The organism is Brevundimonas sp., from assembly GCF_030682035.1.
Lineage (GTDB): Bacteria > Pseudomonadota > Alphaproteobacteria > Caulobacterales > Caulobacteraceae > Brevundimonas.
This window is the reverse complement of the sequence record NZ_JAUXQZ010000031.1, coordinates 1-54211: the sequence shown is the minus strand read 5'-3', so window position 1 is coordinate 54211 and position 54211 is coordinate 1. Positions and strand designations below refer to the sequence as shown.

The window sequence follows — 54211 nt, the reverse complement described above, 5'->3', positions numbered from 1 at the left end:
GACTTCAAGGCCCGCTTCGCCGACGGCGACGAGCTGGAGCGCTACCGCATCAACGTCTGCCAGATCACCGAGTATCGCTACAGCGCCGGTTGATCGGCCGAACCAACCGAAGATCAGGGCCGCGCCTCCGGGGGCGGCCCCTTTTTTGCGCCCGATCCGCTACGCTGCCCTCATGCTCGACTCACTCCACCGCTGCGCCTGGTGCGGGACCGATCCGCTGTACGTCGCCTATCACGACGAGGAATGGGGCGTGCCCGAGTATGACGCCCGCGCCCTGTGGGAGAAGCTGGTTCTGGACGGCTTCCAGGCGGGTCTGGCCTGGATCACCATCCTGAGGAAGCGCGAGGGCATGCGCGACGCCTTCGACGGTTTCGAGCCGGAGACGATCGCCCGCTACGGCGAAGCCGACATCGAGCGGCTGCTGGGAGAAGCCCGTATCATCCGCTCGCGGGCCAAGATCAACAGCGCCATCATGGGCGCGCGAATCTGGCTCGAGATGCGCGACAACGGCGAGGACTTCAGCGCGTGGCTCTGGTCCTTCGTGGGCGGCGCCCCGATCCAGAACGCATGGACCGACAGCGGCGCCCGGCCCGTCGCTACGCCCGCGTCCGAAGCCATGGCCAAGGCGCTGAAGAAGCGCGGCTTCACCTTCTGCGGTCCCGTGATAGTCTATGCCTTCATGCAGGCTGTGGGCATGGTCAACGACCACGGCGTCGAATGCTTCCGTCACCGGCAGGTTCGTGCGATGGCCGGGTCGTGACCACCACTCCCAAAAGACCCGCAAAAGCAAAACCTCCGGCCAAGGTCGCGCGCGTCTTCCCGACGCTGGGTCTTGAAATCCTTCTGATCCAGGCCAGCGGCGGACCCGTCTGCGGCGTCGACGAGGCCGGGCGCGGGCCGTGGGCCGGGCCGGTATCGGCGGGGGCGGTGATCCTCAACCCCGACGACCTGCCTGAGGGCATCGACGACTCCAAGGCCCTGACCCACGCCCGGCGCGAGGCGCTCGAGATCGAGATCAAGGCCCGCGCCGTCGCCTGGGGCGTCGGTTCCGCCTCGGTCGAGGAGATCGCGGAGCTGAACATCCTGCATGCGACGGGCCTCGCCATGTGCCGGGCGATCGAGGCGCTGTCGGTCCAGCCGGTCGCGGCGCTGGTGGATGGCAACTACCGCTTCAAACTGCCGTGCGAGGTGCGAACCGTGGTCGGCGGGGACGGCCTGTCCCTGTCGATCGCCGCGGCCTCGATCCTGGCCAAGACGGCGCGGGACCGGCTTATGGTGGAACTGGACGCGGAGTATCCCGGCTACGGCTTCGCCGGCCACAAGGGCTACAACGCACCGGTGCATTCCGCCGCCCTGAAGGCGCTCGGCCCCTGCCCCGCGCATCGCCGCAGCTGGGCCCCGATCCGGGCCCTGCTGGAAATCTAGACCGCGAGCGCCCCGCCCAGAAGGGCACCCATCAGGGCCGCGATCAGACCGCCCGCGACCACGGTCACCCAGCCCGGCAGCGCGGCGATCAGCTCCTTCAGCGTCGGTTCAGGCACCGCCGGATCGTTGGCCAGCCGCGTATCGAACCGGGCCGTCGACGGCGGACGCCAGGCCACGGTATCAAAGGCATCGACGGTGCGACCATAGGCGCGGACGCCTTCAAGACGACGGGCGGACTGCATGGGCGACATTTCCATGCCCACCTAACGGCCTCATCAAACACCCGTTCCCGGATCAGGCCGCGTCCGCCAGGCTGACCGGCCGTTCGCTGACCACGAACAGATATTCGACGTTCCTCAGCCGACCCACCGCCCCGACCTTTTCGCCCTTGGGATTGTGGATGCCGATGCGGGCGCCGACGTACCGGGGACGAGCGATCTCGATGACCTGCACTTCCCCCCGGCCCGACAGCATCTCAACCAGCTGGTCGCGGCCCAGGTAGCCCTCATCGTTGAACGAGACGATCAGGTTCGGGGCCTTCAGCCCCTCGATCACCGCCCGCAGGGCCGGGGCGATGCCGGGCTTGCTGTTGAAGGCGCTCTTGCGGGTGCGGACATCGATCCGCTTGTTGGCGATCCCGTAGGTTTCCGGCCGGTCCCACAGGATCAGACTCTCCCAGCAATGGTAGTTGCCGAGATAGGAATGCTGGTTGTAGGGCGGATCCAGATAGACGAGGTCGGCCTCGACCTCGGGCGCCAGTTCGACCGCGTCCCGACGCGTCGCCTTGCACGGCCCGCCCGCCACGCCCGGCAGGATGTCGGGCATCCGCAGTTCGAGGGGTTTGAGCGCCCGCGCCGCCCATTGCTTCATGTAAGCCATCTGCAGGCCGGCCGTGGAATCTACCCGGTCGGCGGCCTCCATCAGGCTGACCAGGGCGACGGCCTCCAGCTCCGGCTCCAGCGCCAGGGCCGCGATCCGGTCGCGCGTGGCGTCGATTGCGGCGCCGTTCTCAGGCGTGAAATAGCGGGCGTCCTCGCAGAAGGCCTTGGTGAACCAGCCGGCCTGCGGCGTCACCGTACGCAGTTCCGCCAGCACCGCCTCGGCCCGCTCCAGCCAGCGTTCGCGGTCGGCTTGCACATAGGCGGTGGCGAGGATGTGGGCATAGGCGTTGTGATCGTTCGACCAGACCCGGTAGCCAGACCCCTTCAGCGCATGGCCGACCCGGGCGGAGCCGGAGAACAGGTCGCAGACCGTCCCCCCGTCGGGTAGCCGCCCGCGGATCGCGGTCGCGATCTGGGTCAGCAGCGCACGCTTCGAGCCGATATATTTGATCATGCCGACCGTCTCCTCCCCCTCAGGGGGAGGGGGACCGCGAAGCGGTGGAGGGGGAACCCCTCAGCGCTTCGCCTTCGCCGGAGCATGGGCCAGTCGCAGCAGATTCGCAGCCCCCGGCGCGCCGAAGGGCGTTCCGGCGAGGATCAGGATGCGCTGGCCCGGTTGCGCCATGTCGTATTCGACCGCGCAGTTGACGGCGTCCTCGGTGACGTCCTCCAGCGAAGTCGGCTCCTTGCCCAGCCGTGTCTCCAGCCCCCACACCAGCGCCAGCCGCCGCGCCGTCTCGGGCTTGGGGGTCAGGGCCAGCACCGGTTGCAACGGCCGCTCGCGCGCCATCCGCCGCGCCGTCCCGCCCAAGGTGGTGAAGACCACGATACAGGCCGTCGACTGGGCCTCCGCCGCCTTGCGCGCGGCGGCCACCAGGGCGTCGGCGTCAAAATCATCCATGCCGGCGTGTTCAGCATCCATCAGGCTGGGCCACATCGGGTCCTTTTCGACCCGTTCGATGATCCGGCTCATCACCCCGACCGATTCCAGCGGATAGTCGCCCGAGGCCGTCTCGGCCGACAGCATCAGGGCGTCGGCGCCCTCATAGGCGGCGTTGGCCACGTCCGACGCCTCGGCCCGGGTCGGAGCCGGTGACGCGGTCATCGACTCCAGCATCTGGGTGGCCACGATCACCGGCACCCCGCGCTGGCGGGCGGCGCGGATGATCTGTTTCTGGGCCACCGGAACCTCCTCCGGCTCCAACTCCACGCCCAGATCGCCGCGCGCCACCATGACCCCGTCGCAGTAGTCGAGGATGCTCTCCAGCTCGAGCAGCGCCTGGGGCTTTTCGATCTTGGCCAGACAGGCGGCGCGGCCCTTCACGATCTGCTTCAGCTCGGCCATGTCCTCGGCCTTCTGCACGAAGCTCAGCGCCACCCAGTCGACGCCGATGCGCAGGGCGAAGGCCAGGTCCTCGCGGTCCTTGGGCGTCAGGGCCGAGACCGGCACGACCGCCTCGGGCACGGCGACGCCCTTGCGGTCCGACAGTTTGGAGCCGCTCTCGACCGTGACATCGGCCCAATCGTCGGCGCGTTCATTGACCCGCAGCCGCACCCGGCCGTCGTCGAGCAGCAGCAGCATGCCGGTGCGCAGGGCCTTGAAGATTTCCGGATGCGGCATCTGCACCCGCGTCGCGTCGCCGGGCGTCGCATCGAGGTCGAAACGCATTTTATGGCCCGGCTTGATGTCGATCTCGACATCCTTGAACTTGCCGAGGCGCAGCTTGGGCCCCTGCAGGTCGGCCAGCACCCCCAGCGGCCGTTTAAGCGCCAGTTCCGCCCCGCGCACGGCCTTCAGCGCCGCGGCGTGATCCTCATGCGTGCCGTGACTGAAATTCAGACGGAAGACATCGACCCCGGCCTGGGCCAGGGCCTTGACCATGCCGGGTGCCCGGCTGGCGGGTCCCAGGGTCGCGACGATACGGGCGCGCCGGGATCGTTTCATCGAATATCCATAGGGCGGGAGGGCGATTCCCTCTTCTGCCATGAAAGCGCGCCCGGTTGAGTCCGGTTCGGTGGGAGAAACACGAAGTTATGGCGAGCGGTCGCGCAGGACCGCTTTTCGCGCTACCTCACGCCGAGCAACGGAGCGGACCATGGCAGGCCTGAAAGACAAGCGCGGCTTCATCGACCGGGACCGGCTGGACATGTCCGAACGCCAGGCCGTTGAACACTGGATGAAGCGCTGGGGCGTGACCCGCGACCAGCTTGCCGCCGCCCACCGCAAGGCCGGCCGTATGATCAAGGACATCGCCGCCGAACTGGGCAAGAAGCGGTAGGCACGTCCCGTCCGCTCATCCCCGCGTTCGTGGGGACGAGCGGTGCTGTTGAGGCCGTGGTGCGAGCGGCGGGGGTCGAACCCGCATGACCGAAGTCGAGGGATTTTAAGTCCCTTGCGTCTACCAGTTTCGCCACGCTCGCGGCTGCGGCGTGATCTAGCAGCGCCCGGCCTCTTCGGCCATGCGATCAGTGCGCCGCTTCCGCCACCGGCCGCATTGCCCGGAAGTCCACCTCTGAATCCGCGATCAGCCACACCAGCGCCGCCCACGCCGCCACGTTCTGGCTCATCTGCGCCGGATCGATCTTGTCCACGGTGTCGTCGGCGGTGTGGTGCAGGTCGAAATAGCGGGTCCCGTCCTGGTTCAGACCGAACACCGGCACGCCGGCACCCGCCAGCGGTCCGATATCAGCGCCGCCGTGAAGTTCCGGCTGGTTCGAGGACAGGACGCCGATCGGATACATCACCCGCGCCGCGGCCCGAGCGAACTCCGACCCCTGCGCGCCGGGCGGCAGGCCTAGGGCATAGACCCGGTCGGCGCCGAAATCGCTCTCGCCGGCGATAATGTGCTGCTCCACCGCCGTCCCGATGCCGCGCAGATAGGCGCCGCCGCCGTTGCCGGTGTCGGTGGGCTGGGCCACCTCTTCCGAGCCGTACAGAACGACCCGGACGGTCCGCGCCGGGCGGCGGCCGCTGTCGCGGATGGCCTTGGCCGCCGCCAGGGTGATGGCCCCGCCGGCGCCGTCATCGATCGCGCCCGTGCCCAGGTCCCAGCTGTCCATGTGCGAGCCCAGGACGATGATCTCCTCGGGCCGCGAGCGGCCGGGAATGTCGCCGATCACATTCTGGCTGACCGTCTGATAGGTGTGGGCGGTCGAGGACAGACGGATGCGCACCGTCTCGCCCATGGCGATCAGGCGCGAGACCGTGTCGGCGTCCGGCGCCGCCAGGGCGAAGCCCGGCAGGGGCACGACGCCATCGACATAGCGGGTGGTGCCGGTGTGCGGCATGCGGTGATCGTCCGAACCGGCCGAGCGCATGATGAAGGCCACCGCCCCCTTGGCCGCCGCCGCGCCCGGTCCCGCGCCCCGGATCCGCGTCAGCGGGCCGTAGCCCGAACCGTCCTGCATCCGCACCATCTGGCCGGCGTCGACATAGGCGATCTTGCCCGCCAGCGACCCGGCCGGGGCGGCGTTCAGCGCCTCAAGGCTGTCGAACCGCACCACCTCGGCCTCGATGACGCCGTTGGTGCCGGGCGAATGACCGAGGGCGGCGAGGACCAGCCGCTGCGGCCGGGCGCCGATGATCGAGCCGCTCTCCTCGCCCCGCTCCCAGCCGACCAGCGGGAACTGTTCGATGCGCACGTTCTGGAAGCCTTGGGCCCGCATATAGTCGGCCGCCCAGGCCGAGGCGTCCTGCTCGGCCTTCGACCCCGCCGGCCGCGCGCCGAACCGGGTGGTCAGCTGGGTGACATAGTCGAGGGCGATGTTCTGGTTCAGCGCCGCATCGCGAATCGTTTCCGCCCGCTGGATGGTGGCGGCGTCCTGGGCCACGGCGGGCGCCGCGGCGAGGGTCAGGGCCAGGGCGCTGGCGGCGAGAAGACGAACGGACAGACGCATGACGGCTCCGGGACTCGAGGGGGAGCCGGAACCTGAACCTTGCGAGGGAAGCGGACAAGCGGTCCGCGTCAGAGTTTTTTCGAACGCCCCATAAGGGCGCGCGGACCTACTCGCCCTTGACCCAGGCCTCGACCGGACCCTGCAGCTTGACCGTCAGGGCCTTGCCGCGGCGATCGACGCGGTTGCCGACGGCCAGGCGGACCCAGGCCTCGGAGATGCAGTATTCCTCGACATTGGTCTTTTCCTCGCCCTTGAAGCGTACGCCGATCCCCTTGGCCAGCAGGTCGGCGTCATGGAACGGGCTGTCGGGATCGACACAGAGGCGGTCGGGAAGGACGTCGGTCATGGCGAGGCTCGAAGCGGGAGGAACGGCAGCGGCTTTAGCGGAACCGCGCGGATCGTCCAAGGCTTTCACGCTCGCGCCTTGATCGCGGTCCGCAGCGGCATAGGTAAGCGCCTTCCCCTCCGGAGCCTCCCATGACCGACCAGCCCGCCATCACCATCGACGGCCACGCCATTCCCCTGCTGGGGTTCGGCACCTGGAACCTGACGCCCGAGGTCGCCCGGACCATGGTGGCCGAGGCCCTGCGCATCGGCTATCGCCACATCGACACCGCCTGGATCTATCACAATGAGGCGGCTGTCGGAGACGGCATCCGCGACGCCATCGCCGCCAGCCATGTCGCCCGCGAGGACATCTGGCTGACCACCAAGATCTGGGTCGCCCATTTCGACCGCGAGGGCCTGTTGAAACAGGCGCGCGAGAGCGCGGCCAGCCTCGGCTTCACCCCCGATCTGCTGCTGCTGCATTGGCCCAAGACCGAGCCGTCGTTCGAGGAAACCCTCGGGGCGCTGAATGAGGCGCAGGCGCAGGGCCTGACCCGGACCATCGGCCTGTCCAACTTCCCGTCGGCCGAATTCCGCCGGGCCCAGAGCCTGTCAAAGGCCCGGCTGGTCACCAACCAGGTCGAATACCACCCCTACCTCAAGCTGACGCAGCTGGTCGAAACGGCGAAAGATCTAGGCTCGTCGATCACCGCCTGGTCGCCGCTGGCCCAGGGCAAGATCGCCGACGACGCCACCCTGAACGAGATCGGCCGCGCCCACGGCAAGTCGGCCGGACAGGTGACCCTGCGCTGGCTGATCCAGCAGAACGTCATCGCCATCCCCCGCACCTCCAAGATCAGCCGGGCCGAGGAGAGTTTCGACATCTTCGATTTCGAACTGTCGGCCGAGGAGATGGACCGCATCCACGCCCTCGCCCGACCTGAGGGCCGACTGGGCGACTGGATTGATCCCGCGTTCAAATGGGACCCGGAATGGACTTGAAGCGCGGCGGCTGCCCGCGCCGTGCACCTGCCGCTGTGGCGCCAGGGTCGAATGTGCGGACCTACTGAACCCGTCGCTTCAGATCAGAGGAGCACCACGTCGGCGCCGTAGTGGGTCAGTTGCTCGTCGCTGGTGATCAGCGTCGCCTGCCGGTTGATCGATTGGGCGACGATCATTCGATCAAAAGGATCACGGTGGAGCAACGGCAGTCGTGTCGCGAGTTGCGCGTCGGCCAGGGTCGGCGAAACGAGCTCGAGCCCCCACGCCGCAACGACCTGTTCGTCGAACTCAAACGGGCGGTTCAGCTTGCCGGTCGCCTGTTTGATCCAGAGTTCCCATGGCGAGACGACGCTGACCATTACCCGGCGGGCGTACCGCAGGCGATCCCGGACTCCCTGCTTCTTCAGCCGCTCGTCGTCGATCAGCCACCAGAGCAGAATATTGCTGTCCAGCCAGTAGGGCCTCAAGGCTTGTCCTCAGGGGACAGAGGCGCGTTGGCCGAAGCTTCGAACATTTCCAGAATTTCCGCGTCGCCTTCGCGCCACGCCTTCTCGTCCCAGATCAACTGACCCTTGAGCGCGCCGGGTTCCCGGTAGACCTTTCGCTCCGGCGTCTCGCGCACCAGACGCACCACCCGCTTGCCCGCGCGCGCGATCACGACCTCCTCGCCAGCCTCGACGGCGGCGATCAGCTCGGAGAGCTTGGTCTTGGCTTCGTGGATATTGACCTGGCGCATGTTAGCTAACTTAGTCCACTTGGCCCCGTGCGGCAAGGTCGCGGGTGACAGAAGGCCCACGTCCGCCTAATCCATCCGCTCCACCGGAGCGGTTCATTGGCCTATAAATCCCTGCGCGACTTCATGGCCATGCTGGAGGCCGAGGGCGAACTGGTCCGCGTCTCCGAGCCCGTCTCGACCCACCTCGAGATGACCGAGATCCAGACCCGGCTGCTGCGCAACGGCGGTCCGGCGGTGCTGTTCGAAAAGCCCGTCATGCCCGACGGCTCGATCAGCCCGATCCCCTGCCTCGCCAATCTGTTCGGCACGGTGAAGCGCGTCGCTATGGGCGTGACGATGGACAAGAAGATGCGCACCACCGCCGCCGAGCTGCGCGAGGTCGGCGAGCTGCTGGCCTTCCTGCGCAACCCGACCCCGCCGCGCGGCCTGTCGGACGCGATGGAGATGCTGCCGCTGGCCCAGACGGTCATGTCGATGCGGCCGAAGGTGGTGAAGAAGACTGCCCCCGTGCAGCAGATGGTGCTGAAGGGCGACCAGATCGACCTGACGTCCCTGCCCGTCCAGGGTTGCTGGCCCGGCGAGCCCGCGCCGCTGATCACCTGGGGTCTGGTCGTCACCAAAGGCCCCTCCGACGACCGCGAGGACGACTTCAACCTCGGCATCTACCGCATGCAGGTGCTGGGCAAGGACAGGGCCATCATGCGCTGGCTGGCCCACCGCGGCGGGGCCCAGCACTACGCCCGGCACAAGAAGGCGGGCAAGAAGGGCCCCCTGCCCTGCGCCGTCGTGCTCGGGGCCGATCCGGGCACCATCCTGGCCGCGGTGACGCCCGTGCCGGACACCCTGTCGGAATACCAGTTCGCCGGCCTGCTGCGCGGCCAGAAGGTCGAACTGGTCCCGTGCAGGACCATCCCGCTGATGGTCCCCGCCCATGCCGAGATCGTGCTGGAAGGCCACGTCCTGTTCGACGAGCACGCGCCCGAGGGCCCCTACGGCGACCACACCGGCTACTACAACTCGGTCGAGACCTTCCCGGTCTTCCAGGTCACCGCCATCACCATGCGGAAGGACCCCATCTATCTGACCACCTTCACCGGCCGCCCGCCGGACGAGCCCTCGGTGCTGGGCGAAGCGCTGAACGAGGTCTTCATCCCCCTGCTGCGGGCCCAGTTCCCCGAGATTACCGACTTCTGGCTGCCGCCCGAGGGCTGCAGCTATCGCATCGCCGTAGTGTCGATGAAGAAGGCCTACCCCGGCCACGCCAAGCGGGTGATGCTGGGCGTCTGGAGCTATCTGCGCCAGTTCATGTACACCAAGTGGGTGATCGTCGTGGACGACGACATCGACGCCCGCGACTGGAAACAGGTCATGTGGGCCATCTCCACCAAGATGGATCCGGCGCGCGATATCACCGTCATCGAGAATACCCCGATCGACTACCTCGACTTCGCGTCCCCGGAGAGCGGCCTCGGCTCCAAGATCGGCCTCGACGCCACCGACAAATGGCCGCCCGAGACGAAGCGCGAATGGGGCGAGGAGATTCGCATGGACGAGGCCGTGGTCCAGCGGGTGTCGGCGATTTGGGACCGGCTGGGCCTGCCGGGCGACGGCGCGCCGATCTGGAAATCGGGGACCGCGTTATAACTTCGTTGCAACGGAGAACGGCCATGACGTCCGCGATCAGGAAGATCGGCAATTCGGCGGCGTGATCCTGCCCAAGCCCGCCCTCGCGGCCCTTGGCGTGCAGGAAGGCGGCGCCGTCGAGTTCGTCTATGAGCCGGGAAAATCAGCATCGTCCCCGCGCGGCGAAAGGTCCGCGAAGGGTGGGAAGAAGACGCCAGGCCAATCGCTGCGGCCGGCCTGACCGAGGAAGAACGCCAATGGCTGGACGCGGACCTGACCAACGACCCGGACGACGAATGGGATGCGCTGACGGAGGATGACATGGCGCGCGTCGACGCGGAGCTGTTCGCCAGCGGCGTGGTCAAGCCCTGAATGGTACGGTGGGGTGAAGTCTGGTGGGTGAGTCTGGATCCGACCGTCGGGCCGAGATCCGCAAGACCAGACCTTGTCTCGTCGTATCGCCGGACCAGTTGAACCGGCACGGGAGCTCTGTGATCGTGCCGCTTACCAGCAGCGAGAAGCGGCGCTTCCGCGTTTCCACGTCGGTAACTGGCAAGCCTGGAGCGGCGGCGGCCGATCAGGTGCGCGCCATCGTTCACGCCCGTCTGGGTCGTCGCATCGGGGACGCCGCTCCCAAGGTGTGCTGACGGCCGTGTTGGCCACCCTGCGCGAGATGTTCGACGACTGAGCCGGCGCCGATTGCGCGTGACGAAACGCCGATCCAGCAATAGGCTGACTCGTTAATCGCGCTCGGGGAGGGGCCGGTTTGAGCGATTTCGAATTCTTCTTCAGCTTCTACGGCCTGCTGCTCGGCCTGTCGGTGGCGGAGGTAGCGCAGGGGTTTTCGCGCACGTTGAGATCGCGGCGCCGCCTCCGGATCGGCTGGCTGACGCCCCTGCTCGGCGTCGTGGTGATGCTGGATATTTCCAGCTTCTGGGTTCTGGCCTGGCTGAATTTCCGGGACTTTCAGATCAACGAACTGGCGCTGTTCTTCGGGCTGGGGATCGCGCTGGCCTATTATCTCGCCGCCAGCGTCGTCTTCCCCGCCGATCTCGGCGAATGGACCGACCTCGACGACTACTATGACGGCCACAAGCGCTGGGTCGTCGGCGGCATGGTTGTCGCCAACGTCATCGCCGTCGGCTACAGCCTCGGCCGGGCGGTGGCCGCAGGGGCGGGCGCGCCGGACCTGCTGCCGAGCGCGGCGCTGCTGATATTCTTCTTCGGCATGCTGGGCCTGATCTTCGCGGTCCGGTCGCGGCGGGCGAACCGGTGGCTTCTCGGCGTTCTCCTGCTCGCCCAGTTCTTCGTCGCCGTGATCGGTGGTTTGACCCGCATCATGGGTCCGACGGCATGACGGCGTTCGAGTTCTTCTTCGGCTTCTTCAGCCTGGTCATGGGGCTGGCCCTCGTGACGGTGGCGTCGGGCCTGGCCAATGTTCTGCAGGCGCGCAAGGTGGTGCCGCTCGGCTGGTTGACGCCCCTTCTGGCCCTGCTGGTGCTGCTGGACATCTGTAGTTTCTGGGTGATTGGCTGGAACAACTTTCAAGACGTGACCATCAGCTACGGCACGATCTACCTCGGGCTGGGGATGACGCTCGTGTATTTCCTGTCGGCGGCCCTGGTGTTTCCAAAGGATTCGTCCGAGTGGCCGTCGCTGGACGACTATTACGACAGCCACAAACGGCTGGTCCTCGGCGGCGTCCTTTTCAGCAATGCGGTGGGGGTGATCTGGCGCGTGATGACGGTGGACCAAAGAGCGTTCGATCTGACCACGACGGCGCTGCTCGTTCTGTTCTTCGCCGTGCTGATCGCCCTGATGCTGATCAAGAACCGGCGCGTCAATCTGGTCCTGCTGCTGGCGCATCTTTCGACAGACGCTGCGCAGGCCTTCGTCGGCTGATCGGCCCCACCCCGGGCGCGCGCTTGAATCCGGACGACGAAAGGCCGAGGACTCCCCGATGCGCTCCTTCCTGATCTTCTTCGCCCTCACCGTCCTCGTGTCGAGTCCCGCAATGTCCCAGTCCCAGTCCCCGCCCGCGCCCGACGCCGCCCCGTGGGACCAGCCCTTCCTGCCCCCCGCTCCGGCCTGGGACGGCGCCAGCCGCGCCCTGCTGCGAGGCCCCTCGGACCCGTGGGTCACGGCCTTCGAGCTCGACGCGGAACACGACGAAAGCCCGAACTATGCCGATACCCGCGCCTGGTTCGACCGGCTGGACGCCGCCTCGGACCTGATCCGCATCGAACAGTTCGGCGTCTCGCCCGAAGGCCGGCCGATCTACGCCGTCATCGCCTCGAAGGACGGCGCCGCCTTCGACCCGTCCAAGCCCGTTCTGCTGGCCCAGGCCGGCATCCACCCGGGCGAGATCGACGGCAAGGACGCGGGCATGATGCTGCTCCGCGACATCGCCTTCAACGGCAAGGACGACCTGCTCGACCGGGTCAATCTGATCCTCATCCCCATCCTGTCGGTCGACGGTCACGAGCGGGCGTCCGCCTACAGCCGGCCCAACCAGCGCGGTCCCCGCATCCAGGGCTGGCGCAACACGGCGACCAACCAGAACCTCAACCGCGACTATCTGAAACTGGACCAGCCCGAGATGCGCGCGGTGCGCGGCCTGATCCTCAAATACCGGCCCGACCTCCACGTCGACATCCACGTCACCGACGGCATGGATTACCAGTACGACGTCACCTACGGTTACAACGGCGAGAACGGCGTCTGGTCGCGTTCGCCCGCCATCGCCCGTTGGCTGGACGTGATGTTCAAGCCGGCGATCAACGCCGCGCTTGAGGCTGAAGGCCATATCCCCGGCGAACTGGTCTTCGGCATCGACGCCGATCCGCGCGCCGGCCTGTCCGACGGCGGCCTGGGCGAGCGGTTCTCCAACGGCTGGGGTTCGGCGGCCCATGTCCCGACCATCCTGATCGAGAACCACAGCCTGAAGCCCTATGAGCAGCGGGTGCTGGGGACCTATGTCTTCCTGGAGGCCGCCCTGCGCCGTCTGGCCGCCGACGGCGCCGCCCTGCGCACCGCGATCGCCGCCGACATGGCCCTGCGGCCTGCCGAAATCCCCGCCAATTTCGCGCCCGACCCGACCCCGGCCTACACCCGGACCTTCAAGGGCATCCGCTACGAAATGTACGACAGCCCCGCCTCGGGCCGCCCCGAAATCCGCTGGCTGGGCGAGCCGGATCCTGAACCCTGGCTCCTGCCCTTCTACGGTTCGCGCCCGACCCTGACCCTGGCGCGTCCCGAGGCCTATTGGGTGCCCTCATATCGCGCCGACATCATCGAGCGCCTGCGTCTCCACGGCGTCCGGATGGAGACCGTGACGGCTGCCCGCACCGTCAATCTCGACATGCTGCGCCTCGTCGAGCCGAAGCTGGCGACCCGCGCCAACGAAGGTCATGTCGGCGTCACCGTCGCCGACGTCACACCCGAGCGCCGGGACTGGACCTTCCCCGCCGGCTCGGTCCGCGTGCCCACCGACCAGCCGCTGGGCGACATCGTCGTCCTGCTGCTGGAGCCGCAGTCTTCGGAGAGCTTCTTCGCCTGGGGCCTGTTCCCCGAGGTGCTGAGCCGGGTCGAATATATCGAGGGCTACGCCATCGCCCCGCTGGCCGAGGCCATGATGGCCGCCGACCCCGCGCTGAAAGCCGAATTCGAGGCCAAACTGGCCGCCGAACCGGAATTCGCGGCTGACGGCGACGCGCGGCTGAGCTGGTTCTACGAGCGAACTCCGTTCTATGATGATCGCTACCGCCTCTATCCTGTGGCCCGCGAGAACTGAGCCCGCCATGACCCCCGAACAGTTTCTGGGCTTCCGCACTGAAGCCTTCATGGCCGTCGCCCTGTGGACCGGCCTGTCGCTGCTGTTCGTGCTGTTCCTGTCGCTGAGGATCAGCACGGGCCGGCGCCGCCTGAAGGTGTCGGTCGGCGACGGCGGTCAGCCGGAGCTGACGGCCACGACCCGCGCCTTCGGCAACGCCATCGAATACATGCCGCTGGCCCTTGTCGCCCTGGCCGTCGTGGCGGTCTTTTACAGCGCGGCGCTCGTGCACGCGCTGGGCGGTGCCTTCCTGCTGGGCCGGGTGTTGCATGCCTGGGGCATGGCGCAGGAGAAGCAGCCGGCGGTCGGGCGGATGCTGGGTATGCTTCTGACCTACGTCCCGTTCCTTGGCATGGCAGGACTGTTGATCTTCGCCGCCTTCTCCTGACGGCGGTTGCACCCATGGGGCGGCCCGGCCATATCGGGGCATGACCTCCCCGCGTGACACCGCCGCCTCTCCCGACATCCTGCCCGATCTGGTCGCCGCCGCCCTGAGGGCCGGGGCCGACGCCGCCGAGGCCGTCTCGGCCGAGCGCGCCTCCCTGTCCGTCGGCGTCCGCAACGGCGCGCTGGAAGACGTCGAGCGCGAAGAGAGCCGCGACCTCGGCCTGCGTGTCTTCATTGGCCGACGCTCAGCTGTCGTCTCCGCCTCGGACCTGTCCGACGCCACCCGCGCCCGGCTGGTCGAGCGCGCCGTGGCCATGGCCCGGCTGGCCCCCGAAGACCCCTATGCGGGCCTCGCCCCGCGAGACCGCCTTGCCCGCGGCCCCTTCGCCGACCTCGACCTGTTTGACCCCGCCGAGCGCAGCGCCCCTGACCTCGAAGCCATGGCCGCCGAAACCGAATCCGCCGCCATGGCGGTGCCCGGCGTCGCAAAATCCGAAGGCGGCCACGCCTCGGCCTCGACCAGCCGCTGGCGGCTGGTCACCTCGCACGGCTTCGACGGCGCCTATCACGGCTCGGCCTTCTCGCTCGGCGTCGGCGTCATCGCCGAAAAGGACGGCGCCATGGAGCGCGGAGGCGAACACCGCGCCGTCCGCCATCTGTCCGATCTGCCCTCCGCCGCCTCGATCGGCGACTTCGCCGGGCGGCGCGCCGTGGCCCGCACCGGACCGCGCAAGATCGACTCGACCACCGCGCCGGTGATCTTCGAGAACCGCATCGCTGCGCAGGTCATCTCGCCCATCCTCGGCGCCATCTCCGGCCCTTCCATCGCGCGCGGCACCTCGTTCCTGAAGGACCGCCTCGGCCAGCGGATCCTGCCGGCCGGGGTCGATCTGATCGACGACCCGTTCCGCATCCGCGGCCTCGGCTCGACCCCGTTCGACGACGAGGGCGTGGCCGTGTCGCGCCAGTCGATCGTGCAGGACGGCGTCCTGACCACCTGGCTGCTGAACAGCGCCGCCGCCGCCCAGCTGGGACTCGCCTCGACCGGCCACGCCTCGCGCGGCCTTGCCGGACCGCCCGGCGTCTCGACCCACAACCTGCACCTGGAGCCGGGTGAGCGGGACCTCAATGGACTGATGGCTGACGCCGGGACGGGCCTGCTGGTCACCTCCATGTTCGGCCCCTCGCTGAACGCCAACACCGGCGACTGGTCAGCGGGTGTCTCCGGTTTCTGGTTCGAGAACGGCGAGATCGTCTGGCCGGTCAGCGGCGTCACCGTCGCCGGCAATCTGGCTGACCTCTGGACGCGGCTTGAGCGGGGCTCGGACCTGGAATTCCGCGGCAGTTTCAACAGTCCGTCGTTGATGTTCGACGGCGTCGCCATCGCCGGCAAATGAGCGACCTCGCGGCCGATCTCGACCTGATCCGCGATGCGGCCGAGGCCGCGGGCCGGCTGGCGCTGGCCGAACGCGACGCCGGGCTGAAGATTTGGTCCAAGTCCGGCGGCTCTCCCGTCACCTCGGCCGACATGGCCGTCGACCAGTTGCTCAAGGATGCGCTGCTGTCAGCCCGGCCCGACCACGGCTGGTTGTCCGAAGAGACCGCCGACAACGCCGAACGCCTGTCAAACCGCCGCATTTTCGTGGTCGATCCGATCGACGGCACCGTCGCCTATATGAAGGGCAAGCCTTGGTGGTGCATTCCCATTGCCATGGTCGAGGACGGCCGACCCGTCGCCGCTGTGATCCACGCTCCGGCCCTGGGGGAGACCTTCACCGCCACGCTCGGCGGCGGCGCGTTCTTGCAAGGCCGACCGATCACCGCCTCTGACACCACCGATCTGGACGACGCCTCCGTGTTGGCCGACGCCCGGCTGATCGAAGGGCCGCACTGGATCGAGCCTTGGCCCGCCATGCGGTTCGAGAAACGCAACGCCATCGCCTACCGCATGGCGCTCGTCGCCGCCGGGGCCTTCGACGCGGCCATCAACCTGACCCCGAAATGGGACTGGGACGTCTGCGCCGGCGCCCTGATCGTCGAGGAGGCCGGCGGCCGGGTCAGCGACCACCACGGCCACGCCTGGCGCTTCAACCAGGCCGATCCGCGGCAGAACAGTCTTGTATGCAGCGCTCCGGCGCTTCACCCGTTGATCGTGCGGCGGACAGCGCCTATTCCGCTGGCGCCCCGCTAGCTCGCTCATCTCCGGACGCCCCATGACCGCCGAAACCGACTCCCCCCAGCTGCTCCACCTCGTCATCGGCGGCGAGCTGCGCCACCTTGACGCCCCGGTGTTCCGCGACCTGACCAAGGTCGAGTTTGTCGGCGCCTTCCCGAACTACGAGGAAGCCCGCAAGGCCTGGAAGGCCAGGGCCCAGGCCACGGTCGACAACGCCCATATGCGGTTCTTTATCCTGCATGCCCACCGGATGATCGACCCGCGCGGCGACACGCACGCCCACTGACGGCGGAGCCGGGTTTCGACCCGGCGCGCTTTGAGGACTATACTGACGCGCCTGATCCCGACGCCCCTTTGCAGGAACCCCGCCCTTGACCCTGTTCGGCCGAACCTTCGACGGAACGGAGATCGCCTCCCTGGCCTCAATGCTGCTGGTGCTGGTCCTCTGGATCAGCGTCTGGCGCGGCAACCGTCGTGAATCTCATTGGCTCAAGACCTGGAACGCCGAGCGCAAGGCGCGTCGCGAGGCCGAGATCGCCGCCGAGGGCGGAGAACCCCGGTCGCCATCTGAAAAGAGCGAGCCGCGCGGCCCCTGGGGCTGACACCGGCTATTCCCGCTTCAGCAGCTTCTCCGTCAGCACCGTGCCCCACCAGCTGGCCTTGAATTCGGCCCGGATCGCCTTCGGATCGTAGGTGTCGCTGTCGACCCAGTCGATGAAACTGACGCCGGTCGGCTCGACCTCCCTCAGGTATTTCTCCAGCGTATAGTCCAGCACCCCGGTCAGCCCCTCGCGGTGGTGCAGGTATTTCTTGTCCAGCTGCCGGATCGCCTCCGAGATCGGCTCGCCCAGATGGAAGTGGCGATAGAAGACCGCCATCATCCCCGCCCGGTCCGCGCCAGACTTGCAGTGGATCAGCACCGGATATTCGATCGTCCCGAACAGCTCCCGCGCCCGGTGCACCCGCTCTTTCTGCGGCGGATCGCGCGAATCCAGCGGCGCGTCGATCAGCGTCAGCCCCAGCCGCGCGCACGCCGCCTTCTCCAGCGCATAATAGGCCTCGTCCCGCGCCCCGCGCAGGTTGATGACGGTCCGGATTCCCTGCGTCTTCCAGTACGCCAGCTGGCGCGGCGACGGCTGGTTGGTCCGCACCAGGTCCGGCCCCAGCCAGTGGGCGTTCATGAACCACCGCCGCAAAAAGGCGTGGTCCTTCCAGACATAGTCCCACCGGGCGCGAAACCGGCCGGCGGGGGAGGTGAGATCGTAGCGGGGCATGCAGGGGAGATAGCTGTTTGCGGCACGACCGTCACCGTCTCCCCGCTTGACTTCCCCCCCGTCCCGTCCGACCTCGGACCGATGACGACGCCCGCCCACGCCGCCGAGGAAAGAGAGCCGCTGCGCCCCCTGCTGGCGCGGATCTGGCGCGACTACCTCTCGCACCACAAGGCGCCGCTGTTCCTGTCGATGCTGTGCGCGGCCGTGGCCGGCGGCCTGGCGGCCCTGACGTTGAAGCTGCTGGAACCCGCCATCAACGGCCTGTTTCTGAAGGCGGACGCCCCCATCAGGCTGTGGGGCGTGATCGACATCCCGCCGGGTCAGGCCCTCGTCTACATCCCCGCCGCCATCATTCTGGTCGCCGTCGTCTGGACCATCGCCTCGCTGGGACAGGCCGCCCTGGTAAACCGCCTGGGCCATGGCATCGTCGGCGACATCCAGGTGCGGCTGTTCGGCGCCATGATCCGCGCCGACCTGGCCCGGCTGCGCAGCCAGCACACCGGCAGCTTCGTCTCCTCGGTGCTGTTCGACGCCAATCTGGTGCGCGAGGCCTTCACCAACGGCGTGGTCAACTACACCCAGCACAGCATCACCCTGTTCGCCGTGATCGTGGCCATGGCGTTCATCGACTGGAGGCTGACGGCCATCGTCCTGCTGGGCGTGCCCCTGACCACCCTCGTCCTGCGCCGCTTCTCCCGGCGCACGCGCAAGGCCACGACGGGGGCGATGAAGGAGACCGAGAACCTCTCCACCGCCCTGATGGAGAACCTCGACGGCGTCCGCCTGATCAAGATCGAGAACCGCGAGGCCGCCGAGCAATCCCGCGTCGGCGAAGTGGTCTCGCGCCGCCAGCGGCACGTGATCAAGAGCGCCGACGCCCGCGCCTTCGCTGGACCCTTCTCCAATCTGGTCGCCATGATCGTGGTCGCCGCCGTCATGGCCTACGCCGGATGGCGGGCGCGGGACGGGGCCATGAGCATCGGCTCCTTCGCCGCCTTCATCGGCCTGCTGATGGCCGCCGGCCAATCGTTGCGGCAGGTTACCAATCTCCAGACCGTGATGACCGAGGGCCTGACCGCCGCCCGCCGCCTGTTCGCCGCCCTGGATATCCAGCCCGAGATTCGCGAGACGCCTGACGCCGCGCCGTTCGAGCACGGACCGACCACCGTGACCTTCGACCGTGTCTCCTTCGCCTATGGACCCACCTCCGACGGCGCGGCGCCGACCCTGTCGGATGTCAGCCTGACCGTCGCCCCCGGCGAGACCGTCGCCCTGGTCGGCCCGTCGGGCGGCGGCAAGAGTACGATCCTCAGCCTGCTCCCGCGCTTCTATGACGTGACGGGCGGCGCCGTGACCCTCAATGGCCGCGACATCCGCGAACTGAAGCTGCACGACCTGCGCGCCTCCATCGCCCTGGTGACCCAGGAGCCCTTTCTGTTCGACGACACCATCGCCGCCAACATCGCCTACGGCCGCCACGGCGCCACGGCCGAACAGGTCGTCGCCGCCGCCCAGGCCGCCGCCGCTCATGAGTTCATCACGGCGCTGCCCGAGGGCTATGCGACCCGCGCCGGCGAGGCGGGCCTGCGCCTGTCCGGCGGCCAGCGTCAGCGTATCGCCATCGCGCGCGCCTTCCTCAAGGACGCGCCGATCCTGCTGCTGGACGAGGCCACCTCGGCCCTCGACACCGAAAGCGAGGCGCTGGTCCAGGCCGCCCTCGAACGCCTGATGCAGGGGCGCGCGACGCTGATGATCGCCCACCGCCTGTCCACTGTCCGCAAGGCCGACCGCATCCATGTGATCGAGGCCGGGCGGGTCGTTGAGACCGGGAACCACGCCGAACTGGTCAAGCTTGGCGGACGCTATTCGCGTCTTGCGAAACAGCAGTCGTTGGACGGGGACCCCGTCACGGCGGTGATATGAGACCTCTCCGCAACCCTCTCATCCAGGGCGTCCTCGCCTGGCTGCTGGCCGGCTGGATGCGATTCTGCTTCGCCACCATTCGCTGGACGCATCACAATGAGGGCGTGGCCGAAGCCATCTGGAAGCAGGGCGGCGGCGTACTGTGCGCCTTCTGGCATTCGCGCATCGGTCTGGCCACCGCCTGCTGGCCGCATGACCGGGCCCAGCCGGTCAAGGCCCTGGTCTCCCTCAGTCCCGACGGCCAGTTCCTCGCCAAGGCGCTGGCCCGCCGGGGCTTCCCGGCCATCCGCGGCTCCTCCACCAACAAGGACAAGGCTGACCGGGGCAAGGGCGGCGCCCAGGCCCTGCGCGACGGCCTGCGCCAGCTCAAGGTCGGCGGTCTGGCCATCACGCCTGACGGCCCACGTGGCCCGTCGCGCAAAATGGGTGAGGGTCTCCCCCTGCTGGCCAAGCTGTCGAAGGCGCCGGTGCTCTTCATCGGTGTGTCCTGCAAGCCGGCGATCCGTCTCAACAGCTGGGACCGCGCAGTCCTGCCCCTGCCCTTTGCACGCGGCGCCATCGTGTGGGACGTCAATCACTACCCTGAAGGCGCTGAACTGGTGGATGTCGCCCGGGCGTGGACAGAACGGCTTACGGCTGTGGAGGCCGCCGCCGACGCGATCACTGGCCTGGAGCGCGTTTGACGTGAGCCCAGCCCTGATCTTCTACCGCCTCCTGACCCGGTTGCTGGAGCCGCTCGCCCCGCGCCTGCTCGACGCCCGCGCCAAACAGGGCAAGGAGGATCCCGCCCGCGTCGACGAACGGCTCGGCCGCGCCTCTGTCCCACGGCCCGCGGGCGATCTGGTCTGGCTGCACGGCGTCAGCGTCGGCGAAACCCTGTCGCTCCTGCCCGTGGTCGAACGCCTGCGCCGTCACCGGCCGGACCTCGCCGTTCTGGTCACCTCCGGCACCCTGACCTCGGCGACCCTGCTCGTCCAGCGACTGCCGACCGGGGTCATGCACCAGTTCGCCCCGGTCGATACGCCGGGCGCGGTCGCCGCCTTCCTCGACCACTGGCGGCCCTCGCTGGCCGTCTTCGTCGAGAGCGAGCTCTGGCCCAATCTGATCCTCGAGGCTCGCAAGCGCGGCGTGAAACTGGTTCTCGCCAGCGCCCGCATCACAGAAAAGACCGTCGACGGCTGGCGACGGTTCCCCGGCGCGGTCCGTGAAATCCTCTCCGCCTTCGACCGCATACTGCCGCAGGACGAGACCTCCGCCGCACGACTGCACAGCCTCGGCGCTCGCATCGACGGCCATGTGAATCTCAAACTCTCCGGCGAGGCCCCTCCGCACGACCCCGCCGCCTTCACCCGCCTTAGCGCCGCCATCGGCGACCGGCCCGTGGTCGTCGCCGCCAGCACCCATGACGGCGAGGAAATCGCCCTCGTCCGCGCCCTCGACCGGCTGACCGACCGGCTGTGCTTGATCCTCGTGCCTCGCCATCCCGCCCGCAGCGCCGAGATCGCCGCGGGTTTGGAGCGCGACGGCTACCGTTTCGCCCTGCGGTCGCAAGGCCGTGAGCCCGATCGCGACACCGACCTCTATCTGGCCGACACCTTGGGCGAGATGGGACTGTTCCTGCGCCTCGCCGATGTCGTGGTCATGGGCGGCTCCTTCTCCGCGGCGCTCGAGAAGCCCCCGGTGGGCGGCCACAATCCGCTTGAACCCGCCCGGCTCGGCAAGCCCGCAGTCACCGGCCCCGACATGATCAACTGGGCCGCCGTGACGCAGGCTCTGGTTCAGTCCGGCGGCCTGACGGTGGTGGAGGCCCCGTGGGACCTGCCCGCCGTCCTCGCTCCCCTGCTGGCCGACTCTGACGCCGCCAGGGCGATGGGCGAGCGCGGCCGCCGCGCCGCCGCCGACGCCGGCTCAGGCCTCGACCGCCTGTGGGAGACGCTTGCCTCCTTGCTGCCGCCCGCTCCTCAGCGAGGCCGCCGATGAAGCTCAACACCCCCCGCTGGTGGTACACGCGCGACGCCCGCCACGGCGCGGTGGCCCGCACCCTGCTCCAACCCCTGTCCTGGATCTGGGCCGCCGCCACCGCCCGCCGCATCGCCCGCGCCGTGCCCGTCGATCCGGGCGTGCCCATCATCTCGGTCGGCAATCTGACCGTCGGCGGCTCAGGCAAGACACCCGTCACGCGCGAGGCCGTCCGCCTGCTGCGTGAGGCCGGGATCGACGCCCATGGGCTGTCGCGCGGTTATGGCGGATCGTTGCGCGAGCCGACGCAGGTCGATGCCGCGATCCACACCGCCGCCGACGTCGGCGACGAGCCCCTGATGCTGGCCCTCGGCGGCCCGACCTGGATCGCCCTTGACCGCGTCGCCGGCGCCCGCGCCGCGGCGGCGGCCGGCGCACAGGTTCTGGTCCTCGACGACGCCCACCAGAATCCGACGCTGAAAAAGACGCTCAGCCTCGTCGTCGTGGACGGCGAGACGCGCGGCGACGAATGGCCCTTCGGCGACGGCTCGGTGTTTCCGTCGGGTCCGATGCGCGAGAAGCTCCGCCATGGCCTCGGCCGCGCCGACGCCGTCGTGGTCCTGCTGCCCGCCGACGCCCCGGGCGTCGATCCCGAGCTGATGGAGGCCTTCGGCGATCTGCCGGTCCATGTGGCCCGGCTGATGCCCGCCGCGCCGCCGCCCAAGGGTCCGATCATCGGCTTCGCCGGCATCGCCAAGCCGTGGAAGGTCGAGCGCGCCCTCGACGCCGCCGGCGCCGAACTGATCGACTTCGCCCCCTTCCCCGATCACGCCGCCTTTCGCGAGGGCGATCTCGCCTTCCTCGCCGACCGAGCCGACCGTTACGGTGCCCGGCTGGTCACCACCGAAAAGGACTGGTTCCGCCTGCCGCCCGAATGGCGGGAGCGGGTGCTCCCATGGCCGGTCAAGGCGACCCTCGAGGACGAGGCGGCGTTTCAGCGGCTGCTGCTGAAGGCGGTCCAGGCTCACTCCGCCCGGTAAACCACCCCGCCGCGCATCACGAACCGCACCCGCTCCAGCTCCGTCACATCGGTCAGCGGATCGCCGCTGACCGCGATCAGGTCCGCCGGCATGCCCGACGCGACCCGTCCGGCCTCCTGGGAAATCCGCAGATGCGCCGCCGCATTCACCGTGGCCGCCTGGATCGCTTCGAGCGGCGTCATACCGGCCTGGACCATCAGGGCGAACTCCTGGGCGTTGTCGCCGTGGGCCGAGACGCCGCTGTCAGTGCCGAAGGCGATCCGTACCCTGCCCTCGTGCGCGCGCCGCGCCATGTCCAGCATCTTCGGCCCGGCCTCCAGCGCCTTGGCGGTCTGGGCCGGGGTGAAGAAATTGTTGGGGCCCGAGGCGATCCGCCCCACGAAATCCCCGGCCAGCAAGGTGGGCACCAGATAGGTCCCCTCGCGGCGGAACAGCCGGATCGATTCATCGTCCAGATAGGTGCCGTGCTCAATCGAATCGCCTCCGGCCCGCAGGAAGGCGTTGATCCCATCGACCCCATGGGCGTGTGCCGTCACCTGGCGCCCCATCCGATGCGCGGCGCCGACGATGGCCGCCAGCTCCTCATCCGAGAACTGCTGACCCAGCCCCGCCGCCGTGTTCGACAGCACGCCGCCGGTCGCGGTGATCTTGATGATGTCGGCCCCCGACCGGACCTGCAGCCGCACCGCCCGCATACAGTCATCGGCGCCCGAGCAGACGCTCTCGTTCGACAACAGGTGCATGACGTCTTCTCGATAGCCGTTGATGTCGCCATGCCCGCCATGGACCGATACCGACGAACCCGAGGCGATAACGCGAGGCCCCGGGATGTCGCCGCGCCGGATGGCGTCGCGCAGGGCGAAGACGGACTCATTGGTCCCCCCCAGGTCGGCCACGGTGGTGAAGCCCGCCATCAGCGTGCGACGGGCATAGCGGGCGCCGGCCATCGCCTGTTCCGCGTTCGACTGGGTGACCGCCTCCAGACGCGCATTGGGGTTCTGCTGCTGGGTCAGATGGACATGGCTGTCGATCAGCCCGGGCAGCACGAATGAGTCGCGCAGATCAACGATACGGCCCTCTCCGACGAAGCCGTCGCGCACCTGGACGATTCGGTTCCCTTCGATCACGAGAGTTTTATCGCGTTGCACAACGCCGGTCGACGGATCGGCCAGAAGCCGCCCCACATGAACGAACGTCGTTCCTTCCACAGGGGATACAGGGGCGGGTGCGGGCGTTTGCGCGGCAACGCTCGTCGCACCCAACAATGCCGCGGCGGCCAACAATGATGTGATCAGCTTCACGAAATCCTCCCGGAACAGGGCTTGCACCTTAGACATCCGGGCGTCTTAGCCAAGGCTCAGGTTGAAACACCCGTCACGAACTGAAACAACCCGTGTCCTGTTCTGTAACCGTGCGAGGGGCGTCGCATGCGCTTGGCGAGACGAGGCTTCATTCTTGGCGGCGCGGCGATCCTGTCGGGCTGCGCCGCCACGAGCTCCAGCCAGACCGCGGGTTTCCGCCCGCTGGCCACCTCGGCCCTTCCGCCTCGCCCGGTCCTCGCCCGCGCCGCCCCCGGCCTCCAGACCGTCCAGGTCGCCTCGCCGCCGCTCGATCCGAGCGGCGTGGTGCGCAAGGAGCTGATGGACCGCGCCATGGCCGCGCTCGACATCCATCACCGCCGGGTGCCGCTGCGCGACCGCATGTATCTGGTCGACTTCAAGAAATATTCAGGCGAGGAGCGGCTGTACGAGGTCGATCTGGTCGCCGGCAACGTCACCGCCCTGCGCACCTGCCACGGCCGAGGCTCCGACCCGGCGCACTCCGGCTTCGCCCGCGACTTCTCCAACATCCCGGAGAGCTACATGTCCTCGGTCGGAGCCTACGCCACCGCCGGCGCAGGCCATGGCGCCCAGCAAGGGCCGAACGTATTGCTCGACGGGCTGGAGTACTCGAACGACCGCGCCCGCGAACGGGCCATCATCGTCCACGGCGCCGACTACGCCGACCCGGACTTTCTGGCCCGCGAGGGCAAGCTGGGCCGCAGCTACGGCTGTTTTTCAGTCGCCCACACCGACCTGCCCAGCCTTCGCGAACGGATGGGCGAAGGCCGGCTGCTGTTCGCCTGGGCCTGAGCCGGCCCTATTTCAGCACGGCCAGCAGCACGGCCACCCAGTGCACCGCCGCAGCCACGACCACATGGCCGTGCCAGATCGCGCGCCGGTATCGCATCGCCTTGTTGGCGTAGAAGATCACGCCCACGGAATACAGCAGCCCCCCGACCGCCATCAGGATCAGCGGCGCGAGGCCCAGACTCTGCATGATTGGCTGGATGGCGATGACCATCAGCCAGCCCAGCGCCAGATAGACGACGATCCAGAACCCTTTGCCCAGCCCGGGCAGGAACAGCTTGGCCAGGGCGGCGAAGATGGCCGTGGCCCACACCGCCGAGGTCATCCCCCAGGCCCAGGCCCCGGTCAGATGCTGGGTCGTGAACGGGGTGTAGGAGCCCGCGATCATCACGAATATGCCCGCGTGGTCAAAGCGCCGCAGCAGCGGCTGAAACCGCGGGGCGGCGAAATTATAGGCCGTCGACAGCCCCAGCATGGTCAGCAGCCCGACCGCATAGATGGCCGCCGCCGTCAGCCGCCCGACATGGCCGAATCCGATCGCCAGCCCCAGCAACATCCCGCCCCCGACCAGGGCCAGCGCCAGTCCGGTCAGATGGACGATCAGATCGGCGAGCCGCTCCTTCCCATCGCGGTAATGGCTCGGCGGCTCGGGCGGCAAGGCGTCGGTCACAATTTCAGTTCCCCCCGGAATCACGCTCCAGCGCCCGCCAGCCGATGTCCGTGCGGTGAAACCCGCCCGGCCAGTCGATCTTCCTGACCGCCGCATAGGCCCGGGCCCGCGCCTCGGCGATGTCCTTGCCTCGCGCGCAGACATTCAGCACCCGGCCGCCCGCCGCCGCCAGCTGGCCGTCCGCGCGGCGCCGCGTCCCGGCGTGGAACACCCGCACATGCGGGCCGAAATCCTGTTCGGCCCCGCGGATGATCGAGCCTTCCAGCGGACTGTCGGGATAGCCCGAGGCCGCCAGCACTACGCAGATCACCGTATCCGCACTGAACTCCGGCATCCGCGCCCTGGTCAGGTCGCCGCGCGCGCAGGCCAGCAGCAGGGGCACCAGGTCCCCGTCCAGCCGCATCATCAGCACCTGGCATTCCGGATCGCCGAAACGGGCATTGAACTCGACCACCTTGGGTCCGTCCTCCGTGGCCATCAGCCCGGCGTACAACACCCCGCGATAGGGCGCGCCCTCGGCCGCCATGGCCGCGACCACCGGCTGGACAATCAGACGGTCGGCCGCCTCGACCAGCTCGGGGGTGAACACCGGCGCCGGCGAATAGCTGCCCATGCCGCCCGTGTTCGGGCCCAGGTCGCCGTCATAGGCCCGCTTGTGATCCTGCGCCCCGCCCAGCAGCATCGCGCGCGTCCCGTCGCAGACAGCGAACAGCGACCCCTCCTCGCCGTCCATGAACTCCTCGATCACCACTCGCGCCCCGGCCGCGCCGAACCGGCCGCCCAGCATTCGCTCGATCTCGCCCTCGGCATCGCGCTTGTTCGGGCTGATGGCCACGCCCTTGCCTGCCGCCAGACCGTCGGCCTTGATCACATACGGCGATTTGAATACCGACAGGGCCTGCCGCGCCTCATGCAGCCGCTCATAGACGCCGAAGCCCGCCGTGGGGATTTCGTGGCGCTCCATGAAGGCCTTGGAGAAGGCCTTGGAGGTCTCCAGCTGCGCCGCCTTCGCCGTCGGCCCGAAACAGGGAATCCCCGCCGCCGCCAGCCGGTCGGCCAGCCCGGCCTCCAGCGCCGTCTCGGGCCCGACCACCACCAGATCAGCTTTGATCTCGCGCGCCAGCGCCGCCAGCCCGTCGGCGTCGGTGATCTTCATGGGCCGCAGCTCGCCCAGCTTTTCCATACCCGGATTGCCGGGCGCGACAACCAGCCGCCGCACCAGCGGCGACTGGGCGATCTTCCACGCCAAGGCGTGCTCGCGTCCGCCCGATCCCACCAGCAGGATGTTCATGCGCGGGCAATGCCGGGAGCGGCGAAGGCGGTCAAGTCACAGCCGGTGATCACAGGACGATCGCTGAGATCACATAGACAATGACGCCCAGCAGCAGGATCGACCCGATGACCAGCCAAGGGCTCACCGCCGGCCCGTCGCTGCGACGTCCCAGTTCGCGTTCGCGGGGGTCCCGATCGTCGGGATCGGTGTTTCGGGGGTCAGCCATGGAACGACAATGGTCGCTCGCATCCACCGTTCCCGCAAGGCCCGACTGCCGCTAGTCTCTCCCGATGAGCGACGACTCCTACGTCTTCGAGGGTCCGGCCGACGAACCGGCGGCGCCCGCACGGGACAACAACCCGCCCCAGACGGTGTCCGAGCTGTCGTTCGCCCTCAAGCGTACGCTGGAAGACCGGTTCGGCCACGTCCGGCTGCGGGGTGAGATATCCAAGGTCAATCACCACGCCTCGGGCCATGTCTACCTGACCCTTAAGGACGACAAGGCCGCCATCGACGGCGTCATCTGGAAGGGCTCCGTGCGCGGCCTCGGCGTCCGGCCCGAGTCGGGGCTGGAGGTCATCGTCACCGGCAAGATCACCTCCTATCCGGCGCGCTCCTCCTACCAGATCGTCATCGAGACCATGGAGGCCGCCGGCGCCGGCGCGCTTCTGGCCCAGCTGGAGCGGCTGAAGGCGAAACTGGCCGGCGAGGGTCTGTTTGAACCCGGCCGCAAGAAGCCCGTCCCGACCTTCCCCGCCGTCGTCGGAGTCATCACCAGCCCGACCGGGGCGGTGATCCGCGACATCCTGCACCGCATCGCCGAGCGCTGGCCGTGCCGCGTCATCGTCTGGCCCGTCGTGGTCCAGGGCGAGGCGGCCTGCGGCCAGGTGTCCGCCGCCATCCGCGGCTTCGACGCCCTGATGTCCGGCGGGCCGATCCCCCGCCCCGACGTGCTGATCGTCGCCCGCGGGGGCGGCTCGGTCGAGGATCTGTGGTGCTTCAATGACGAGGGACTGGCCCGAACCGTCGCCGCCGCTGCCATCCCGATCATCTCGGCCGTCGGGCACGAGACCGACACCACCCTGATCGACTTCGTCTCAGACCGCCGCGCGCCTACGCCAACGGGCGCGGCCGAGATCGCTACTCCGGTGCTGGCCGACCTGCGCTACGCCGTCGCCGATCTGGACCGCCGCCTCGCCCGCGCCGGAGGCCGCATCCTCGAGGACCGCCGCACCCGGCTGCGCGCCGCCGCCCGCGGCCTGCCCGCCCGGCCTGAGGATGTCCTGGCCCTGCCGCAACAGCGTCTCGACCACGCCGGCAACCGGCTGGCCTCGGGCCTGACGCGCAATCTCGTTCTGCATGAGCGCGCGCTGGTCGGCGTCACGGGCCGCCTCTCGCCCACCCTGCTCGACCGGGCCATGGAGCGACGCGGGGACCGGCTTGAATCTGTGTCCGCGCGCCTCGGCTCGGGTCTCGGCGCCAATGTGAAGGCCCATGAGCATCGCCTGCTGCGCGCCCTCTCCCGCCTGTCGCCGGAACCGCTGTATCGCCGTCTGGACCAGCGGGCGGCCCGGCTCGAGTCCGTCGGAACGCGGCTCATCGCCCTGCCCCGGCGGCTCGACGCCGACACGGCGCGGCTGGCGGCCCTCGCCCGCGCGCTGACCGGTCTTAACCCGAAGGCCCCCAAGCCCGGCTTCGCCCGCGTCGAGAGCCAGGACGGCGCCATGATCGCCGCAGCCGCCGCCCTGCAGGACGGTCAGGCCGTCCGCCTCGTCTTCGCCGACGGATCGCGCGGCGCGCACATCGACGGCGGCGACGCCCCGCCGCCGCCCAAGGCGCCGGCCGCCTCGCCTCGCGCCAAGGCTCCGCCGCCGGGCCAGGGTGATCTTTTTTGAGCGCGAAAGCCGTGGCGCGATCCACCCGTGCAGGTTAGCCTGCGTCCATGGCCAAGAACCAGACCGCCAAGGCGACACTCCATTATGGCGACGGCGAATACGCCGTGCTCAAGCCCGGCCGTTTCGTGACCTGCGCGGTCAGCGGCAAGTCCATCCCGCTGGAGACCCTGCGCTACTGGTCGGTCAGTCTTCAGGAGGCCTATGCTGGTCCCGACGAGGCCTTCCAGCGACTGGGGCAGGTCGCGTGATCCTGAACCGTCGGGGTGTCGTTCTCGGCTCCGGCGCCTTGATCGCCGCCGGTTCGGCGCGCGCGCAGGATGATGCTGGGCTGACCCTGACCGGCCGTTTCGTTCAGGGCGGCCACACCCTCGGCCGGACCTGGCCCCGCGCCCTGATCTTCGTCGACGGGGAATCCCTGACCGCCGCCTCGGCCGACGGGTGGTTCATCATCGGCTTCGACCGCGACGCGGCCGCCAGCGTCCAGATCGAGGCCCGTCTCGGAGACCGCGCCGTCCGCCGGACCCTCGACATAGCCCGCGGCCAGTTTCCGTCGACCAGCGTCAGCGGCCTGCCGCCCTCGACTGTCGAGCCCTCCGACCCCGAATTGCTGGCACGCATCCAGCGCGAGATCGTGCTCAAGACCGAAGGGTTCGCCAGCCGCATCGACGCCGACCATTTCCGCGACGGCTTCGACTGGCCGCTGGAGGGCTTCCGCGTCACCAGCCGCTGGGGCAGCCAGCGGATCCTCAACGGCACACCCGCGCGGCCCCACTACGGCATCGATCTGGCGGCGCCGCAAGGGACGGTGATTCGCGCGCCGGCCGCCGGCCGTGTCGCGCTGGCCCAGCCAGGGTTGCATTTCGAGGGCGGGCTGGTCCTGATCGACCACGGCCAGGGGTTGATTACCGCCTACCTCCACCAGTCCCGTATCGACGTTGCGGCGGGCCAGGAATTGAGGCGCGGCGACCCGATCGGCCGGGTCGGCATGACCGGTCGGGCCACCGGTCCGCACCTGTGCTGGCGCATGAAGTGGCGCGACCGCAACCTCGACCCGTCGCTGCTTGTGAAAGCCTGAACGTGCGTAACCGGCTACATCTCTGACTGAACGATGATCGGTCATGGACGAGGAATGATTCGCCCCTTAAATTAAAGATCCTCCCTCGCCGATTCCGGCATGGCCCCCGACTAATGTCCTCTCTTCAGGCGCTCCAGGTTCTGCTGGTCGATGACAACCAGCATATGCGGGCGATTACGTCCGCCGTGTTGCAGTCGGCCGGCGTGCGCAAGGTTCGCGAGGCCGCTGACGGCGCCGCCGCCCTCGAGATGCTGCGCGAACACCCGGTCGATCTGGCCATCGTCGACTTCAACATGTTCCCCCTGGACGGGGTCGAGTTCACCCGCCTGGTCCGCAACAGCCCGGACAGCGTCAATCCCTATCTGCCGATCATCATGATGACCGGCCATTCCGAAAAGAGCCGCGTCTATGAGGCGCGCGACGCCGGGGTGACGGAGTTCGTGGTCAAGCCGATCACGGCCAAGGCCATCCTTGACCGCATCCAGGCGGTGATCTTCAAGCCCCGCCCGTTCGTGAAGACCGACGGCTATTTCGGCCCGGACCGCCGTCGTTCCACCGCGTCGACCTACAAGGGGCCGCTGCGCCGCGCCTCGGATCAGGCCAAGGGCGACTCCAGCGCGGCATAGACCCGGTCGGGCCACCGTTTGTGGACCCAGAACCAGTCAACCGGACTCTCGCGCACCCGATCCTCGATGAAGCTTGTGATCGCCTGTACGCCGCGCGCGATGTCGGCCTGACGGTCGCCGGTCTGCGTCAGCTCAATGGGCTCATAGACGGTCAGCCGGAACCGCACCCCCGGCAGCCGCACCACCGACATCGGCTGCAGCACCGTTTCGAAGCGCAGCGCCAGCCGGCTGGGCCCCGGCGCCGCGTTCACCGGCTGGCCGAAGAAGGTCACTTCCGGCCCCTCGGAAAACTTCTGGTCGTTCATCAGGGCCACCGACTCGCCGCGCGCCATCCCCCCCAGCAGTTCCCGGGCGCCGTCCCCGCCCTTGGGCGCGAACAGCTTGACGCCATACCGCGCCCGCGCCGCGATGATCTGAGCGTCCACATAGGGATTGTTGGCCGCGCGATAGGTGATCTGGCACGGCACGCCCGAGCCCGTGATCGTCGCCGCCAGCGTTTCGATATTGGCGAAATGCCCGCCCACGAAGACCACCGGCTTTCCCGAGTCGCGAATGGCGCGCAGCCGCTCAAGGCCGACCACTTCGATCCGGCCCTGCTTGACCAGAATGTCCATCACCGCCGTCTCGGCGAAGGCGCGGCCGGTCTGTTCCCACTGCGCCAGTGCCAGGGCCTCGCGTTCGGCCTCGGGCATGTCGGGAAAGGCGATGCGCAAGTTCCGCATCACCGTGCGCTGAGTGCCCGTTTTCGGCCCCAGCGTCCGCAGCAGCCAGCCGCCCAGCGCCGAGGCCTGCTCGACGCCCAACAGCCGCATGAAGCCGACGAAGCCGGCGAAGGCCGCCGCCTCCAGCCGCCAGATCAGATCCTGGCGGAAACCGATCCGTCCGGCTTCGTCACCAGGCAATGGTGATCCCGCCATCCACCACCAACGTCTGCCCCGTCATGTATGCCGAGGCCGGCGCCGCCAGATAGACCGCCGCCCCCGCGATCTCGTCCGGCTGGCCGATCCGCTTCAGCGGCGCGGGGTCGGTGACCTGTTTCAGCAGCTCGGGGTTCTCCCACAGGTATTTGGCGAAGTCGGTCTGCACCAGGCCGGGCGCGATAGTGTTGCATCTCACGTTTGACGCCCCCCACTCGACCGCCAGGTTGCGCGCCAGCTGCATGTCCGCCGCCTTGGAGATGTTGTAGGCGCCGATCAGCGCATTGCCCCGCAAGCCCCCGATCGACGAGACGATGATCACCGACCCGTCCCGGCGCTCCAGCATCTGCGGCGCGACCATCTGGATCAGCCAGTGATTGGAGACCACATTGTTCTGCAGGATCTTGCCGAACTGTTCGTCATTGATCCCCGCCATCGGCCCCGCATAGGGATTGGTCGCGGCGTTGCAGACCAGAATGTCGATCCGGCCGAAGGCGGCGTTGGTCTCATCCACCAGCCGCTGCAGTTCCTCCTTCGAAGCGATGTTGGCCGGAATGGCGATGGCCCGGCCCTCACCGTGTTTTGCATTGATGGCCGAGGCGACCTCGTCGCACGGGCCCGGCTTGCGCGAACTGATCACCACACGAGCGCCGTGCTCGGCCATCCGTTCGGCGATGGCCTTGCCGATACCCTTCGACGAGCCGGTGATGACGGCGACCTTGCCGGTCAGATCGAACAATTCCATCGTTAACCTCGAAGAGTAGGGAGAATTCGTGCATCGACGCTAGGCGTTTAGCTCTGATACCCCGATACTCGGTCGATTCCATCCGGGAAGACGGACCATCCGTTTCCAATGCGCGCACTTACCCAAGGCTTTCTGTTCTTCGGCTACCTCTTCCTGGCCCTGACGGTCGGCGCCTTCGTGTGGCGCGCGGGCCTCGGCGCCGGAGCCGGCGCGGCCGGGGCCATCGCCACCATGGGCCTGATGGTCGCGGTCCACGTCGGCATCAACGGCCGCGCCGACAAGGCCGCCCTTCGCAAGGAAATCGAACAGGTTCGCGAGGCCCACCGCCTGCTGGCCGACGCCATGGAGTCGACGCAGGGCGCCCTCACCGAACTGGCCCAGGCCATTGAGTCGGGTGCCGTGACCTCTACCGAGGCCCTGTCGGGCGAGGTCCGCATGCTGGAGACCCTGATCCAGCAGATGAGCGAGACTCTCGAACACCGCGCGGCCCAGCCGGAGCCGACCAATCCGTACGAGGCTCGCCACCGCGAACAGTCCAACGTCCTGCTGGCCACCATCCACGACGCCTTGGCCGAGAACCGCGTCGACCTCTATCTCCAGCCGGTCGTCTCCCTGCCCCAGCGCCGGACCATCTTCTACGAAAGCTTCACCCGCCTGCGCGCCGCCGACGACCGGGTGATGATGCCGGCCGAATACCTGTCGGTCGCCGAGGGTGAGGGTCTGGTCCCCGCCATCGACAACCTGCTGCTGTTCCGCTGCGCCCAGATCGTGCGCCGCCTCGCGCGTCAGGACCGCAAGGTCGGCGTCTTCTGCAATGTCGCCCTGTCCTCCCTGGGCGACGAGACCTTCTTCCCCCAGTTCCTCGACTTCCTCAGCGAGAACCGCGACCTCAACCAGGCCCTCATCTTTGAACTGGGCCAGGCCACCTTCGATGCCCGCGGCGCCGTCGAGGCCCGCAATATGGCCAAGCTGGCCGACCTCGGCTTCCGCTTCTCGATCGACAAGGTCCAGACGCTCGACCTCGATTTCGCCGACCTGCAAAGGTCCGACGTCAAGTTCATGAAGGTGGCGGCCGACCTGCTGATCGAACAGTTGCTCGACCTCGACGGCGCCTCGGCCCTGCCGTCGCTGCGCGACATCTCGGCGTCCGATTTCGCCGGCCTGACCCGCCGCTACGGCATCGAACTGATCGCCGAGAAATGCGAGAGCGAGCGCCAGATCGTCGACATCCTCGAACTCGACATCTCCATGGGCCAGGGCCACCTCTTCGGTGAACCTCGCGCCATCAAGGAGGCCGTGCTGGCCGAGACCGATCCTCCCGCCGATTTCATCCGCTCGACGCTGCGGAGTGCGGATCAGCGGCGGCGGTTCGGCTAGGGGAATGTGGGAATTCTGCCTGCGGAGGGTCTTAACACCTCGCATCCCCGCCGGGCGTAGACTGGCGACGCCATGACCACCGCCGCCGACCCTCCGCCGGATTCCCGCAGACGACCCCGCCCCCGAACGGCAATGAGGGGCGAACTTCTGCACGGCGTCCATCAGGAGCGCGCCGATGTCGTGGTCCGCAACCTCACTGACGGCGGCGCAAAGGTCCGGCTGACCTCAACCAATGGCGTCCGCATCACGGGCCGGCTGATCCTGCGGGTCGCCTCGATGGATCGGGCATGCGTCGTGGCTTGGCAGTCCGGCGACGAGGTCGGCCTCCGGTTCGATTGAGCCGCGCCTACCAGCGCCGCCCGTTGTCGCGCCAGTAGACCCGCTCCCGCCCGTAGCGATAGTCGCGGTTGTACCCGCCGAAGCCATAGCCGCAGGGATCTTCCTCCTCGGAGAGTTCGCGGCCGATCAGGGCGCCGGCCAAGGCGCCGATGGCGGCTCCCTGCTCGCGGTTTTCGCGGCCGGCTACCGCCGCCCCGACCGCCGCGCCCAGCGCCGCCCCAGCGCCCGTCGAGAACTCCCGGTTCCGGGCATAGTCGCGCTCGCAGGCCGAGGCATAGTCGTTGCGCATCGTCGCGCACCCCGCCAGCACCAGCCCGCAGGCTGCGACAGTCGTCATCGTCAGAATGGAACGCATCACGGTATCTCCCTCGGGCCCCGCTGCTCCAACTCTTCCGCCCGCGGGAGTGTTCCAGGGAGGCCGGGAACTACCCGGCTTTGTGAGCCCGTATCGACCAGTTCCCGGCGCCGCCCGGGCGGCAAATGTGCAAACGGCGGCTCCCGAAAGAGCCGCCGTTCTTCGATCCGACCGCGAAGTCCTCTTACATGTATTGCTGACGCTCGCGTGCGATCTGGTCGCTCGTGTAGGGATCTGCGTCCGAGCGGAACTCGGTCCAGCCTGACTCGCGATAGGCTTGACCTCGGGTGGTGGCGTCCACGCCGCGGCCCGTCGACAACAGGTGCTCTATGCGCTCGGAATCGGCCTCATCAGCCCGAACGCTGACCAGAGTGCCGCCGCGCCGAACGCCTTCGGAATAGACGTGCGCCTCCTCATCTGTATGGCCAGCGTCCTTGAGTGCGCCCAGCAGGCCGCCCGTCGCGCCGCCCGCGACGGCGCCGACGACGGCGCCCACGGCGGTCGAGGCCAACCAGCCGGCTGCGACGACCGGACCAAGGCCTGGAATGGCCAGCATGCCGAGGCCGGCGAGAAGACCCGCGCCGCCGCCGAGCAACCCGCCGGTCGTTGCGCCTTTGCCCGCGCCCTCGGCCGCCTCATTCTCACCGTCGCCATCCCGGTCGCCGAGCGGCCCGTTGTCGCGGGAGGCCATCTGTTGCTTGCCGTGCCAGTCGTCTGCATTGTTGGAGACGATGCTGATTGCGTCCTGGTCGATCCCGGACTCCTGTAAGCGATTCACGGCTGCCAGAGCTTCAGTATGTGTATCGAACAGTCGAGTTACGGTCTTGGTCATGATCTTCGATCCTGATTGTGAGGATGGTTGCTGGTTTCAGTCGTAAACGCGGTAGTTACTGAGGCGTCACCGCGCCCTTGTAGTCCACGGACACCATGGCTTTGGTCCCGGCTTTGGTGCCTTCGCCCTGCCACAGGCCTTGCTCGTTCTGGGTCAAGCGGCCGATATTTGTGTAGCCGGCGCCTTCCATGGCCCCACGCGCCTGGGCCTCAGTGAAGGAGTTGGCTCCGGGGGTTTGGGTGGTTTCACCCGTCGTCGGGGTCGTATCGACGGGAGAATTCACAGGCCCTTCGGCGGCTGAGACGACGGGTCCTTCGGCGTTATCGGGTTCTCCCGGACTGCAGGCAGTAAGAATTCCGGCCGCGCATATGGCCAAGGTTATTGTTTTCATCATGAGATTGCTCCGGTCTGACGGAGAAAGAAGTGATTCAGCGCGCAATCGTTCCAGTCGTTAGGTAGCGTTGCTGTCGTCTTTGGCCAGTAGCTATGCCGTTTACTGAGAAACAGTATCGAGGACGGACGATCGAAATCGGTGCTCCGCGTGCTGTTTTCCTCAATGGGCAAAGCCGCTATGTCCGCCGAATGACCCCTCTCCACGCCCTCGCCGGTCTCGGCGACATCGCCAGCGACTATGACCTCCTGTTCTGCGACGTCTGGGGCGTGATCCACAACGGACGCGAAAGCTGGACCGAGGCCTGCGAAGCCCTGAGCCGGTTCAACCGCGACCACGGGCATGTCGTGCTGATCTCCAACTCGCCGCGCCCGGCGCCGGGCGTCGTCGTCCAGCTCGACGCCCTGGGCGTGCCGCGGGACGCCTGGCGCGCGGTGGTGACCTCAGGCGACGCCACCCGCGCCGAGCTGGCCAAACGCGCGCCAGGCCCGGCCTGGATCATTGGCCCCGACCGCGACTGGCCGCTCTATGACGGTCTCGGCCTGCAGATCGCCGAGGGCGCCGCCGACGCCGCCTTCATCTCGGTCACCGGCCCGGTCGATGACGAGGTCGAGACGCCCGAAGACTATCGCGAACGCCTCACCGCCGGCGCCGCCCGCGGCCTTGAGCTGATCTGCGCCAACCCCGACCGCGTGGTCCAGCGCGGCGACCGGCTGATCTACTGCGGCGGCTCTCTCGCCGACCTGTACGAAGGTCTCGGCGGCCGGGTGACCATGGCCGGCAAGCCCTTCGACCCGATCTACGGCCTGGCCCTCAGCGAGGGCGAGCGGCTGCTCGGCCGCCCGATCGATCGCTCGCGCGTCCTGTGCATCGGCGACGGCGTTGTCACCGACGTTCTGGGGGCCAACCGTCAGGCGCTCGACTGTCTGTTCATCGCCCAGGGCATCCATGGCGACGCCGCGCGCGGGGCCGACGGTCGCCTCGACCCGGGCCGCGCCGCCGAGCTGCTGAAGGCCGAAACCACTTACGCCCGCTACGCCGCGCTCGATCTGACGTGGTGACCCGCTCCAAATCGCGCTAAGGGCGGGCCATGATCGAAATTGTGACGAAGCACCCCTCCGGCGGCTACATCCTTGAGGAACTCCACGCCGGCATGACGGCGGAGACGCACATCCTTGTCACGGAACAGCGCATCCAGCAGTTTGCGAACGCCTCGGATGACTTCAATCCGGTTCATATGGACGAGGCCTTCGCTTCGAAAACCGCCTATCGCGGCCGGATTGCTCACGGCCTGCTGACGGCCTCGTTCGGCTCGGCCGTGGTCGGCACCATCCTGCCCGGCGCGGGGGCCATCTACCTGTCCCAGACCCTCGGCTTCCACATGCCCGTGCGTATCGGCGAGACTGTTCTGGTCCGTGTCAGCGTCAAGTCCGTCGATCCGGAAAGCGCCCGCGTCGAACTGGACTGCGAGGGCTTCGTCGACGGTAAGCTGGTCATGGACGGCGTCGCCCTGGTCCGCGTCCCCCGCCGCCGGCGCCCCGCGAAAGACTGACTTGGTCGAGATCGTCACCGACTGGCGCGACCTGCCCGAGCGGCTTCGTGGCGCCGCCGTCGCCATCGGCGCCTTTGACGGCGTGCATCGCGGCCACAAGGCGGTGATCGCCCAGGCCCGCGCCGCCGCCGACCGCCTCGGCGCACCTCTGGCCATGGTCAGTTTCGATCCCCATCCGCGCCGCTGGTTCCAGCCCGAAGCCGCCCCCTTCCGCCTGATGACCACCGCCCAGATGGCCCGAGCCTTGGCGCCGCTGGGCGTCGATCGCCTCTATCTCCTGCCCTTCGACGCCGCCATGGCCGCGATGATCGACGAGGCCTTCGCCCGTGAGGTGCTGGCGGACGGACTGGGCATCGTCCACGCCGCCATCGGCTTCGACTTCACCTACGGCAGGGGCCGCACCGGCTCGCCCGAGGGCTTGCGCCGCCACGGCGAGAGGCTGGGCTTCGGCGTCACTCTGGTTGACCGCATCGACGACCCGGACGGGCTGAAACTGTCGTCCTCAGGGGTGCGCGAGGCGCTCAAGGCCGGCGACATGCCCCGCGCCGCCGCCATTCTCGGCCGGCCCTTCGCCATCGAGGGCCAGGTCATCCACGGCGACAAGCGCGGCCGCACCATCGGCGTGCCCACCGCCAATGTGCCGATGGACGACTATATGCGGCCCGCCTATGGGGTCTACGCCACTCGCACCCGCCTGCCGGACGGCCGGGTTATCGACGGCGTCGCCAACCTCGGCGTCCGCCCCATGTTCGAGATCGACCAGCCCCTGCTCGAGGTCTGGCTTTTCGACTTCGACGGCGACCTCTACGGCCAGACGGTGGAGACTGAACTGGTCGCCTTCCTGCGCGGCGAGATGGCCTTCGACAGCCTCGGCGCCCTGAAGGTCCAAATCGAGACGGATGCGGCCGCGGCGCGGGCCGTGCTGGCTAGCTGATCGCAGTCATGAGCTGCTCCGTCAGCGGTTGACGGCCGGGAACCAGTACGTCCGAGACCTTCCACATCGGCCCCTCCTTCACCAGTTTCAGCGTCTGCCGTTTCGTCTCACCCATATTGGTGAACACCACCGCCGCCTCGGCCGCCGCCGGCCCGGCCCGGGTGACGGTCACCGAGTCGAGGGTGAAGCCCTCACTGTCCTGACAGTCGCAGACCGGGTCATAGTTCAGCGTCGGAACCTCCCCCGCAGCCTTGGCGAAGTCCGCGCCGATCATGGCGTTCAGCATCCGGTCGTAGATCGGGTCCTGCCCCGGCGCAGGGGGTTCGCCCATGCTGGCGCCCGGCGTGGCGTGGACGGCGTACAGGGCTCGCACGAATTCCTCGGGCCCGACCCGCGCCGCCTCATAGATGGCGGGACGGCCCGGCGGCAGGGCGGCGGGGGCATCGGCCGGTTCGGGCGCGGCCCCTTGAGGCGAACAGGCGGCGAGACCAGCGAACAAGGCGACGATCAGGATATGGCGCATCGGACCCCTCCCAAGGACGCCCGACTATCCCGCCGCCGCCTTCCCGTGGCAATCCCGGCTGGCGTCCGCCCCTCGCGGTCTGCTAGACCGTTTCCACCATGACCGTCCGCGTGTTTCGCCCGATTTCGATTCGTCGCCCGGCGTAGCGCCGCAGGGCCGTTGGCCCCGTGCTCGCCGGGACATCGAGACTTCGCGAACGATCACAGACGACGAGACGAGACTTCATGGCCGACGCCGCCGACACAGTAGAATCCCCCGCTCACTCCGGCGAAAGCCGGGGACGCGACTATCGCGAGACGGTCTTCCTGCCCGAGACGCCCTTTCCCATGCGCGGCGGCCTGCCGCAGAAAGAACCGGCGATCATTGAGCAATGGGGCGACCTCTATTCCGCCTTGCGCAAACAACGCCAGGCCGAGGGCGCGCCCCTCTACGTCCTGCACGACGGCCCGCCCTACGCCAACGGCGACATCCACATCGGTCATGCCCTGAACAAGACGCTGAAGGATTTCGTCGTCCGCAGCCGCTTCCTGCTCGGCCACGACGTCGACTATGTCCCCGGCTGGGACTGCCACGGCCTGCCGATCGAAAACGCGATCGAGAAACTGCACGGCCGCAATCTGCCGCGCGATGAAGTGCAGGCCAAATCGCGCGCCTTCGCCACCGAGCAGATCGCCGGCCAGATGGCGGACTTCAAACGCCTCGGTGTGCTGGGCGAATGGGACAACCCGTACCGCACGATGGACTTCGGCAACGAGGCCAACGAAATCCGCGCCCTGAAACGCATCATGGAGCGCGGTCTCGTCTACCGTGGTTTGAAGCCGGTCTACTGGTGCTTCGACTGCGGCAGCTCGCTGGCCGAGTTCGAGATCGAGTACCAGGACAAGAAGAGCACCACGCTGGATGTGGGCTTCGAATGCGCCGAGCCAGAGAAGCTGGCCGCGGCCTTCGGCCTGCCGAAGCTGGACCAGCCGGCCTATGCCGTGATCTGGACCACCACCGCCTGGACCATCCCCGCCAACCAGGCGCTCAACCTCAACCCCGAGCTCGAGTACGCACTGGTGCAGACCGAGCGCGGACTCTTGGTGTTGGCTGCCGTGCTGGTGGAGAAGTGCATGGAGCGCTACCAACTCAGCGGCAAGGTGCTGGCCACCACGCAGGGCAAAAACCTCGGCCTGATCAACTTCAAGCACCCGCTGTACGACGTCAAAGATGAAAACGGGGTCAGCGGCTACCAGCGTTTCAGCCCGGTCTACCTGGCCGACTACGCCACGGCGGAAGACGGCACCGGCCTGGTCCACTCCTCGCCCGCCTACGGCGTGGACGACTTCAACAGCTGCGTTGCCCACGGCATGGTTTTTGATGACATCCTGAACCCGGTGCAGGGTGATGGTCGCTACGCGCCCGACTTCGCCCTGTTCGGCGGCCTCAACATTTGGAAAGCGGTGCCAGTGGTCATTGAAGCGTTGAGGAACGCCGGCCGCCTGTTCGCCACCCACGACATCACGCACAGCTACCCACATTGCTGGCGCCACAAGACGCCGGTGATCTACCGTGCCGCGGCGCAATGGTTTGTGCGCATGGACGAGGGCGAGGGCGTGTTCACCAAGGACAAAGCCGCCAAGACGCTGCGCCAGCTGGCGCTGGCCGCCATCGAGGAAACCAGCTTCTTCCCCGAGAACGGCAAGGCCCGTCTGCGCGACATGATTGCCGGCCGGCCCGACTGGTGCATCTCGCGCCAGCGCAACTGGGGCGTGCCGCTGCCCTTTTTCATCCACAAGGACAGCGGCGAGCTGCACCCACGCACCATGGACATCATGGACCAGGCCGCCAGCATGGTGGAGGCCGGTGGCATCGAGGCGTGGAGCAAGGTCACGGCCGAGGAGATCCTCGGCGCGGCCGACGCCGCGCATTACACCAAGGTCAACGACATCCTGGACGTCTGGTTCGATTCCGGCACCACGCACTTCCATGTGCTGAAGAACAGCCACAAAGACCAGTCCACCTGGCCGGCCGACCTGTACCTGGAAGGGCACGACCAGCACCGCGGTTGGTTCCACAGCTCACTGCTGACCGCCTGCGCCATGTACGACCACGCGCCTTACAAGGGTCTGCTGACGCACGGCTTCACCGTGGACGGCCAGGGCCGCAAGATGAGCAAGAGCGTGGGCAATGTGGTGGCGCCGCAGCAGATCAGCGAGAAGATGGGTGCCGAGATCATCCGCCTGTGGTGCGCCGCCACCGACTACTCGGGCGACCTCGGCATCGACGACAAGATCCTGGCGCGCGTGGTGGACGGCTACCGCCGCATCCGCAACACCCTGCGTTTCCTGCTGGCCAACGTGAGCGATTTCGATCCGGTCAAGGACGCCGTGCCGGCCGATCAGCTGCTGGAGATCGACCGCTATGCGCTGGCCCGCGCGGCTGAATTACAGAACGAGATTCTGGGCCACTACGAGGTCTATGAGTTCCACCCGGTGGTGGCCAAGCTGCAGGTCTACTGCTCGGAAGACCTCGGCGCCTTCTATCTGGACGTGCTGAAGGACCGCCTCTACACCACGGCACCGAAGTCGCTGGCACGCCGCAGCGCCCAGACCGCGCTGTGGCAGATCACCCACGCCATGCTGCGCTGGATGGCGCCCTTCCTCAGCTTCACCGCTGAAGAAGCGTGGAAGGTGTTCGGTACGTCTGAATCCATCTTCATGGAAACCTATTCGGACCTCGGCACACCCAATGCCGCACTGCTGAGCAAGTGGAGCCGCATCCGCGACATCCGTGACGTGGTCAACAAGGACATCGAGGCACTGCGTGCCGACGGCAAGGTCGGCGCTTCGCTGCAGGCCGAGGTGACGCTCACCGTTGGCGCTGACGACCACGCCCTGCTGGCCAGTCTGGGGGATGACCTGAAGTTCGTCTTCATCACATCCGCTATCAAATTAGTAGCTGGAGACGACGTATCCACGAGCGTAGAGGCCTCAAAACATGCCAAATGCGAGCGCTGCTGGCACTACCGTGAGGATGTAGGCCATGATGCGACCCACCCGACACTGTGCGGCCGTTGCACCAGCAACCTGTATGGTGCCGGTGAAGAAAGAAAGGTTGCCTGATGGCCAAACCGCGTTCACACACCAGTGCCGGCATGCTGCAATGGCTCGGCCTGGCCTTCATCCTGCTGCTGGCCGACCAGTTCACCAAGGTGCTGATCCTGGGTTATTACCACCTGGGTGAGAGCACCTACGTGACGAGCTTTTTCAACGTCGTGCGGGTGCACAACAGCGGCGCGGCTTTCTCCTTCCTGGCCGGCGGCTCGGGCTGGCAGCGCTGGTTCTTCGTTGGCATCGCAGTGGCAGCGGTGATCTTCATCCTCTTCATGCTGCGTTCGCACGCCGGCCAACGGCTGTTTTCCTTCGCCCTGGCCTGCATCCTGGGCGGCGCCATCGGCAATGTGATCGACCGCCTGCTGCACGGTTATGTGATCGATTTCCTCGACTTCCACCTGCGCAACTGGCATTTCCCGGCTTTTAACGTGGCCGACAGCGCCATCACCATCGGCGCCGCCTGCCTGATCCTGGACGAACTGCTGCGCGTGCGGCGTAGCCGATAAACCGATTCCAGCGGCAGCCAGCCCCAACCCCACGCATCCAACCAGTCAGCACAGAAAAAGGCCGCAGGGATTTCTCCCTGCGGCCTTTTTTATCCCTGCGTCGGATTAACCTTTGACGGGGTAACGGTTGCTGTAAAGCTCGTTGAGCTTCTGGCCGGTACCGGCATCGACGATGTCGCCGGTGCGGCGGGCTTCGAACAGCTCCTTTTTGACTTCAGCACGGCTGCGGCTCGGTGCCGCTACCTTGGCCGGGTAACGGTTGGGATAGAGCTCGTTGAGCTTCTGGCCGGTACCGGCGTCCACGATGTCGCCCGTGTGCTGGGCTTCGGCCAACTCGGCATTGACTTCAGCGCGGCTGCGGCTCGATGCCGCCACCTTGGCCGGGTAACGGTTCGGGTAGAGCTCATTGAGCTTCTGGCCGGTACCGGCATCGACGATGTCGCCCATGCGCTGGGCTTCTTGCAGTTCGGCCTGAACCTGGGCGCGGGTCTTGCCGGTTGCCGGGTCCGCAGCCAGAGCATTGCCGGCGGCCAGTGCTGCCAGGGCCAAAGTGATCACGGTGGTGTACTTGCTGTTCATGGTGTATTTCCTTTCAAAGACAAACAATGTTTCTGGGCATGGCAGGAAATCGCTTTCTCGTCTGTCCAACCTCGATGCATCGTTATTTGTTTCGATTCATCGATGAAATGAACTTTATGACAGCTTGATTTCAAGAAAAATAGCGTTTCATTCAAATAATCATTGCCAATTCAGCAATAATTCAGCTGTACCGACAAACATCCGAAAGCGGAAACATCATGGACAGACTTCAATCCATGCGCGTTTTCCAACGCGTGGTCGAAGAAGGCAGCTTCACTGCGGCCGCCCGCGCCTTGGACATGTCGCCGGCCGTGATCACCCGGCTGGTGGCCGATCTGGAGCAGAGCCTGGGCACGCGCCTGCTGCACCGAACGACGCGCAAGCTCTCGCTGACCGAAGCAGGAAATGAATACGGCGCACGGCTGCACAGCATCCTGCAGGACATCGACGAAGCGGAAATGGCTGCCGCGGCCCACAGCAAGGAGCTGCAGGGCTCGGTGCGCGTGCTGAGCACACCGACCATGGCCTCCTACTTCATTGCGCCGAACATTGCGCATTGGCGTGAGCGCCATCCTAAGCTGATGCTGGATCTGTCGATCGACCCCCAACCCTTGGCCCGTATCGAGGCCTTCGATCTGGCCGTCGTGGCAGCGGATGAGGACTTCGATGCCAACATCGTCGCCCGTCCCCTGGGCACCAACAACCTGATCCTGTGCGCCTCAGCCGACTATGTGCAGCGCGCGGGAGAGCCCTTGGCCCCTGATGATCTGGTGCAGCACGACTACCTCAAACCTGCCCTGCTGCCGGGCCAGGACCAAAGTGGCCGCAAACTTCGGCTTGAGCTGAGCGACCCGTGCTCGGAGGCCAGCGACCCCGTGGAAGTCGCGGTGACGCCGGTGCTGCGCACGCAAAGCTTCGACGTGATGTTGCGCGCGGGCTTGAGCGGCGTCGGTTTTTTTGCCGTTTCCGAACTCATTGCCAGGCCGTACCTGAACAGCGGGCAGCTGATCCAGTTGCTGCCCGACTGGATGCTGGGCCGGGTGACCGCCTATGCCGCCCTGCCGACACGCAAATTCATGCCCGCCAAGACACGGGCGTTTCTCGACTTCCTGATCGAGCGCGCCAGCGCCGTGAACTGAGACGGCACCGGCACACGCTTACAGCGTGAGGACGGTGCAGCCGGTGGTCTTGCGCGCTTCCAGGTCGCGGTGCGCCTGCTGCACCTGCTCCAGCGGGTAGGTCTGGTCGATCTGGATCTTGACCTTGCCGCTGCTGACCATGGCAAACAGATCGTCCGCCATCGCCTGCGTGCTCTCGCGCGTCGCGATGTGGGTGAACAGCGTCGGCCGCGACACATAAAGCGAGCCCTTGGCCGCCAGCAACCCGATGTCCAGCGGCTCGACCTTGCCCGAGGCATTGCCAAAGTTGGCCGCCAGACCGAACGGCCGCAGGCAGTCGAGTGACTTGAGGAAGGTGTCCTTGCCCACCGAGTCGTACACCACCGGCACGCCCTTGCCGCCGGTGATCTCCTTCACGCGCGCCACAAAATCTTCCTTCGCGTAATTGATGGCGTAGGCGGCGCCGTTCGCCTTGGCTAGGGCGCATTTTTCGTCCGAGCCGGCCGTGCCGATGAGCTGCAGGCCCATGGCCCGGGCCCATTGACAGGCAATCAGCCCAACGCCGCCAGCCGCTGCATGGAACAGCACGAAGTCGCCCGCCTGCAACCCACCCTGCGGCTGGGTCCGGCGCAGCAGGTACTGCACCGTCAACCCCTTGAGCATCATGGCGGCGCCGGTCTCGAAAGCGATGTCGTCGGGCAGCCTGCACACGCACTTGGCCGGCATCACGCGCACTTCGCAGTAGCTGCCGGGCGGCTGACTGGCGTAGGCGGCGCGGTCACCCACCTTGAGGTGCGTGACGCCTTCGCCCACCGCCTCGACAACGCCCGAGGCCTCCATGCCGAGCTGCAAGGGCATGGGCAGCTGGTACAGGCCGGAGCGCTGGTAGGTGTCGATGAAGTTCAGGCCGACCGCCTTGTGGCGGATGCGGATCTCGCCGGGGCCGGGGTCGCCCACCGTCACCTCGACGATCTTGAGCTGCTCGGGGCCGCCGTTCTGGTCAATGCGCACGGCGCGCGATGTGATGTGTGTCATGTGATGTCTCCTGCGAAATAGCGAAAAATTCTACTGTGCTGACCCCATCATGCCGCACAGTCAAAAGACCTGTGAAGGCAACGCCCATGATGTCTTGCTACAGTGCAGGCGATGCATGCACGCCTCACCCCAGCCACCGCCCTGCTCCTCACCATTCCGCCCCTGATGTGGGCCGGCAATGCCGTCGTCGGCCGCATGGTGGGCCCGCTGGTGCCGCCGATGACGCTCAACCTGCTGCGCTGGCTGCTGGCCTTTGTCCTGCTGCTGCCACTGGCTTCCGAGGTACTGCGCCGCGACAGCGGTTTGTGGACGCATTGGCGGCGCTTCAGCGTACTGGGCCTGCTCAGTGTCGGCGCCTACAACGCACTGCAGTACCTGGCCCTGCACACCTCCACACCGATCAACGTCACGCTGGTGGCGTCCAGCATCCCGGTCTGGATGCTGGTCTTCGGCCGCCTGTTCTTCAACGCCCGGATCACGCGTCGTCAACTGCTGGGGGCCGGCCTGTCCATGAGCGGTGTGCTGCTGGTGCTCAGCCGCGGCGAGCCGGGCTCGCTGCTGCAGCTGCGGCTGGTCCCGGGCGACTTCTATGTGCTGCTGGCTGCCATGGCCTGGGCCTGGTACAGCTGGATGCTGGTGCAGCCGGCCAAGGAGCCCGCAGACATCCGCAACAACTGGGCGTCCTTCCTGATGGCGCAGATCGTGTTCGGTCTGGTCTGGTCCGCCCTCTTCACGGCCGGCGAGTGGGCACTGACCGACGCAAAAATCCTGTGGAGCTGGCCACTGGCTGGCGCACTGCTGTTTGTGGCCCTGGGGCCGGCCCTGCTGGCCTACCGCTGCTGGGGCACCGGCGTACAACGTGCCGGGCCGTCGGTGGCCGGTTTCTTCTCCAACCTCACACCGCTGTTTGCCGCCGTGCTGTCCTCGGCCCTGCTGGGCGAATTGCCGCAGGCCTACCATGGCGTGGCTTTTGCGCTGATCGTGGGCGGCATCGTGGTATCTTCCCGGCGTTGAGCATCAACCATCCTTGCTGGAATTTGCCATGAAACCTGTCGCCTTCAAGTCGCTGCTGCTGTCCACCTTCATCCTGCTGGCGGGATGCGCCACCACCTCCGGCAACAGTGCCAGCACGGGCTCGAGCTCGAGCTCGGGCAATGGCACGATGAACGACCTGATCGTCAACGCCCAGCTGCCGGCTGGCGCCAGGATCAACCACAGCCAGTCGCTGATCATGGGCTCGGGCGAGAACTGGGTCGGGCGCGTGATGCTGGAGCTCGACCAGAACCCTAACGCCGCCTACAACTTCTTTCTGGAACAGTACCCGCAGCAGGGCTGGACGCTGGTGAGCGCCGTGCGCGGCAAGACCAGCCTGCTGGTCTTCACCAAGGCCGACCGCAGCGCCACCGTCGAACTGAACGAAGGCGGCGTCATGGGTGGCTCGCAGGCCACGCTGACCGTCACGCCCAAGAGCACACTGCCGCCGGCACCGACCCCGTCGACCCAGCCGGTACGCCGCTAAACAGCTCAGCAGCAGGGGCCGGCACGCTGACAGCGGGCGCCGGCCTGACAAGCCTCAGTAGGTGCCCGGGTAGGCACCACCATCAGCCAGCACGTTCTGGCCGTTCATGTAGCCGGCGTGCTGGCTGCACAGGAAGGCGCAGATCGCGCCGAATTCCTCGGACGTCCCGAAACGCTGTGCCGGAATCGTCTTCTTGCGCGCCTCGGCCACGGCATCGATGCTCTGGCCGGTTTTCTGCGACGCCCCCACCATCGTGGCCTTCAGGCGGTCCGTGTCAAAAGCACCCGGCAGCAGGTTGTTGATGGTCACACCCCGCGCCGCCAGCTTGGGGTTGCGTGCCACGCCGGCCACAAAGCCCGTCAGACCGCTGCGCGCACCGTTGGACAGGCCCAGGATGTCGATCGGCGCTTTCACCGCGCTGGACGTGATGTTGATGATGCGGCCGAAACCACGCTCGGCCATGCCATCCACCGTGGCCTTGATCAGCTCGATCGGGGTCAGCATGTTGGCATCCACCGCCTTGATCCAGGTGTCACGATCCCAGTCGCGGAAGTCGCCGGGCGGCGGGCCGCCGGCATTGGTCACCACGATGTCGAAATCACGGCGCAGGGCGAAGATCGCCTCGCGCCCGGCCGGGGTGGTGATGTCGGTCGCCACGGCCAGCACCTCTGTGCCCCGGGCTTCGGCCTTGAGCTTGTCGGCCGCAGCCTGCAGCGCCTCGGCGCCGCGCGCCACGATCAGCACATTGACGCCTTCGCGCACCAGCGCCTGCGCGCAACCAAAACCCAGCCCCTTGCTGGCGCCGCCGACCAGCGCCCACTTGCCTGCAATTCCGAGATCCATGTCATTTCCTTTAATAGCGATTCAAGAGTGATGTGATGATAAATGTCCCTGCCGAACGCGGTGTGCCACGCATGCAAAAGCCCATACGTGGAACGCCGTGGAACCGGCTTAGCCGGGCCACTGGCGTTGCCCCCTGCAAGGGGGGTGGCGCAGCGAACGCAGGGAGCGGAGCCTGGGGGTGTTCACCTCGTTCTGCTGAAGACGAAGATGCCAGCCACCACCAGCACGGTACCAGCCGCAATCCAGGGCGTGAACGGCTCGCCCAGCAGCCACACGCCCATCAGGATGGTGGACATCGGCCCGACCATGCCGACCTGTGCCGTCAGACCGGCGCCGATGCGCTCAATCGCCATCATCACCAGCAGCACCGGCACCGCCGTGCAGGCGATGGCATTGAGCAGCGAAAGCCAGATCACCGGCATCGCCACCTCGGCCGCCGTGAGCGGCCGCAGCAGGACAAACTGCAGAATGCAAAGAAGACAGGCCACACTGGTCGCCAACCCGACCAGGCGCAGCGAGCCTAGGCGCTGCACCAGCTCGCCGCTGTAGGTCAGGTACAGCGCGTAACTGATGGCACTGATGAACACCAGCAGCGAGCCCCAGGCCACCTCACTGCCAGCCAGTGTGACCTCGCGACCGAACACCAGCAGCACGCCGGCGTAGCTGATGAGCATGCCCCACAGTTGCTTGCGCTGCACACGGCGGCCAAACAGCACCCGCCCCAGCAGCAGCACCAGGGTGGGCGTGAGATACAGGATCAAGCGCTCCAGCGACGCCGTGATGAAGGCCAGCCCGGCAAAGTCAAGAAAACTCGCCAGGTAGTAGCCGGAAAAACCCAGCCCCAACACGCCCAGCCAGTCACGCCGCTTCAGCGGCGGCTGGCCGCCACCATCCTGTCTATAGGTTGCCCACCAGACCATGGCCGCGAACAGCGGCAGCGCGAACAGCATGCGGTACATGATGAGCGTGACCGCATCGACGCCGTGGCGGTAAGCCAGCTTGACGATGATCGCCTTGCCACTGAAGGCAATGGCACCGATGACCGCGAACAACAAACCGGATGCTACGTTTTTTGTAGCGCTTCGCGCATATTTCACAAGGGCAAAGACCGAATTTCTTTCAAAACATTGAAGCCGCGGGTCAGAAGCCGGCCGCCAGCCCGTCGCGTCGCGCATCGCTGGCCGCCACATAACCCTCGACCTTCGGGTCGCCGGCGCGCCAGATGAACTGGCCGGCGCCGAAGTCCTGGTAGGAGTCGTTGATGACCTCCATGCGGTGGCCGCGCTCGGCCAGGCCCTGCACCGTGGCCTTGTCCATATTGGCCTCGACGTTGATCTCCAGCCCGGCGTTGTAGCGCCAACGCGGCGCGTCGCAGGCGGCCTGCGGGTTCTGGCCGTAGTCGAGCATGCGCACCAGCGTCTGCATGTGGCCTTGCGGCTGCATGTTGGCGCCCATCACGCCGTAGCTCATCACCGGCTGGCCATCCTTGGTGAGGAAGGCCGGGATGATGGTATGGAACGGGCGCTTGCCCGGTGCCACCAGATTGGCCGGGTTCAGGCCGTTCGCGTCCAGGCTGAAGCCGTGGCCGCGGTTCTGCAGGCTGATGCCGAAGGTCGGCTCGACACAGCCCGAGCCGAAGCCCATGTAGTTGCTCTGGATGAAGCTGACCATCATGCCGTTCTCATCCGCCGTGGTGAGGTAGATGGTGCCGCCCTTGACCGGGTTGCCGGCCTTGAAGTCCTGGGCCTTCTTCATGTCGATCAGCTTGGCACGCGAGGCCAGGTAGGCATCATCCAGCATCTGCTCGGCGGTGACCTCCATCGCCGAAGGCTCGGCCACGTAGCGGTAGACGTCGGCAAAAGCCAGCTTCATGGCTTCGATCTGCAGATGCTGCGAATCGACGCTGTCCACCGGCAGCGAACCCAGGTCGAACTTGTCGAGAATGCCCAGCGCGATCAGCGCAGCAATGCCCTGCCCGTTCGGCGGGATCTCGTGCAAGGTGTAGCCGCGGTAGTTCTTGCCGATGGGTTTGACCCATTCAGGTTTATAGGCAGCGAAGTCACTGGCCTTGATGCTGCCGCCATGCTGGGCAGAAAACTTCTCGATCGCCTGCGCGATCTCGCCGCCGTAATAGGCCTGGCCCTTGGTTTCGGCTATGGCACGCAGGCCGCGTGCGGCGGCTTTGAACTGGAACAGCTCGCCCACCTGCGGCGCCCGGCCCCAGGGCAGGAAGGCCTGCGCAAACCCCGGCAGGCCTTGCAGCTCGGGCGTGGCGGCCGCCCACTTCTGCTGCACCACCACCGGCAGCAGATAGCCGCGCTCGGCGATCTCGATCGCCGGCTCCATCAGGTCGGCAAAGGGCAGCTTGCCGAAGCGTTCGCTCATGGCGACCCAGCCCGCCACCGCCCCCGGCACGGTGACGGCATCGATGCCGCGCTTGGGCGGGTTCTTCGCATCGTCACCGTACTTGCGTTTGAAGTACTCCGGCGTCCAGCTCTGCGGCGCGCGGCCCGAGGCGTTCAGACCGTGCAGTTCCTTGCCGTCCCACAGAATGCAGAAGGCATCGCTGCCCAGGCCGTTGCTGACCGGCTCGGTGATGGTGATGGCCGCTGCCGCCGCAATGGCGGCATCAACCGCATTGCCGCCCTTGTAGAGCATGCGCAGACCGGCCTGCGCGGCCAGCGGGTGCGAGGTGGAGACGACGTTGCGCGCGAACACCGGCAGACGGGTGGAGCTGTAGGGGTTGCTGTAGTTGAAATTCATGATGCGTTCAATTCAATGCCATGCGATTTGGCGATCGGTGGGGGTTTTCATCCGTTGATGGCGGGCCTGGGAAACAGACCTGCCCAAGGCCCGAGTCTCAAGCGTCATGGCCGTCATGCCCGACGATCCTGCGGTGCAGTTTGCGCAGCGACCACCAGACGGCAAAACCGACCACCGGCACCGCCAGCGCCGCCGTGGTTTCGCCGGACAGCGGCCAGCCCAGGCTGTGCGCGCCCTTGGCCAGGTAGCTCACCAGGCCGACGATGTAGTAGGTGATGGCCGCCACCGACAGGCCCTCCACCGTGGACTGCAGCTTGAGCTGCAGGTCCTGCCGCTGGTTCATGGTGGCCAGCAGGGCCTGGCTGCTCTGCTGCTGCTCGATCTCGACGCGTGTGCGCAGCAGGTTGCTGATGCGCGAGACACGTTGCGACAGCGCGTCCTGCCGGCGTGTCACCCACTCGCAGGTGCTGCGCGCCGGTGACAGACGCCGGTCCATGAATTCGCGGATGGTCTGCATGCCGACCAGCCGGGTTTCGGTGATGTCGTCGATGCGCTTGTCGACCAGCTCGAAATAGGCGGTGCTGGCGGAAAAGCGCGAATGGGAGGCGGCGTAATGACTCTCCACCTGACCCGCCAGCCGGGTCAGCCGATCCAGCAGGCGCGGCTCGTCGTTGCGCGTGGCCGTACGGATGGATTCGGCCAGCCCGGCCAGCTCGCGCTCGGCCGAACCCAGAATGCTGGAGGCCTCGCGTGCCGCCGGCAGGCCCAGCAGGGCCGCCATGCGGTAGGTTTCGATCTCCAGCAGACGCTGCACCAATCGACCCAGGCGGCGCGGCGACATGTGCAATCCGTCCACACTCGGCGCTTTGGCATCCTCGCTGCTGGAGGCGTCGACAAACAGCAACATGCGGGAAAAGCCGTCGGCATGGATGGCAAAGTCGGTGTAGACCTCGCCGGCGCCACCGGCCACGCCGGAGGCAACCAGCGAGTCCTCGCGCAGCACATGGCGCACCAGATTGGTGGCGTCAGCCTGATCGGGCAGCGCCCACAGGTGCAGGCTGGTCAGGCACTGGCCTGGCAGCGCGGCAAACCAGTTCTGCGGCACCACCTCGATGGCAGTTTCCGGCTCGCGCTCAACGTGGTTCGACGCCGGCAGCATCCGCAGGAAGGTCCAGGAAACGAATTCGGTGTGCAGCTCCCAGCGCAGTCGAAACGCCCCGACATCCATGCGGAAATGCGTCGAGTGAGCGTCCGGCAGCGGCAGATGATGGTCGCGCAGCAGGGCCATCACATGGGCCCGGCTGGCTTCGCGCTGGGCGGCATCGCACACCATGACCACGTGGGTGATGGCCAGCGGCGTGCTCATCGCCTCGGGGGGACGGGCGTGGATCTCGTTGTGCAGCGCGATCCGTTGTGGATGCGACGGGGGGGCATTTTTCAATTGCATGGCGTCCTCTCGGCTTCATTGTGACGCATGGTCGTGTCCCGTTCCTGTCAGTACCGGGATACGCAAAAAAACGGCACCCGAAGGTGCCATTTTTCCTGTCAGACAGCGCTTTTATTCTTCGACAAAAGCCTCTTCCCGCTTGCTCTTGACTGCCGGCAACAGCACGATGATCAGGAGCAGTGCGGCAGCCGCCAGCAGACCGGCCGACAACGGACGCGTGACGAACACGCTCCAGTCACCGCGCGACAGCAGCAGGGCACGGCGCAGGTTTTCCTCCATCATCGGCCCCAGGATGAAGCCCAGCAGCAACGGTGCGGGCTCGACCCCGAGCTTGATGAAGGTGTAGCCGATGACGCCGAAGGCCGCCACCATCCAGATGTCCCAGGTGTTGTTGTTGGTCGAGTACACACCGATGGCGCAGAACAGCACGATGGCCGGAAACAGCCAGCGGTACGGCACGGTCAGCAGCTTGATCCAGATGCCGATCAGCGGCAGGTTCAGGATGATGAGCATCAGGTTGCCAAGCCACATGGAGGCGATCAGACCCCAGAACAGTTCGGGGTTGCTGGTCATGACCTGCGGGCCGGGCTGGATGTTGTGGATGGTCATGGCACCCACCATCAGCGCCATCACGGCGTTGGGCGGAATGCCCAGCGTCAGCAACGGGATGAAGGAGGTCTGCGAACCGGCGTTGTTGGCCGACTCGGGCGCCGCCACACCGCGGATGTTGCCCTTGCCGAAGGGTACTTCACCCGGCTTGAGCTTGGTCTTCTTCTCAACGGTGTAGGCGGCAAAGGCTGCCAGCAACGCGCCGCCGCCCGGCAGGATACCCAGAATGGAGCCGATGGCCGTACCGCGCAGGATGGCCGGGAACATGAGCTTCAGATCGCGGCCCGTGGGGTAGATGTTCTTGACCTTGCCGGTGAACACCTCGCGCTGGTCCTCGGGGTGCGACAGGTTGGCGATGATCTCGCCGTAACCGAACACGCCCATGGCAATGGTGATGAAGCCAATGCCGTCGGTCAGTTCGGGGATGTCAAACGAGAAACGCGCCACACCCGAGTTCACGTCGGTGCCCACCAGACCCAGCAGCAGGCCCAGCACGATCATGGCCACCGCCTTGAGCAGCGAGCCAGACGCCAGCACCACGGCACCGATCAGGCCAAGCACCATGAGCGAGAAGTACTCGGCCGGCCCGAACTTGAAAGCCACTTCGGTCAGCGGCGCGGCAAAACCGGCCAGGATCAGGGTGCCGACGCAGCCGGCAAAAAAGGAACCCAGACCGGCCGCGGACAGCGCCGGACCCGCACGCCCCTGGCGCGCCATCTGGTAGCCGTCGATCACGGTCACCACCGAGGACGACTCGCCCGGCAGGTTGACCAGAATGGCGGTGGTGGAGCCACCGTACTGGGCGCCGTAGTAGATGCCGGCCAGCATGATGAGCGCAGCCACCGGCGGCAGCGCATAGGTGGCCGGCAGCAGCATGGCAATGGTGGCAATCGGGCCGACGCCGGGCAGCACGCCGATCAGCGTGCCGAGCAGACAGCCGGCAAAGGCGTACATCAGGTTCTGCGCCGTGAAGGCAACGCCGAAGCCGATCGAGAGGTTGTTGATCAAATCCATCATGTTCTTGTTCTCCTCAGCCTGCGATGAAAGTCGGCCAGACCGGGAACTGCAGTTTCAGCAGCATGACAAAGGCCAGGTAGCTGCCCACCGCCAGGACGGCGGCCAGGACCAGCACTTCACTGAGTTTGAAACGTTCACCGGCCAGGCTGGCCACGATGGTCAGTGCAAAAATGCCGGCAATCAGACCCATGGGGGGCAGGCCGATGCTCGGCAGGCCACCGATCATGACGCCGAACAGCAGGTTGGCACCGATGATGAACGCCAGCGGCTTCCAGGCCCATTTACCGACTTTTTCACCGTCTTCGGTTTCCACGACCATGGCTTTGAACATGATCAGCCCGCCCAGAAAAGCCAAGACAATGCCCAGCATCAGCGGAAAATAGCCCGGTCCCATACGGGCACCCGTGCCCACGTTGTAGTTGGAGGCGCCCCAGGCAAACCCGACACCTACCACCGTGAACATAAGCCCGGAGAAAAAGTCTTTCTGACTCTTGATATTCACAAACAGTCTCCTAAGAGCAATTCTCAAACGTTCGATTTTGCAACGGAAAGCCCCTGCGTACGGATGTGGATTCCACCTACGCCTGGCGCGCATCGGCTCGCAAAACTTCGGGAATACCCTTGGTTTTCAGCACTTACGCACTGTCTGGGTGCATTCAGACCAGCGGGGGCGTGGCGCTCAGCACTTCGTCCAGCACAGTCAGGCCTTCGGCCACGCGCAAGGCGCCCGCCAAGCGCAGCGGACGCATGCCGTCGCTGACCGCCTGGCGCCTGAGGGCGTCGATGTTGGGTTCGCGGCTGACCCGGTCCTTGAACGCCTCGCTCACCACCAGCAGCTCATACAGGCCCATGCGCCCCAGGAAACCGGTCATGCGGCAATCGACGCAGCCCACCGGTTTGTAGGGCTTGTAGCCGCCGCTGAGTTGCCAGGGTTTCACCACTTCGGCCAGCGCCTCGCGCTTGGCTGTGTCATCCAACGCCTTGCACTGCGGGCACAGCGTGCGCACCAGGCGCTGCGCCAGCACGCCCAGCACGGTGGCGTTGATCAGATACGGCGGAATACCGAGCTCCATCAGGCGCGTGATGGCCGACGGCGCGTCGTTGGTGTGCAGGGTGGAAAACACCAGATGGCCGGTGAGTGCGGCCTGCACCGCCATCTCGGCGGTTTCCAGGTCGCGGATCTCGCCCACCATGATGATGTCCGGGTCCTGCCGCATCAGCGCACGCAGGCCCTCAGGGAAGCCGAAGTCGAGCTGCGGCTGCACCTGGGTCTGGTTGAAGGCTGGCTCGATCATCTCGATCGGATCTTCCACCGTGCTCACGTTCACCTCTTCGGTGGCGATGCGCTTCAAGGTGGAGTACAGCGTGGTGGTCTTGCCCGAGCCGGTGGGGCCGGTCACGAGGATGCGGCCGTGCGGCTGGCCGATGAGTTTGCGAAAACGCGCCAGCACATCACCCTGCATGCCCACCGATTCCAGGCTGAGCCTGCTCTCGCTTTTGTCGAGCAGGCGCAGCACGGCGCGCTCGCCGTGGGCGCTGGGCAGGGTGGACACACGCACGTCCAC

At 67.1% G+C, this 54211-nt stretch carries 61 protein-coding genes and 1 tRNA gene (1 of these 62 cut by a window edge); 34 read left to right on the top strand and 28 right to left on the bottom strand.

Translation table 11 applies throughout. From position 1 onward, the window contains the following. From Q8K49_RS08875 to Q8K49_RS08865, 3 genes are all read left to right on the top strand, one after another. Positions 1-93, top strand: partial view of a hypothetical protein gene (locus tag Q8K49_RS08875; RefSeq protein WP_305305383.1) — the final stretch only. Its footprint begins 261 nt before the window's first position; 93 of the gene's 354 nt are visible here — the last part of the coding sequence; the start codon falls outside the window, past its left edge; it ends in the stop codon at positions 91-93. A gap of 79 nt (positions 94-172) precedes the next feature. After that, positions 173-760 (top strand): DNA-3-methyladenine glycosylase I, encoded by a 588-nt coding sequence (locus tag Q8K49_RS08870; protein WP_305305382.1) that lies wholly within the window; start codon positions 173-175, stop codon positions 758-760. A gap of 65 nt (positions 761-825) precedes the next feature. Next, complete coding sequence (locus Q8K49_RS08865) at positions 826-1425, top strand: ribonuclease HII (RefSeq protein ID WP_370867760.1); 600 nt, start codon at positions 826-828, stop codon at positions 1423-1425. On the opposite strand, the gene Q8K49_RS08860 is transcribed toward Q8K49_RS08865, so the two are convergent. The 3 genes from Q8K49_RS08860 to pyk are packed head-to-tail and all read right to left on the bottom strand — an operon-like array spanning position 1422 to position 4251. After that, positions 1422-1667: a hypothetical protein gene (locus tag Q8K49_RS08860; RefSeq protein WP_305305381.1), complete on the bottom strand. Its 246-nt coding sequence runs from the start codon at positions 1665-1667 to the stop codon at positions 1422-1424. The genes Q8K49_RS08865 and Q8K49_RS08860 overlap by 4 nt on opposite strands. A gap of 52 nt (positions 1668-1719) precedes the next feature. After that, positions 1720-2760: a DNA adenine methylase gene (locus Q8K49_RS08855; RefSeq protein WP_305305380.1), complete on the bottom strand. Its 1041-nt coding sequence runs from the start codon at positions 2758-2760 to the stop codon at positions 1720-1722. A gap of 60 nt (positions 2761-2820) precedes the next feature. After that, entirely contained in the window at positions 2821-4251 is a 1431-nt protein-coding gene (pyk, locus tag Q8K49_RS08850; RefSeq protein WP_305305379.1) for a pyruvate kinase, read from the bottom strand. Positions 4252-4402: 151 nt separating this feature from the next. Here pyk and Q8K49_RS08845 point away from each other — a divergent pair, with 151 nt between their 5' ends. Then, positions 4403-4585 (top strand): DUF3606 domain-containing protein, encoded by a 183-nt coding sequence (locus tag Q8K49_RS08845; protein ID WP_300467388.1) that lies wholly within the window; start codon positions 4403-4405, stop codon positions 4583-4585. A gap of 57 nt (positions 4586-4642) precedes the next feature. On the opposite strand, the gene Q8K49_RS08840 is transcribed toward Q8K49_RS08845, so the two are convergent. From Q8K49_RS08840 to Q8K49_RS08830, 3 genes are all read right to left on the bottom strand, one after another. Then, positions 4643-4727 (bottom strand) — tRNA-Leu (locus Q8K49_RS08840). 45 nt (positions 4728-4772) lie between these two features. Next, positions 4773-6203: a M20/M25/M40 family metallo-hydrolase gene (locus Q8K49_RS08835; protein ID WP_305305378.1), complete on the bottom strand. Its 1431-nt coding sequence runs from the start codon at positions 6201-6203 to the stop codon at positions 4773-4775. Between the two features lie 106 nt (positions 6204-6309). Then, on the bottom strand, positions 6310-6549 hold the full coding sequence (locus Q8K49_RS08830) for a DUF3297 family protein (protein WP_305305377.1): 240 nt from the start codon (positions 6547-6549) through the stop codon (positions 6310-6312). 131 nt (positions 6550-6680) lie between these two features. Between Q8K49_RS08830 and Q8K49_RS08825 the strand changes: the two genes are divergently transcribed. Then, the gene (locus tag Q8K49_RS08825) at positions 6681-7532 is read left to right on the top strand and encodes an aldo/keto reductase (RefSeq protein WP_305305376.1); all 852 of its coding nucleotides are present in this window, start codon (positions 6681-6683) and stop codon (positions 7530-7532) included. A gap of 83 nt (positions 7533-7615) precedes the next feature. Here the strand turns inward: Q8K49_RS08825 and Q8K49_RS08820 are convergent, their stop codons facing one another. Continuing rightward, a complete protein-coding gene (locus Q8K49_RS08820) occupies positions 7616-7999 on the bottom strand; it encodes a type II toxin-antitoxin system VapC family toxin (RefSeq protein WP_305305375.1) in 384 nt (127 codons plus the stop codon). Then, positions 7996-8268 (bottom strand): type II toxin-antitoxin system Phd/YefM family antitoxin, encoded by a 273-nt coding sequence (locus Q8K49_RS08815; RefSeq protein WP_305305374.1) that lies wholly within the window; start codon positions 8266-8268, stop codon positions 7996-7998. Before Q8K49_RS08815 ends, Q8K49_RS08820 begins: the two co-directional genes overlap by 4 nt. Before the next feature lie 96 nt (positions 8269-8364). Here Q8K49_RS08815 and Q8K49_RS08810 point away from each other — a divergent pair, with 96 nt between their 5' ends. The 10 genes from Q8K49_RS08810 (at position 8365) to Q8K49_RS08765 (ending at position 16888) form a co-directional block, all read left to right on the top strand. Continuing rightward, complete coding sequence (locus Q8K49_RS08810) at positions 8365-9912, top strand: UbiD family decarboxylase (protein WP_305305373.1); 1548 nt, start codon at positions 8365-8367, stop codon at positions 9910-9912. A gap of 374 nt (positions 9913-10286) precedes the next feature. Next, positions 10287-10538: a type II toxin-antitoxin system PemK/MazF family toxin gene (locus Q8K49_RS08805; RefSeq protein ID WP_305305372.1), complete on the top strand. Its 252-nt coding sequence runs from the start codon at positions 10287-10289 to the stop codon at positions 10536-10538. A gap of 119 nt (positions 10539-10657) precedes the next feature. Then, complete coding sequence (locus tag Q8K49_RS08800) at positions 10658-11248, top strand: hypothetical protein (RefSeq protein ID WP_305305371.1); 591 nt, start codon at positions 10658-10660, stop codon at positions 11246-11248. After that, complete coding sequence (locus Q8K49_RS08795) at positions 11245-11793, top strand: hypothetical protein (RefSeq protein ID WP_305305370.1); 549 nt, start codon at positions 11245-11247, stop codon at positions 11791-11793. The genes Q8K49_RS08800 and Q8K49_RS08795 overlap by 4 nt, the downstream gene beginning before the upstream one ends. 112 nt (positions 11794-11905) lie before the next feature. Beyond that, positions 11906-13684 carry a M14 family metallopeptidase gene (locus Q8K49_RS08790; RefSeq protein WP_305305555.1) on the top strand — a complete coding sequence of 593 codons (1779 nt, stop codon included), beginning with the start codon at positions 11906-11908 and terminating at the stop codon, positions 13682-13684. 7 nt (positions 13685-13691) lie between these two features. Then, on the top strand, positions 13692-14111 hold the full coding sequence (locus Q8K49_RS08785; protein ID WP_305305369.1) for an MAPEG family protein: 420 nt from the start codon (positions 13692-13694) through the stop codon (positions 14109-14111). Positions 14112-14151: 40 nt separating this feature from the next. Beyond that, on the top strand, positions 14152-15507 hold the full coding sequence (locus Q8K49_RS08780; protein WP_305305368.1) for a TldD/PmbA family protein: 1356 nt from the start codon (positions 14152-14154) through the stop codon (positions 15505-15507). Then, positions 15504-16301 carry a 3'(2'),5'-bisphosphate nucleotidase CysQ gene (locus Q8K49_RS08775; protein ID WP_305305367.1) on the top strand — a complete coding sequence of 266 codons (798 nt, stop codon included), beginning with the start codon at positions 15504-15506 and terminating at the stop codon, positions 16299-16301. Before Q8K49_RS08780 ends, Q8K49_RS08775 begins: the two co-directional genes overlap by 4 nt. Positions 16302-16323: 22 nt before the next feature. Continuing rightward, entirely contained in the window at positions 16324-16572 is a 249-nt protein-coding gene (locus tag Q8K49_RS08770) for a DUF4170 domain-containing protein (protein WP_305305366.1), read from the top strand. An 85-nt stretch (positions 16573-16657) separates the two neighbouring features. Further along, positions 16658-16888, top strand: a complete 231-nt coding sequence (locus Q8K49_RS08765) for a hypothetical protein (RefSeq protein WP_305305365.1) — start codon at positions 16658-16660, stop codon at positions 16886-16888. Positions 16889-16894: 6 nt separating this feature from the next. On the opposite strand, the gene Q8K49_RS08760 is transcribed toward Q8K49_RS08765, so the two are convergent. Beyond that, positions 16895-17560 (bottom strand): beta-lactamase hydrolase domain-containing protein, encoded by a 666-nt coding sequence (locus Q8K49_RS08760; protein WP_305305364.1) that lies wholly within the window; start codon positions 17558-17560, stop codon positions 16895-16897. A gap of 81 nt (positions 17561-17641) precedes the next feature. On the opposite strand from Q8K49_RS08760, the gene Q8K49_RS08755 reads away from it, so the two are divergent. Genes Q8K49_RS08755 through lpxK form a run of 4 tightly spaced genes read left to right on the top strand, consistent with a single transcriptional unit; the run spans position 17642 to position 22482 of the window. Then, on the top strand, positions 17642-19483 hold the full coding sequence (locus Q8K49_RS08755) for an ABC transporter ATP-binding protein (RefSeq protein WP_305305363.1): 1842 nt from the start codon (positions 17642-17644) through the stop codon (positions 19481-19483). Further along, complete coding sequence (locus Q8K49_RS08750) at positions 19480-20166, top strand: lysophospholipid acyltransferase family protein (RefSeq protein ID WP_305305362.1); 687 nt, start codon at positions 19480-19482, stop codon at positions 20164-20166. The genes Q8K49_RS08755 and Q8K49_RS08750 overlap by 4 nt, the downstream gene beginning before the upstream one ends. Before the next feature lies 1 nt (position 20167). Then, entirely contained in the window at positions 20168-21463 is a 1296-nt protein-coding gene (locus Q8K49_RS08745; RefSeq protein WP_305305361.1) for a 3-deoxy-D-manno-octulosonic acid transferase, read from the top strand. Further along, positions 21460-22482 (top strand): tetraacyldisaccharide 4'-kinase, encoded by a 1023-nt coding sequence (lpxK, locus tag Q8K49_RS08740; protein ID WP_305305360.1) that lies wholly within the window; start codon positions 21460-21462, stop codon positions 22480-22482. The genes Q8K49_RS08745 and lpxK overlap by 4 nt, the downstream gene beginning before the upstream one ends. Here lpxK and Q8K49_RS08735 read toward each other — a convergent pair. Continuing rightward, positions 22467-23819 carry an amidohydrolase family protein gene (locus Q8K49_RS08735; RefSeq protein ID WP_370867757.1) on the bottom strand — a complete coding sequence of 451 codons (1353 nt, stop codon included), beginning with the start codon at positions 23817-23819 and terminating at the stop codon, positions 22467-22469. The genes lpxK and Q8K49_RS08735 overlap by 16 nt on opposite strands. Positions 23820-23909: 90 nt before the next feature. On the opposite strand from Q8K49_RS08735, the gene Q8K49_RS08730 reads away from it, so the two are divergent. Further along, the gene (locus Q8K49_RS08730) at positions 23910-24614 is read left to right on the top strand and encodes a murein L,D-transpeptidase catalytic domain-containing protein (RefSeq protein ID WP_305305359.1); all 705 of its coding nucleotides are present in this window, start codon (positions 23910-23912) and stop codon (positions 24612-24614) included. A gap of 7 nt (positions 24615-24621) precedes the next feature. On the opposite strand, the gene Q8K49_RS08725 is transcribed toward Q8K49_RS08730, so the two are convergent. Genes Q8K49_RS08725 through Q8K49_RS08715 form a run of 3 tightly spaced genes read right to left on the bottom strand, consistent with a single transcriptional unit; the run spans position 24622 to position 26780 of the window. Continuing rightward, positions 24622-25281, bottom strand: a complete 660-nt coding sequence (locus Q8K49_RS08725) for a hemolysin III family protein (protein ID WP_305305358.1) — start codon at positions 25279-25281, stop codon at positions 24622-24624. Positions 25282-25285: 4 nt separating this feature from the next. Continuing rightward, positions 25286-26572 carry a phosphoribosylamine--glycine ligase gene (purD, locus tag Q8K49_RS08720; RefSeq protein ID WP_305305357.1) on the bottom strand — a complete coding sequence of 429 codons (1287 nt, stop codon included), beginning with the start codon at positions 26570-26572 and terminating at the stop codon, positions 25286-25288. 49 nt (positions 26573-26621) lie between these two features. Beyond that, positions 26622-26780, bottom strand: coding sequence for a hypothetical protein (locus Q8K49_RS08715; protein WP_305305356.1), 159 nt, complete (start codon positions 26778-26780; stop codon positions 26622-26624). 64 nt (positions 26781-26844) lie between these two features. Here Q8K49_RS08715 and xseA point away from each other — a divergent pair, with 64 nt between their 5' ends. The 4 genes from xseA (at position 26845) to Q8K49_RS08695 (ending at position 30150) form a co-directional block, all read left to right on the top strand. Beyond that, positions 26845-28449: an exodeoxyribonuclease VII large subunit gene (xseA, locus tag Q8K49_RS08710; protein ID WP_305305355.1), complete on the top strand. Its 1605-nt coding sequence runs from the start codon at positions 26845-26847 to the stop codon at positions 28447-28449. Between the two features lie 47 nt (positions 28450-28496). Then, positions 28497-28697, top strand: coding sequence for a DUF2093 domain-containing protein (locus tag Q8K49_RS08705; RefSeq protein ID WP_305305354.1), 201 nt, complete (start codon positions 28497-28499; stop codon positions 28695-28697). Beyond that, a complete protein-coding gene (locus tag Q8K49_RS08700) occupies positions 28694-29524 on the top strand; it encodes a M23 family metallopeptidase (protein ID WP_305305353.1) in 831 nt (276 codons plus the stop codon). The genes Q8K49_RS08705 and Q8K49_RS08700 overlap by 4 nt, the downstream gene beginning before the upstream one ends. A 113-nt stretch (positions 29525-29637) precedes the next feature. Further along, on the top strand, positions 29638-30150 hold the full coding sequence (locus tag Q8K49_RS08695; RefSeq protein ID WP_305305352.1) for a response regulator: 513 nt from the start codon (positions 29638-29640) through the stop codon (positions 30148-30150). On the opposite strand, the gene Q8K49_RS08690 is transcribed toward Q8K49_RS08695, so the two are convergent. Continuing rightward, positions 30120-31067 carry a lysophospholipid acyltransferase family protein gene (locus Q8K49_RS08690; protein WP_305305351.1) on the bottom strand — a complete coding sequence of 316 codons (948 nt, stop codon included), beginning with the start codon at positions 31065-31067 and terminating at the stop codon, positions 30120-30122. The two genes, Q8K49_RS08695 and Q8K49_RS08690, sit on opposite strands and share 31 nt — an antisense overlap. Continuing rightward, positions 31042-31812: an SDR family NAD(P)-dependent oxidoreductase gene (locus Q8K49_RS08685; RefSeq protein ID WP_305305350.1), complete on the bottom strand. Its 771-nt coding sequence runs from the start codon at positions 31810-31812 to the stop codon at positions 31042-31044. Before Q8K49_RS08685 ends, Q8K49_RS08690 begins: the two co-directional genes overlap by 26 nt. A 108-nt stretch (positions 31813-31920) precedes the next feature. On the opposite strand from Q8K49_RS08685, the gene Q8K49_RS08680 reads away from it, so the two are divergent. Then, on the top strand, positions 31921-33189 hold the full coding sequence (locus Q8K49_RS08680) for an EAL domain-containing protein (RefSeq protein WP_305305349.1): 1269 nt from the start codon (positions 31921-31923) through the stop codon (positions 33187-33189). A 72-nt stretch (positions 33190-33261) separates the two neighbouring features. After that, the gene (locus Q8K49_RS08675) at positions 33262-33528 is read left to right on the top strand and encodes a PilZ domain-containing protein (protein WP_370867756.1); all 267 of its coding nucleotides are present in this window, start codon (positions 33262-33264) and stop codon (positions 33526-33528) included. 7 nt (positions 33529-33535) lie between these two features. Here the strand turns inward: Q8K49_RS08675 and Q8K49_RS08670 are convergent, their stop codons facing one another. The 3 genes from Q8K49_RS08670 to Q8K49_RS08660 all read right to left on the bottom strand — a co-directional run bounded on the left by Q8K49_RS08670 (position 33536) and on the right by Q8K49_RS08660 (position 34998). Next, positions 33536-33883 carry a glycine zipper 2TM domain-containing protein gene (locus Q8K49_RS08670; protein ID WP_305305347.1) on the bottom strand — a complete coding sequence of 116 codons (348 nt, stop codon included), beginning with the start codon at positions 33881-33883 and terminating at the stop codon, positions 33536-33538. A 184-nt stretch (positions 33884-34067) separates the two neighbouring features. Further along, complete coding sequence (locus tag Q8K49_RS08665) at positions 34068-34715, bottom strand: hypothetical protein (protein WP_305305346.1); 648 nt, start codon at positions 34713-34715, stop codon at positions 34068-34070. 55 nt (positions 34716-34770) lie between these two features. Further along, entirely contained in the window at positions 34771-34998 is a 228-nt protein-coding gene (locus tag Q8K49_RS08660; RefSeq protein WP_305305345.1) for a hypothetical protein, read from the bottom strand. 299 nt (positions 34999-35297) lie between these two features. Between Q8K49_RS08660 and Q8K49_RS08655 the strand changes: the two genes are divergently transcribed. Genes Q8K49_RS08655 through Q8K49_RS08645 form a run of 3 tightly spaced genes read left to right on the top strand, consistent with a single transcriptional unit; the run spans position 35298 to position 37592 of the window. Continuing rightward, positions 35298-36167 carry a TIGR01459 family HAD-type hydrolase gene (locus Q8K49_RS08655; RefSeq protein WP_305305344.1) on the top strand — a complete coding sequence of 290 codons (870 nt, stop codon included), beginning with the start codon at positions 35298-35300 and terminating at the stop codon, positions 36165-36167. Between the two features lie 29 nt (positions 36168-36196). After that, positions 36197-36658 (top strand): MaoC family dehydratase, encoded by a 462-nt coding sequence (locus tag Q8K49_RS08650; RefSeq protein WP_305305343.1) that lies wholly within the window; start codon positions 36197-36199, stop codon positions 36656-36658. A 1-nt stretch (position 36659) separates the two neighbouring features. After that, a complete protein-coding gene (locus tag Q8K49_RS08645; RefSeq protein ID WP_305305342.1) occupies positions 36660-37592 on the top strand; it encodes a bifunctional riboflavin kinase/FAD synthetase in 933 nt (310 codons plus the stop codon). On the opposite strand, the gene Q8K49_RS08640 is transcribed toward Q8K49_RS08645, so the two are convergent. After that, the gene (locus Q8K49_RS08640; protein ID WP_305305341.1) at positions 37585-38115 is read right to left on the bottom strand and encodes a DUF3828 domain-containing protein; all 531 of its coding nucleotides are present in this window, start codon (positions 38113-38115) and stop codon (positions 37585-37587) included. The two genes, Q8K49_RS08645 and Q8K49_RS08640, sit on opposite strands and share 8 nt — an antisense overlap. A gap of 224 nt (positions 38116-38339) precedes the next feature. Between Q8K49_RS08640 and ileS the strand changes: the two genes are divergently transcribed. Then, a complete protein-coding gene (ileS, locus tag Q8K49_RS08635) occupies positions 38340-41219 on the top strand; it encodes an isoleucine--tRNA ligase (RefSeq protein WP_305305340.1) in 2880 nt (959 codons plus the stop codon). After that, positions 41219-41716, top strand: coding sequence for a signal peptidase II (gene lspA / locus Q8K49_RS08630; protein WP_305305339.1), 498 nt, complete (start codon positions 41219-41221; stop codon positions 41714-41716). Before ileS ends, lspA begins: the two co-directional genes overlap by 1 nt. Before the next feature lie 105 nt (positions 41717-41821). Here the strand turns inward: lspA and Q8K49_RS08625 are convergent, their stop codons facing one another. After that, positions 41822-42295 carry a DUF4148 domain-containing protein gene (locus Q8K49_RS08625; RefSeq protein ID WP_305305338.1) on the bottom strand — a complete coding sequence of 158 codons (474 nt, stop codon included), beginning with the start codon at positions 42293-42295 and terminating at the stop codon, positions 41822-41824. 236 nt (positions 42296-42531) lie between these two features. Between Q8K49_RS08625 and Q8K49_RS08620 the strand changes: the two genes are divergently transcribed. Next, on the top strand, positions 42532-43434 hold the full coding sequence (locus Q8K49_RS08620; RefSeq protein ID WP_305305337.1) for a LysR family transcriptional regulator: 903 nt from the start codon (positions 42532-42534) through the stop codon (positions 43432-43434). An 18-nt stretch (positions 43435-43452) separates the two neighbouring features. Here the strand turns inward: Q8K49_RS08620 and Q8K49_RS08615 are convergent, their stop codons facing one another. Further along, complete coding sequence (locus tag Q8K49_RS08615; protein ID WP_305305336.1) at positions 43453-44448, bottom strand: quinone oxidoreductase; 996 nt, start codon at positions 44446-44448, stop codon at positions 43453-43455. Positions 44449-44559: 111 nt separating this feature from the next. Here Q8K49_RS08615 and Q8K49_RS08610 point away from each other — a divergent pair, with 111 nt between their 5' ends. Both Q8K49_RS08610 and Q8K49_RS08605 read left to right on the top strand, forming a co-directional pair. Further along, on the top strand, positions 44560-45462 hold the full coding sequence (locus tag Q8K49_RS08610; RefSeq protein WP_305305551.1) for a DMT family transporter: 903 nt from the start codon (positions 44560-44562) through the stop codon (positions 45460-45462). A gap of 28 nt (positions 45463-45490) precedes the next feature. Continuing rightward, a complete protein-coding gene (locus Q8K49_RS08605) occupies positions 45491-45967 on the top strand; it encodes a hypothetical protein (RefSeq protein WP_305305335.1) in 477 nt (158 codons plus the stop codon). Between the two features lie 54 nt (positions 45968-46021). Here the strand turns inward: Q8K49_RS08605 and Q8K49_RS08600 are convergent, their stop codons facing one another. The 7 genes from Q8K49_RS08600 to Q8K49_RS08570 all read right to left on the bottom strand — a co-directional run. Further along, complete coding sequence (locus tag Q8K49_RS08600) at positions 46022-46810, bottom strand: SDR family oxidoreductase (protein ID WP_305305334.1); 789 nt, start codon at positions 46808-46810, stop codon at positions 46022-46024. A gap of 182 nt (positions 46811-46992) precedes the next feature. Further along, positions 46993-47862 carry a DMT family transporter gene (locus tag Q8K49_RS08595; RefSeq protein ID WP_305305333.1) on the bottom strand — a complete coding sequence of 290 codons (870 nt, stop codon included), beginning with the start codon at positions 47860-47862 and terminating at the stop codon, positions 46993-46995. An 88-nt stretch (positions 47863-47950) separates the two neighbouring features. Further along, entirely contained in the window at positions 47951-49573 is a 1623-nt protein-coding gene (locus Q8K49_RS08590) for a gamma-glutamyltransferase family protein (RefSeq protein ID WP_305305332.1), read from the bottom strand. A gap of 97 nt (positions 49574-49670) precedes the next feature. Further along, the gene (locus tag Q8K49_RS08585; RefSeq protein ID WP_305305331.1) at positions 49671-51020 is read right to left on the bottom strand and encodes a DUF3422 family protein; all 1350 of its coding nucleotides are present in this window, start codon (positions 51018-51020) and stop codon (positions 49671-49673) included. Between the two features lie 111 nt (positions 51021-51131). Next, positions 51132-52646 (bottom strand): tripartite tricarboxylate transporter permease, encoded by a 1515-nt coding sequence (locus Q8K49_RS08580; protein ID WP_305305330.1) that lies wholly within the window; start codon positions 52644-52646, stop codon positions 51132-51134. A gap of 13 nt (positions 52647-52659) precedes the next feature. Beyond that, positions 52660-53148 (bottom strand): tripartite tricarboxylate transporter TctB family protein, encoded by a 489-nt coding sequence (locus Q8K49_RS08575; protein ID WP_305305329.1) that lies wholly within the window; start codon positions 53146-53148, stop codon positions 52660-52662. A 154-nt stretch (positions 53149-53302) separates the two neighbouring features. After that, positions 53303-54211 (bottom strand): GspE/PulE family protein (locus Q8K49_RS08570; RefSeq protein WP_305305328.1); only part of this gene is annotated, 909 nt, incomplete at its 5' end.

Coding starts and splice junctions, on each gene's coding strand:
- purD (WP_305305357.1), bottom strand. CDS start 26,572: ATGAACATCCTGCTGGTGGGATCGGGCGGACGCGAGCACGCCTTGGCG.
- Q8K49_RS08775 (WP_305305367.1), top strand. CDS start 15,504: ATGAGCGACCTCGCGGCCGATCTCGACCTGATCCGCGATGCGGCCGAG.
- Q8K49_RS08760 (WP_305305364.1), bottom strand. CDS start 17,560: ATGCCCCGCTACGATCTCACCTCCCCCGCCGGCCGGTTTCGCGCCCGG.
- Q8K49_RS08605 (WP_305305335.1), top strand. CDS start 45,491: ATGAAACCTGTCGCCTTCAAGTCGCTGCTGCTGTCCACCTTCATCCTG.
- Q8K49_RS08690 (WP_305305351.1), bottom strand. CDS start 31,067: ATGGCGGGATCACCATTGCCTGGTGACGAAGCCGGACGGATCGGTTTC.
- pyk (WP_305305379.1), bottom strand. CDS start 4,251: ATGAAACGATCCCGGCGCGCCCGTATCGTCGCGACCCTGGGACCCGCC.
- Q8K49_RS08790 (WP_305305555.1), top strand. CDS start 11,906: ATGTCCCAGTCCCAGTCCCCGCCCGCGCCCGACGCCGCCCCGTGGGAC.
- Q8K49_RS08640 (WP_305305341.1), bottom strand. CDS start 38,115: ATGCGCCATATCCTGATCGTCGCCTTGTTCGCTGGTCTCGCCGCCTGT.
- Q8K49_RS08615 (WP_305305336.1), bottom strand. CDS start 44,448: ATGACACACATCACATCGCGCGCCGTGCGCATTGACCAGAACGGCGGC.
- Q8K49_RS08580 (WP_305305330.1), bottom strand. CDS start 52,646: ATGATGGATTTGATCAACAACCTCTCGATCGGCTTCGGCGTTGCCTTC.
- ileS (WP_305305340.1), top strand. CDS start 38,340: ATGGCCGACGCCGCCGACACAGTAGAATCCCCCGCTCACTCCGGCGAA.
- Q8K49_RS08600 (WP_305305334.1), bottom strand. CDS start 46,810: ATGGATCTCGGAATTGCAGGCAAGTGGGCGCTGGTCGGCGGCGCCAGC.
- Q8K49_RS08855 (WP_305305380.1), bottom strand. CDS start 2,760: ATGATCAAATATATCGGCTCGAAGCGTGCGCTGCTGACCCAGATCGCG.
- Q8K49_RS08785 (WP_305305369.1), top strand. CDS start 13,692: ATGACCCCCGAACAGTTTCTGGGCTTCCGCACTGAAGCCTTCATGGCC.
- Q8K49_RS08815 (WP_305305374.1), bottom strand. CDS start 8,268: ATGCGCCAGGTCAATATCCACGAAGCCAAGACCAAGCTCTCCGAGCTG.
- Q8K49_RS08585 (WP_305305331.1), bottom strand. CDS start 51,020: ATGCAATTGAAAAATGCCCCCCCGTCGCATCCACAACGGATCGCGCTG.
- Q8K49_RS08845 (WP_300467388.1), top strand. CDS start 4,403: ATGGCAGGCCTGAAAGACAAGCGCGGCTTCATCGACCGGGACCGGCTG.
- Q8K49_RS08680 (WP_305305349.1), top strand. CDS start 31,921: ATGCGCGCACTTACCCAAGGCTTTCTGTTCTTCGGCTACCTCTTCCTG.
- Q8K49_RS08770 (WP_305305366.1), top strand. CDS start 16,324: ATGACCGCCGAAACCGACTCCCCCCAGCTGCTCCACCTCGTCATCGGC.
- Q8K49_RS08620 (WP_305305337.1), top strand. CDS start 42,532: ATGCGCGTTTTCCAACGCGTGGTCGAAGAAGGCAGCTTCACTGCGGCC.
- Q8K49_RS08590 (WP_305305332.1), bottom strand. CDS start 49,573: ATGAATTTCAACTACAGCAACCCCTACAGCTCCACCCGTCTGCCGGTG.
- Q8K49_RS08735 (WP_370867757.1), bottom strand. CDS start 23,819: ATGTCTAAGGTGCAAGCCCTGTTCCGGGAGGATTTCGTGAAGCTGATC.
- Q8K49_RS08870 (WP_305305382.1), top strand. CDS start 173: ATGCTCGACTCACTCCACCGCTGCGCCTGGTGCGGGACCGATCCGCTG.
- Q8K49_RS08715 (WP_305305356.1), bottom strand. CDS start 26,780: ATGGCTGACCCCCGAAACACCGATCCCGACGATCGGGACCCCCGCGAA.
- Q8K49_RS08780 (WP_305305368.1), top strand. CDS start 14,152: ATGACCTCCCCGCGTGACACCGCCGCCTCTCCCGACATCCTGCCCGAT.
- Q8K49_RS08750 (WP_305305362.1), top strand. CDS start 19,480: ATGAGACCTCTCCGCAACCCTCTCATCCAGGGCGTCCTCGCCTGGCTG.
- Q8K49_RS08625 (WP_305305338.1), bottom strand. CDS start 42,295: ATGAACAGCAAGTACACCACCGTGATCACTTTGGCCCTGGCAGCACTG.
- Q8K49_RS08830 (WP_305305377.1), bottom strand. CDS start 6,549: ATGACCGACGTCCTTCCCGACCGCCTCTGTGTCGATCCCGACAGCCCG.
- Q8K49_RS08650 (WP_305305343.1), top strand. CDS start 36,197: ATGATCGAAATTGTGACGAAGCACCCCTCCGGCGGCTACATCCTTGAG.
- Q8K49_RS08695 (WP_305305352.1), top strand. CDS start 29,638: ATGTCCTCTCTTCAGGCGCTCCAGGTTCTGCTGGTCGATGACAACCAG.
- Q8K49_RS08655 (WP_305305344.1), top strand. CDS start 35,298: ATGACCCCTCTCCACGCCCTCGCCGGTCTCGGCGACATCGCCAGCGAC.
- Q8K49_RS08795 (WP_305305370.1), top strand. CDS start 11,245: ATGACGGCGTTCGAGTTCTTCTTCGGCTTCTTCAGCCTGGTCATGGGG.
- lspA (WP_305305339.1), top strand. CDS start 41,219: ATGGCCAAACCGCGTTCACACACCAGTGCCGGCATGCTGCAATGGCTC.
- Q8K49_RS08755 (WP_305305363.1), top strand. CDS start 17,642: ATGACGACGCCCGCCCACGCCGCCGAGGAAAGAGAGCCGCTGCGCCCC.
- Q8K49_RS08705 (WP_305305354.1), top strand. CDS start 28,497: ATGGCCAAGAACCAGACCGCCAAGGCGACACTCCATTATGGCGACGGC.
- Q8K49_RS08670 (WP_305305347.1), bottom strand. CDS start 33,883: ATGCGTTCCATTCTGACGATGACGACTGTCGCAGCCTGCGGGCTGGTG.
- Q8K49_RS08860 (WP_305305381.1), bottom strand. CDS start 1,667: ATGCAGTCCGCCCGTCGTCTTGAAGGCGTCCGCGCCTATGGTCGCACC.
- Q8K49_RS08730 (WP_305305359.1), top strand. CDS start 23,910: ATGCGCTTGGCGAGACGAGGCTTCATTCTTGGCGGCGCGGCGATCCTG.
- Q8K49_RS08835 (WP_305305378.1), bottom strand. CDS start 6,203: ATGCGTCTGTCCGTTCGTCTTCTCGCCGCCAGCGCCCTGGCCCTGACC.
- xseA (WP_305305355.1), top strand. CDS start 26,845: ATGAGCGACGACTCCTACGTCTTCGAGGGTCCGGCCGACGAACCGGCG.
- Q8K49_RS08675 (WP_370867756.1), top strand. CDS start 33,262: ATGACCACCGCCGCCGACCCTCCGCCGGATTCCCGCAGACGACCCCGC.
- lpxK (WP_305305360.1), top strand. CDS start 21,460: ATGAAGCTCAACACCCCCCGCTGGTGGTACACGCGCGACGCCCGCCAC.
- Q8K49_RS08610 (WP_305305551.1), top strand. CDS start 44,560: ATGCATGCACGCCTCACCCCAGCCACCGCCCTGCTCCTCACCATTCCG.
- Q8K49_RS08825 (WP_305305376.1), top strand. CDS start 6,681: ATGACCGACCAGCCCGCCATCACCATCGACGGCCACGCCATTCCCCTG.
- Q8K49_RS08665 (WP_305305346.1), bottom strand. CDS start 34,715: ATGACCAAGACCGTAACTCGACTGTTCGATACACATACTGAAGCTCTG.
- Q8K49_RS08685 (WP_305305350.1), bottom strand. CDS start 31,812: ATGGAATTGTTCGATCTGACCGGCAAGGTCGCCGTCATCACCGGCTCG.